General features: G+C 63.3%; 63 protein-coding genes and 1 riboswitch (2 of these 64 cut by a window edge). Of the genes, 8 read left to right on the plus strand and 55 right to left on the minus strand.

The annotated features are described in order from the left end of the window. The 3 genes from CXY75_RS15615 to guaB all read right to left on the minus strand — a co-directional run. Positions 1-1,317: the 5' portion of a glycerol-3-phosphate dehydrogenase/oxidase gene (locus tag CXY75_RS15615; RefSeq protein ID WP_369826739.1), read on the minus strand. It extends 423 nt beyond the left edge of the window; 1,317 of the gene's 1,740 nt are visible here — the first part of the coding sequence; the start codon lies at positions 1,315-1,317; the stop codon falls past the left edge of the window. Positions 1,318-1,608: 291 nt separating this feature from the next. After that, complete coding sequence (locus CXY75_RS15620; RefSeq protein WP_104083730.1) at positions 1,609-2,727, minus strand: GuaB3 family IMP dehydrogenase-related protein; 1,119 nt, start codon at positions 2,725-2,727, stop codon at positions 1,609-1,611. Positions 2,728-3,372: 645 nt separating this feature from the next. After that, on the minus strand, positions 3,373-4,875 hold the full coding sequence (gene guaB / locus CXY75_RS15625; RefSeq protein WP_104083731.1) for an IMP dehydrogenase: 1,503 nt from the start codon (positions 4,873-4,875) through the stop codon (positions 3,373-3,375). A gap of 258 nt (positions 4,876-5,133) precedes the next feature. Here guaB and CXY75_RS15630 point away from each other — a divergent pair, with 258 nt between their 5' ends. The 4 genes from CXY75_RS15630 to CXY75_RS15645 are packed head-to-tail and all read left to right on the plus strand — an operon-like array spanning position 5,134 to position 9,128. After that, positions 5,134-6,438 (plus strand): branched-chain amino acid ABC transporter permease, encoded by a 1,305-nt coding sequence (locus CXY75_RS15630; RefSeq protein ID WP_233201954.1) that lies wholly within the window; start codon positions 5,134-5,136, stop codon positions 6,436-6,438. A 9-nt stretch (positions 6,439-6,447) separates the two neighbouring features. Then, positions 6,448-7,428, plus strand: coding sequence for a branched-chain amino acid ABC transporter permease (locus CXY75_RS15635; protein WP_104083732.1), 981 nt, complete (start codon positions 6,448-6,450; stop codon positions 7,426-7,428). Positions 7,429-7,483: 55 nt separating this feature from the next. Then, complete coding sequence (locus CXY75_RS15640) at positions 7,484-8,374, plus strand: ABC transporter ATP-binding protein (RefSeq protein WP_233201982.1); 891 nt, start codon at positions 7,484-7,486, stop codon at positions 8,372-8,374. Beyond that, positions 8,361-9,128: an ABC transporter ATP-binding protein gene (locus CXY75_RS15645; RefSeq protein WP_104083734.1), complete on the plus strand. Its 768-nt coding sequence runs from the start codon at positions 8,361-8,363 to the stop codon at positions 9,126-9,128. Before CXY75_RS15640 ends, CXY75_RS15645 begins: the two co-directional genes overlap by 14 nt. A 60-nt stretch (positions 9,129-9,188) precedes the next feature. On the opposite strand, the gene CXY75_RS15650 is transcribed toward CXY75_RS15645, so the two are convergent. From CXY75_RS15650 to groES, 4 genes are all read right to left on the minus strand, one after another. Continuing rightward, positions 9,189-10,493, minus strand: coding sequence for an ABC transporter substrate-binding protein (locus tag CXY75_RS15650; protein WP_104083735.1), 1,305 nt, complete (start codon positions 10,491-10,493; stop codon positions 9,189-9,191). A gap of 127 nt (positions 10,494-10,620) precedes the next feature. Continuing rightward, entirely contained in the window at positions 10,621-11,346 is a 726-nt protein-coding gene (locus tag CXY75_RS15655; protein WP_104083736.1) for a hypothetical protein, read from the minus strand. Between the two features lie 79 nt (positions 11,347-11,425). Further along, positions 11,426-12,385, minus strand: coding sequence for an EamA family transporter RarD (gene rarD / locus CXY75_RS15660; protein WP_104083737.1), 960 nt, complete (start codon positions 12,383-12,385; stop codon positions 11,426-11,428). A gap of 103 nt (positions 12,386-12,488) precedes the next feature. Further along, a complete protein-coding gene (groES, locus tag CXY75_RS15665) occupies positions 12,489-12,785 on the minus strand; it encodes a co-chaperone GroES (RefSeq protein WP_092339382.1) in 297 nt (98 codons plus the stop codon). A 123-nt stretch (positions 12,786-12,908) separates the two neighbouring features. On the opposite strand from groES, the gene CXY75_RS15670 reads away from it, so the two are divergent. Further along, positions 12,909-14,114 (plus strand): class I SAM-dependent methyltransferase, encoded by a 1,206-nt coding sequence (locus CXY75_RS15670; RefSeq protein WP_104083738.1) that lies wholly within the window; start codon positions 12,909-12,911, stop codon positions 14,112-14,114. Between the two features lie 8 nt (positions 14,115-14,122). Here the strand turns inward: CXY75_RS15670 and CXY75_RS15675 are convergent, their stop codons facing one another. The 17 genes from CXY75_RS15675 to glmS form a co-directional block, all read right to left on the minus strand. After that, positions 14,123-14,524 (minus strand): hypothetical protein, encoded by a 402-nt coding sequence (locus CXY75_RS15675; RefSeq protein ID WP_104083739.1) that lies wholly within the window; start codon positions 14,522-14,524, stop codon positions 14,123-14,125. A 33-nt stretch (positions 14,525-14,557) separates the two neighbouring features. Then, positions 14,558-15,046: a DUF4190 domain-containing protein gene (locus tag CXY75_RS15680; RefSeq protein WP_104083740.1), complete on the minus strand. Its 489-nt coding sequence runs from the start codon at positions 15,044-15,046 to the stop codon at positions 14,558-14,560. A gap of 83 nt (positions 15,047-15,129) precedes the next feature. Then, positions 15,130-16,194 (minus strand): tRNA (adenosine(37)-N6)-threonylcarbamoyltransferase complex transferase subunit TsaD, encoded by a 1,065-nt coding sequence (gene tsaD, locus CXY75_RS15685; protein ID WP_104083741.1) that lies wholly within the window; start codon positions 16,192-16,194, stop codon positions 15,130-15,132. Continuing rightward, positions 16,191-16,709 carry a ribosomal protein S18-alanine N-acetyltransferase gene (rimI, locus tag CXY75_RS15690; RefSeq protein ID WP_233201955.1) on the minus strand — a complete coding sequence of 173 codons (519 nt, stop codon included), beginning with the start codon at positions 16,707-16,709 and terminating at the stop codon, positions 16,191-16,193. Before rimI ends, tsaD begins: the two co-directional genes overlap by 4 nt. Beyond that, positions 16,706-17,341 (minus strand): tRNA (adenosine(37)-N6)-threonylcarbamoyltransferase complex dimerization subunit type 1 TsaB, encoded by a 636-nt coding sequence (tsaB, locus tag CXY75_RS15695; RefSeq protein WP_104083923.1) that lies wholly within the window; start codon positions 17,339-17,341, stop codon positions 16,706-16,708. Before tsaB ends, rimI begins: the two co-directional genes overlap by 4 nt. Positions 17,342-17,556: 215 nt before the next feature. Further along, positions 17,557-18,351, minus strand: a complete 795-nt coding sequence (locus tag CXY75_RS15700) for an ABC transporter ATP-binding protein (protein ID WP_104083742.1) — start codon at positions 18,349-18,351, stop codon at positions 17,557-17,559. Next, entirely contained in the window at positions 18,344-19,138 is a 795-nt protein-coding gene (locus tag CXY75_RS15705) for an ABC transporter permease (RefSeq protein WP_233201956.1), read from the minus strand. The genes CXY75_RS15700 and CXY75_RS15705 overlap by 8 nt, the downstream gene beginning before the upstream one ends. Positions 19,139-19,145: 7 nt before the next feature. Next, positions 19,146-20,168, minus strand: coding sequence for an ABC transporter substrate-binding protein (locus CXY75_RS15710; RefSeq protein WP_146069499.1), 1,023 nt, complete (start codon positions 20,166-20,168; stop codon positions 19,146-19,148). Positions 20,169-20,245: 77 nt separating this feature from the next. Continuing rightward, positions 20,246-20,355, minus strand: a riboswitch (TPP riboswitch). Positions 20,356-20,496: 141 nt separating this feature from the next. Next, complete coding sequence (gene thiE, locus CXY75_RS15715; protein ID WP_199182480.1) at positions 20,497-21,183, minus strand: thiamine phosphate synthase; 687 nt, start codon at positions 21,181-21,183, stop codon at positions 20,497-20,499. Beyond that, positions 21,180-21,980, minus strand: a complete 801-nt coding sequence (gene thiM, locus CXY75_RS15720) for a hydroxyethylthiazole kinase (protein ID WP_104083746.1) — start codon at positions 21,978-21,980, stop codon at positions 21,180-21,182. Before thiM ends, thiE begins: the two co-directional genes overlap by 4 nt. Positions 21,981-22,254: 274 nt before the next feature. After that, entirely contained in the window at positions 22,255-23,043 is a 789-nt protein-coding gene (locus tag CXY75_RS15725) for a sulfite exporter TauE/SafE family protein (RefSeq protein WP_104083747.1), read from the minus strand. Further along, on the minus strand, positions 23,040-24,062 hold the full coding sequence (locus CXY75_RS15730; protein ID WP_104083748.1) for a zinc-binding dehydrogenase: 1,023 nt from the start codon (positions 24,060-24,062) through the stop codon (positions 23,040-23,042). The genes CXY75_RS15725 and CXY75_RS15730 overlap by 4 nt, the downstream gene beginning before the upstream one ends. A gap of 138 nt (positions 24,063-24,200) precedes the next feature. Beyond that, positions 24,201-24,986 (minus strand): sulfite exporter TauE/SafE family protein, encoded by a 786-nt coding sequence (locus CXY75_RS15735; RefSeq protein ID WP_233201957.1) that lies wholly within the window; start codon positions 24,984-24,986, stop codon positions 24,201-24,203. Further along, entirely contained in the window at positions 24,983-25,537 is a 555-nt protein-coding gene (tsaE, locus tag CXY75_RS15740) for a tRNA (adenosine(37)-N6)-threonylcarbamoyltransferase complex ATPase subunit type 1 TsaE (RefSeq protein ID WP_104083749.1), read from the minus strand. Before tsaE ends, CXY75_RS15735 begins: the two co-directional genes overlap by 4 nt. Before the next feature lie 8 nt (positions 25,538-25,545). Next, positions 25,546-26,616 (minus strand): alanine racemase, encoded by a 1,071-nt coding sequence (gene alr / locus CXY75_RS15745; protein ID WP_104083924.1) that lies wholly within the window; start codon positions 26,614-26,616, stop codon positions 25,546-25,548. A 47-nt stretch (positions 26,617-26,663) separates the two neighbouring features. Next, the gene (locus tag CXY75_RS15750) at positions 26,664-27,020 is read right to left on the minus strand and encodes a holo-ACP synthase (protein WP_104083750.1); all 357 of its coding nucleotides are present in this window, start codon (positions 27,018-27,020) and stop codon (positions 26,664-26,666) included. Continuing rightward, the gene (gene glmS / locus CXY75_RS15755) at positions 27,020-28,870 is read right to left on the minus strand and encodes a glutamine--fructose-6-phosphate transaminase (isomerizing) (protein ID WP_104083751.1); all 1,851 of its coding nucleotides are present in this window, start codon (positions 28,868-28,870) and stop codon (positions 27,020-27,022) included. The genes CXY75_RS15750 and glmS overlap by 1 nt, the downstream gene beginning before the upstream one ends. A 34-nt stretch (positions 28,871-28,904) precedes the next feature. On the opposite strand from glmS, the gene coaA reads away from it, so the two are divergent. Continuing rightward, a complete protein-coding gene (gene coaA, locus CXY75_RS15760) occupies positions 28,905-29,861 on the plus strand; it encodes a type I pantothenate kinase (protein ID WP_104083752.1) in 957 nt (318 codons plus the stop codon). Positions 29,862-29,964: 103 nt separating this feature from the next. On the opposite strand, the gene glmM is transcribed toward coaA, so the two are convergent. From glmM to truA, 4 genes are all read right to left on the minus strand, one after another. After that, entirely contained in the window at positions 29,965-31,326 is a 1,362-nt protein-coding gene (gene glmM / locus CXY75_RS15765) for a phosphoglucosamine mutase (protein WP_104083753.1), read from the minus strand. 19 nt (positions 31,327-31,345) lie between these two features. After that, positions 31,346-31,831 carry a 30S ribosomal protein S9 gene (rpsI, locus tag CXY75_RS15770; protein WP_104083754.1) on the minus strand — a complete coding sequence of 162 codons (486 nt, stop codon included), beginning with the start codon at positions 31,829-31,831 and terminating at the stop codon, positions 31,346-31,348. Positions 31,832-31,898: 67 nt separating this feature from the next. Beyond that, a complete protein-coding gene (gene rplM / locus CXY75_RS15775; RefSeq protein ID WP_104083755.1) occupies positions 31,899-32,345 on the minus strand; it encodes a 50S ribosomal protein L13 in 447 nt (148 codons plus the stop codon). A gap of 181 nt (positions 32,346-32,526) precedes the next feature. Continuing rightward, entirely contained in the window at positions 32,527-33,447 is a 921-nt protein-coding gene (truA, locus tag CXY75_RS15780; protein ID WP_104083756.1) for a tRNA pseudouridine(38-40) synthase TruA, read from the minus strand. 210 nt (positions 33,448-33,657) lie between these two features. Here truA and CXY75_RS15785 point away from each other — a divergent pair, with 210 nt between their 5' ends. Beyond that, a complete protein-coding gene (locus CXY75_RS15785; RefSeq protein WP_158251225.1) occupies positions 33,658-35,520 on the plus strand; it encodes an acyltransferase family protein in 1,863 nt (620 codons plus the stop codon). 9 nt (positions 35,521-35,529) lie between these two features. Here CXY75_RS15785 and CXY75_RS15790 read toward each other — a convergent pair whose 3' ends face one another. The 13 genes from CXY75_RS15790 to CXY75_RS15850 form a co-directional block, all read right to left on the minus strand. Further along, entirely contained in the window at positions 35,530-36,573 is a 1,044-nt protein-coding gene (locus tag CXY75_RS15790) for a GNAT family N-acetyltransferase (protein WP_104083758.1), read from the minus strand. Between the two features lie 143 nt (positions 36,574-36,716). After that, complete coding sequence (rplQ, locus tag CXY75_RS15795) at positions 36,717-37,244, minus strand: 50S ribosomal protein L17 (protein WP_104083759.1); 528 nt, start codon at positions 37,242-37,244, stop codon at positions 36,717-36,719. 50 nt (positions 37,245-37,294) lie between these two features. Then, a complete protein-coding gene (locus tag CXY75_RS15800; protein WP_104083760.1) occupies positions 37,295-38,284 on the minus strand; it encodes a DNA-directed RNA polymerase subunit alpha in 990 nt (329 codons plus the stop codon). Between the two features lie 133 nt (positions 38,285-38,417). Beyond that, on the minus strand, positions 38,418-38,816 hold the full coding sequence (rpsK, locus tag CXY75_RS15805) for a 30S ribosomal protein S11 (protein WP_035880172.1): 399 nt from the start codon (positions 38,814-38,816) through the stop codon (positions 38,418-38,420). Positions 38,817-38,861: 45 nt separating this feature from the next. Then, the gene (gene rpsM, locus CXY75_RS15810; RefSeq protein WP_092449488.1) at positions 38,862-39,236 is read right to left on the minus strand and encodes a 30S ribosomal protein S13; all 375 of its coding nucleotides are present in this window, start codon (positions 39,234-39,236) and stop codon (positions 38,862-38,864) included. A 135-nt stretch (positions 39,237-39,371) separates the two neighbouring features. Further along, entirely contained in the window at positions 39,372-39,485 is a 114-nt protein-coding gene (rpmJ, locus tag CXY75_RS15815; RefSeq protein ID WP_035834639.1) for a 50S ribosomal protein L36, read from the minus strand. Positions 39,486-39,551: 66 nt separating this feature from the next. Beyond that, on the minus strand, positions 39,552-39,773 hold the full coding sequence (gene infA / locus CXY75_RS15820) for a translation initiation factor IF-1 (RefSeq protein WP_035834638.1): 222 nt from the start codon (positions 39,771-39,773) through the stop codon (positions 39,552-39,554). 125 nt (positions 39,774-39,898) lie between these two features. Continuing rightward, positions 39,899-41,047 (minus strand): mannitol-1-phosphate 5-dehydrogenase, encoded by a 1,149-nt coding sequence (locus CXY75_RS15825; RefSeq protein WP_104083761.1) that lies wholly within the window; start codon positions 41,045-41,047, stop codon positions 39,899-39,901. Continuing rightward, complete coding sequence (locus tag CXY75_RS15830; RefSeq protein ID WP_104083762.1) at positions 41,044-41,481, minus strand: PTS sugar transporter subunit IIA; 438 nt, start codon at positions 41,479-41,481, stop codon at positions 41,044-41,046. Before CXY75_RS15830 ends, CXY75_RS15825 begins: the two co-directional genes overlap by 4 nt. After that, entirely contained in the window at positions 41,478-42,965 is a 1,488-nt protein-coding gene (locus tag CXY75_RS15835; protein WP_104083763.1) for a PTS mannitol transporter subunit IICB, read from the minus strand. The genes CXY75_RS15830 and CXY75_RS15835 overlap by 4 nt, the downstream gene beginning before the upstream one ends. A 1-nt stretch (position 42,966) precedes the next feature. Then, positions 42,967-44,682, minus strand: a complete 1,716-nt coding sequence (gene ptsP / locus CXY75_RS15840; protein WP_104083764.1) for a phosphoenolpyruvate--protein phosphotransferase — start codon at positions 44,680-44,682, stop codon at positions 42,967-42,969. Positions 44,683-44,692: 10 nt separating this feature from the next. Then, a complete protein-coding gene (locus CXY75_RS15845; protein ID WP_104083765.1) occupies positions 44,693-44,959 on the minus strand; it encodes an HPr family phosphocarrier protein in 267 nt (88 codons plus the stop codon). Positions 44,960-45,012: 53 nt separating this feature from the next. Then, on the minus strand, positions 45,013-45,324 hold the full coding sequence (locus tag CXY75_RS15850) for a PTS sugar transporter subunit IIB (protein ID WP_104083766.1): 312 nt from the start codon (positions 45,322-45,324) through the stop codon (positions 45,013-45,015). A gap of 158 nt (positions 45,325-45,482) precedes the next feature. On the opposite strand from CXY75_RS15850, the gene CXY75_RS15855 reads away from it, so the two are divergent. Beyond that, entirely contained in the window at positions 45,483-47,399 is a 1,917-nt protein-coding gene (locus CXY75_RS15855) for a transcription antiterminator (RefSeq protein ID WP_104083767.1), read from the plus strand. Between the two features lie 3 nt (positions 47,400-47,402). Here the strand turns inward: CXY75_RS15855 and map are convergent, their stop codons facing one another. The 14 genes from map to rpmC form a co-directional block, all read right to left on the minus strand. Next, complete coding sequence (gene map, locus CXY75_RS15860; RefSeq protein ID WP_233201958.1) at positions 47,403-48,233, minus strand: type I methionyl aminopeptidase; 831 nt, start codon at positions 48,231-48,233, stop codon at positions 47,403-47,405. Between the two features lie 119 nt (positions 48,234-48,352). Beyond that, positions 48,353-48,949 (minus strand): adenylate kinase, encoded by a 597-nt coding sequence (locus CXY75_RS15865; RefSeq protein ID WP_104083768.1) that lies wholly within the window; start codon positions 48,947-48,949, stop codon positions 48,353-48,355. After that, positions 48,946-50,268 carry a preprotein translocase subunit SecY gene (secY, locus tag CXY75_RS15870; protein ID WP_104083769.1) on the minus strand — a complete coding sequence of 441 codons (1,323 nt, stop codon included), beginning with the start codon at positions 50,266-50,268 and terminating at the stop codon, positions 48,946-48,948. The genes CXY75_RS15865 and secY overlap by 4 nt, the downstream gene beginning before the upstream one ends. Positions 50,269-50,408: 140 nt before the next feature. Beyond that, entirely contained in the window at positions 50,409-50,933 is a 525-nt protein-coding gene (gene rplO / locus CXY75_RS15875) for a 50S ribosomal protein L15 (RefSeq protein WP_104083770.1), read from the minus strand. Then, complete coding sequence (gene rpmD / locus CXY75_RS15880; protein ID WP_066597599.1) at positions 50,933-51,115, minus strand: 50S ribosomal protein L30; 183 nt, start codon at positions 51,113-51,115, stop codon at positions 50,933-50,935. The genes rplO and rpmD overlap by 1 nt, the downstream gene beginning before the upstream one ends. Continuing rightward, complete coding sequence (gene rpsE / locus CXY75_RS15885; RefSeq protein ID WP_369826740.1) at positions 51,115-51,822, minus strand: 30S ribosomal protein S5; 708 nt, start codon at positions 51,820-51,822, stop codon at positions 51,115-51,117. The genes rpmD and rpsE overlap by 1 nt, the downstream gene beginning before the upstream one ends. Further along, the gene (rplR, locus tag CXY75_RS15890; protein WP_092107252.1) at positions 51,819-52,190 is read right to left on the minus strand and encodes a 50S ribosomal protein L18; all 372 of its coding nucleotides are present in this window, start codon (positions 52,188-52,190) and stop codon (positions 51,819-51,821) included. Before rplR ends, rpsE begins: the two co-directional genes overlap by 4 nt. A 2-nt stretch (positions 52,191-52,192) precedes the next feature. Continuing rightward, positions 52,193-52,729, minus strand: coding sequence for a 50S ribosomal protein L6 (rplF, locus tag CXY75_RS15895; protein WP_104083771.1), 537 nt, complete (start codon positions 52,727-52,729; stop codon positions 52,193-52,195). 6 nt (positions 52,730-52,735) lie between these two features. Then, a complete protein-coding gene (rpsH, locus tag CXY75_RS15900) occupies positions 52,736-53,134 on the minus strand; it encodes a 30S ribosomal protein S8 (RefSeq protein WP_104083772.1) in 399 nt (132 codons plus the stop codon). A gap of 189 nt (positions 53,135-53,323) precedes the next feature. Beyond that, a complete protein-coding gene (rplE, locus tag CXY75_RS15905) occupies positions 53,324-53,932 on the minus strand; it encodes a 50S ribosomal protein L5 (RefSeq protein ID WP_104083773.1) in 609 nt (202 codons plus the stop codon). Then, the gene (rplX, locus tag CXY75_RS15910; protein WP_092107244.1) at positions 53,932-54,291 is read right to left on the minus strand and encodes a 50S ribosomal protein L24; all 360 of its coding nucleotides are present in this window, start codon (positions 54,289-54,291) and stop codon (positions 53,932-53,934) included. Before rplX ends, rplE begins: the two co-directional genes overlap by 1 nt. A 2-nt stretch (positions 54,292-54,293) precedes the next feature. Further along, the gene (rplN, locus tag CXY75_RS15915) at positions 54,294-54,662 is read right to left on the minus strand and encodes a 50S ribosomal protein L14 (RefSeq protein WP_035834620.1); all 369 of its coding nucleotides are present in this window, start codon (positions 54,660-54,662) and stop codon (positions 54,294-54,296) included. Positions 54,663-54,696: 34 nt separating this feature from the next. Continuing rightward, positions 54,697-54,996, minus strand: coding sequence for a 30S ribosomal protein S17 (gene rpsQ / locus CXY75_RS15920; RefSeq protein ID WP_092451147.1), 300 nt, complete (start codon positions 54,994-54,996; stop codon positions 54,697-54,699). Positions 54,997-54,998: 2 nt separating this feature from the next. After that, a protein-coding gene (gene rpmC, locus CXY75_RS20815; protein ID WP_104083774.1) for a 50S ribosomal protein L29 crosses the window boundary here: on the minus strand, positions 54,999-55,128 show its final stretch. 215 nt of this gene lie beyond the right edge of the window; 130 of the gene's 345 nt are visible here — the last part of the coding sequence; the start codon falls outside the window, past its right edge; the stop codon is at positions 54,999-55,001.

The following is a 55,128-nucleotide window of genomic DNA, read 5'->3' on the forward strand; positions in this document are numbered from 1 at the left end:
TCGCGCGATCTTGCCACGCTTGTTCCACGCGGCTTGGTAGCCCTCGGCCCCCAGCAAGGGGATGTCGTGGGTCGCCGACGCCGGAATGCGGCCGTCGAGAGCCGAGACCGCGGAATCCACTGCGTCCTTGGCCATGATCCGGTAGGTGGTCCACTTGCCGCCGGCTATGACGACGAGGCCGGGCACGGAATGCCCGACGAGGTGTTCGCGGGATAGCTTCGAGGTCTGGTCACTCTCACCCGCCAGCAGCGGCCGGAGACCGGCGTAGACGCCCTCAACGTCTTCGCGGGTGAGTGGAACACTGAGCACGGAGTTGATGTGTTCGAGGATGTAGTCGATGTCGGCAGCCGTCGCGGCCGGGTGTGCTTTGTCCAGGTACCAGTCCGTGTCCGTGGTGCCGATGAGCCAGTGCCGGCCCCACGGAATGACGAACAATACGCTCTTCTCGGTGCGCAGCAGCAAACCCATGGCGCTTTGAAACCGGTCGCGCGGCACCACGAGGTGTACGCCCTTCGACGCCCGCACCTTGAAGGTGCCGCGTTCGCCGACCATGCGCTGGGTGTCATCGGTCCAGACGCCGGTAGCATTGACGACCTGCTTGGCCCGCACGTCGAAGCGTTCGCCGGTCTGCAGGTCGTGGGCGTGCACCCCGACAACGCGCTCCCCCACCTTGATGAACCCCTCCACCCGCACCCGGCTGGCGGCGTGCGCGCCGTAGAACGAGGCGGTACGCACGAGCGATGACACATAGCGGGCGTCGTCGACCTGGGCGTCGTAGTACGTGATGCCGCCGACCAGTGCTCCGTTGGCGAGACTCGGAATGAGCTTCTGCACCTGATTCTTCGTGAGGTGGCGGTGATGCGGCACTCCGGGTGGACGCCCGCCGGTGTAGGAGAAGATGTCGTACAGCAGCATGCCAGCGCCAATGTAGAACCGCTCGGTGAACCGTTTTTTGAGCGGGTAGAGAAACCGAACCGGTTTTACGAGGTGCGGCGCGATGCGCTGCAGCAGCAGCCCCCGTTCGGTCAGCGCCTCGCGTACGAGGCGAAAGTCGAGCTGTTCCAAATAGCGGATGCCGCCGTGCACGAGCTTGGACGACCGGCTCGACGTGCCTGAAGCCCAGTCCCGCGCTTCCAGAATGCCCACGCTCAGGCCGCGCGTGACAGCATCGAGCGCCGCGCCGGCACCCACGATGCCGCCGCCGACGACGAGAATATCGAGCTCTTTGTCTTTAAGCTTGGCTAGGGCAGCGCCCCGTTCCTCCGGCCCCAATTTCGAGGATCGCGTGACTGAATTAGTCGATGCTGAATTGGTCACTACGGAATTAGCCGATACTGAACTGCGCGGTACCGAATTGTGGGAGGCCATTGCTGCTCCTGTTCAGACTCAGTGTTCAAGGAAGACCAGTGTTCAAGCTGCGTAGTGCGACAACGCTGTTGCGGTACTGCATTCTGGCGGGTCAAGCTGGGTACCAGCGCAACGGGGCGTCTTCGACGTTAGCTCACCCCGACATTAGCCCACACCGACGCTAATGGACGCCGACGTTGATGGACGCCGCCGCTAATTCACACCGACGTTGATGGACACCGCCGCTAATGGACACCGCCGCTAATTCACACGGTACGGCGCTACAACCACTTCAACCCGCTGAAATTCCTTGAGATCGGAGTAGCCCGTTGTGGCCATCGACCGACGCAGTGCGCCGACAAGGTTGGCGGTGCCGTCGGCGACCGGGGCCGGGCCATAGAGAATCTCTTCGAGCGGCGCGACGGTGCCGACTTCAACGCGCTTGCCGCGCGGCAGTTGCGCATGGTGGGCCTCGGCGCCCCAGTGGAATCCGCCACCGGGAGCATCCGTTGCCCGCGCAAGGGCTGTGCCGAGCATGACGGCGTCGGCGCCGCAGGCGATCGCCTTGACGATGTCGCCAGAGGTGCCGAGGCCGCCGTCGGCGATGACGTGCACGTAACGTCCGCCGGATTCGTCCATGTAGTCGCGGCGCGCGCCGGCGACATCCGCCACGGCGGTGGCCATGGGGGCGTGGATACCGAGGGTCGTTCGGGTCGTCGACGCGGCTCCCCCGCCGAAACCGACGAGAACGCCGGCCGCTCCGGTGCGCATAAGATGCAGCGCCGCCGTATAAGTGGCCGCGCCGCCGACAATGACGGGCACGTCGAGCTCGTAGATGAACTTCTTCAGGTTGAGCGGTTCCTGGTTCTGCGAGACGTGCTCGGCCGACACGGTCGTACCGCGGATGACGAAGAGGTCAACGCCCGCGGCGACAACGGTTTCATACAGCTCCTGGGTGCGCTGGGGCGAGAGCGCCCCAGCCACGGTGACGCCACCGGCGCGAATTTCGGCCAGGCGCGCGGTGACGAGTTCGGGCTGAATCGGAGCGGAGTACATCTGCTGCATGCGAGCGGTCGCCTTGTCGGCTGGCAGGCTGCGAATCTCGGCAAGCAACGGCTCGGGGTTCTCGTGCCTGGTCCACAGGCCCTCGAGGTCGAGCACGCCGACGCCCCCGAGCTGGCCCATCATGATAGCCGTGGTGGGCGAGACGACGGAGTCCATGGGCGCGGCGAGCACCGGAATGGCGAACTGGTAGGCGTCGATGGTCCAACCGACCGACACGTCTTCCGGATCGCGGGTGCGCCTGCTGGGCACCACCGCGATGTCGTCAAAGGCGTACACGCGGCGAGCGCGCTTGGAGCGGCCGATCTCGATTTCCATGGTTCCAGTTTAGAGGGAGCCACCGACATCCCTTTTTCGAGTGGATGCTGCCACCCGGCATTCGCAGACAGCCAGTGTTGGGCCATGGCGGTCGCGGCAGGCTCGACCAGCGGGGCTCGCCGATCGAGGCGCGAGCTTGCGAACGATCGAGATCACGCAGCTGGCGGGTCGATCGCTCGTTTCCTCGCGCTTCGACCAGCGGGAAGGAGGGGGCTTCGCAGACAGCCAACGTTGGTCGAAGGCGGTCTCGGCCAGCTCCCCAGAGCAAAGAGCACTCTGTGCGGAAAGAAGAGTCGAAAATTTTTGGATTAGCTCGACCAGCGCACATGGACGGGGTCGCAGACACTGTCACGTTGGGCGATGGCCCGGTATAGCGCAAAGCGGCTTCATACGCCGGCGGGAAGGCTCGGTTCGAAGCGGGATGGCGCGTCGGCTGCCACCACTACGTGCTGCGCGGGAGGTACGCCGCTGCGCGGGAGGCCCAACTCCCGCGCACTGGCGCAGCTTCCGCGCGACGAGTTACGCGGGAGTTCCGGTCATGCCGCAGCTCCCGCGCAACGGCGCAGGCCCCGCGTACTGGCGCAAACCCCGCGCCAGCGGTGCGGGCCCCGCCCCCAAGGAACGCGAGCGCCAGACCGAGCAGCCCTACCGGCGGTAGTTCGGGGCCTCGACCACAATCTGCACGTCGTGCGGGTGCGACTCTTTGAGGCCGGCGGGTGTGATGCGCACGAACTTGCCCTTTTGCTTGAGCTCCGGGATGGTGCGCGCTCCAACGTAGAACATCGACTGGCGCAGGCCACCGACGAGCTGGTACGAGACCGCCGACAACGGTCCACGAAAGGGGACCTGACCCTCGATGCCCTCGGGAATAAGCTTGTCATCACTCGGAACGTCGTTCTGAAAATAGCGGTCCTTGGAGTACGAGGTCTTCGTGCCGCGGGTCTGCAGCGCGCCGAGCGAGCCCATGCCGCGATAGGTCTTGAACTGCTTGCCGTTGACGAACACGAGTTCGCCGGGGCTTTCGGTGCAGCCAGCCAGCAATGAGCCGAGCATGACGGTGTCCGCGCCGGCCACGAGTGCCTTGGCGATGTCGCCCGAGTACTGCAGGCCGCCGTCGGCGATCACCGGAATACCGGTTTCGCGCGCGGCCAGTGAGGCCTGATAGACGGCAGTGATCTGGGGCACACCGACTCCGGCGACAATGCGCGTCGTGCAAATGGAGCCGGGGCCGACCCCGACCTTGATCGCATCCGCTCCCGCGTCGATGAGCGCCTGCGCGCCGGAGCGGGTTGCCACGTTGCCGCCAATGACGTCGACGCCGGCGAACGCCGGGTCGGTCTTCAGCCGACGGATGATGTCGAGCACGCCGGCGCTGTCGCCGTTGGCGGTGTCGACCACGAGTACGTCAACGTTGGCTTCGAGCAGTGCTGTTGCACGCTGCCAGGCATCGCCGAAGAAGCCGATGGCCGCTCCGACCCGCAAGCGGCCGGCGTCATCCTTCGTAGCGAGCGGAAATTCCTCGCTCTTGTCGAAGTCCTTGACGGTGATCAGCCCGGTGAGCTTGCCAGCAGCATCGATGAGAGGAAGCTTTTCAATCTTGTGCTTGGCGAAGATCGCGAGGGCATCCCCCGGCGCCATACCCTTCTTGCCGGTGATGAGACCGGTGCGGGTCATCACGTCGCGCACCCTGGTGGTGTGCTTGTCGGTCGCCGAGACGAAGCGCATGTCGCGGTTGGTGATGATTCCCACCAAAATGCCGTCGCTGTCGATAACAGGCAGCCCGCTAACGCGGAACTGGCCACAAATAGCGTCGACCTCGGCCACGGTCGCATCGGGAGAAGTCGTTACCGGATTGGTAATCATCCCGGATTCGCTTCGCTTGACCAGGTCGACCTGCTCGGCCTGATCGCCAATAGAAAGGTTGCGGTGCAGTACACCGAGGCCCCCCTCGCGGGCCATGGCAATGGCCATCCGCGTTTCCGTCACCGTATCCATGGCGCTGGACAACAGCGGCGTGGCTACGGAAATCCGCCTGGTCAGGCGGGAGGACGTGTCTGCCTCGCTGGGAATGACGTCGGTATGCCCCGGCAGGAGCAGAACGTCGTCGTAGGTGAGCCCGGTGAATCCGAACGGATCTGGCTGATCCATGAAACCCCTTACCTGTAACTGAAAAACTGAAAATTGTCCGAAAAATTGCATTACCACCCCACGGGACGTGAATGAATAGACCGGTTCTTCAATGTTAAGCGTGTTTGGGCTCATCACATTCCGCCAACTCTTGTCGACACGGTGCGGAGATTTGAAAGTTATGGGACATAATCGGCAAATACTCTCAACAACGTCGTTGGCAGTCGTTACCCGGCGCCCGCTCGGTTACCCATCGGTCGGCACCAACATGGAGGTCTTGTGCAGCCCACAGACACTGCTCAGAGATACATCCCCAGACTGCTCGCCATCCTGTTTGTGACGCTGCTAGCAGCCTTGTCTATGGCCACCTTCTCGGCGGGCAATGCGCACGCCGACGAGGTCGGTACCGAGTACGATTTCACGATCGCCGGCAATGTGCAGTTCGACGGGGAGCCCCAGGGCGATGTCGCGATCGCCGTGGCCGGCAATGGCTACGAGGCCGACACGGTAACGGATGCCGATGGACGGTGGGCGATCGGGGTTCCCGAAAAGGGCAGCTACGAGGTCACCCTCGACGAAGAGTCCTTGCCGGAAGGTGTCGTCGTGGCCGAGGGCGCCAACGTCATCGACGCGGAGTTCGGGCTGACCGACCGAAAGTCGGTCAACTTTTTTCTCGGTGAAGGCACCCGCAATACGGTGAGTTTCTTCGACCAGTTTTTGAACCGCTTCGTTAACGGCCTGAACTTCGGTCTGCTACTCGCCCTCGCTGCGATTGGGTTGTCGCTCATCTTCGGCACGACCGGGCTGAGCAACTTCGCCCACGCCGAGATGATCACTTTCGGTGCGCTGATGACCCTGGTCTTCTCCGTGCAGCTGGGCTTGCCCATCTGGCTCGCCATCGTGATCGCAATCGCGCTCAGCGGCGCGCTCGGCTGGGGCCTCGATGCGGTGATCTGGAAACCGCTGCGCCGCCGCGGGGTCGCGCTCATTCCGCTAATGATCGTCAGCATCGGACTCTCGCTGGCGCTTCGTTATTTGTATCAGTATTTTTTCGGCGGCAGCACGAGCCAGCTACCCGGGGCCGGGCAAACCGACCTCAAATTCGGCCCGATCTCACTGTCACCGATCGACCTGGTCAGCATGGGTATCAGCGTGATCGTGCTGCTCGGGGTGGCTTACTTTCTGCTGCGCACCCGCATCGGCAAGGCCACCAGAGCCGTCTCCGACAATCCCAGCCTCGCTTCGGCCAGCGGCATCGACGTCGACAACGTCATCCGCATCGTCTGGGTCACGGGAGCCGCGCTGGCCGGACTCAGCGGAGTTTTGTGGGCGTATTTTCGCCCGGGGGTCAGCTGGGATATGGGCTTCCAAATGTTGCTTCTGGTCTTTGCCGCAGTCACCCTCGGCGGCCTCGGCACCGCGTTTGGCGCCCTGATCGGCTCAATCATCGTCGGTCTCTTCGTAGAGCTGTCGACGCTGTGGCTTCCGTCCGACATGAAATACGTCGGCGCGCTCGTGGTCTTGATCCTGGTGCTGCTGCTACGGCCGCAAGGCATCATGGGTCGCAAAGAAAGAATTGGTTAGGGGTTCACGATGGACTGGGGAGCAATCTTCAACAACGCAGCCGTCGAGCTGATCAGCCCGACCACCGCGGCATACGCACTCGCCGCGCTCGGTCTCGCCGTGCACTTCGGCTACACCGGTCTGCTGAACTTCGGCCAGGCCGGCTTCATGGCCCTTGGAGCCTATGGCTACGCGATCTCGATTTTGACCTTTGGGTTTCCCGTCTGGGGCGCGTTTCTCGTCGGTATCGGGGCATCCATTGTTTTCGCGTTGATTTTGGGTATTCCAACGCTGCGACTGCGCGCTGACTATCTGGCAATCGTCACGATCGCGGCCGCCGAAATTGTGCGGCTGTTATTCACGACGAACACCTTCGCCTCCGTCACCGGATCGGCCAACGGTCTGAGCGGGTATAAGACCGAGTTCGCAGCTCTTAATCCCCTCGCTGAAGGCAGCTACGGTTTCGGACCGTTCGAGAATAACGCCTACGACACCTGGCTGCGCATCGTGGCCTGGTCAATCGTTATTCTGGCGGCACTATTCGTGTGGCAGGTCATGCGTAGCCCGTGGGGCCGTGTTATCAAGGGCATCCGAGAAGACGAAGACGCCGTGCGCGCACTCGGCAAGAACGTCTACGCCTACAAGATGCAGTCACTTATTCTGGGCGGGGTGTTCGGCACCATCGCCGGCATGATCTTCGCGCTGCCGCGGGCGGTGGTGCCCTCGAACTACCAGACGACGCTGACCTTCTTCATCTACGCCATTTTGTTGCTCGGCGGCGCCGCGACGGTGCTCGGCCCGATCATCGGTTCGATGATCTTTTGGGTGCTGTTGTCGTTCTTCTCCGGCTTCATCTCCCGAGCCGTTGAGGCGGGCTGGCTGCCATTCATGACAACCATTCAGGGCGGCCAGCTGCGTTTCATTCTGGTGGGCGTGGCAATCATGCTGATAGTCATTTTCAGACCGCAAGGTGTGTTCGGCAACAAAAAGGAGTTGGCTTTTGTCCGCTAACGCTGGTCTCGATCCGGCCGCTCCCCCCGAGCCGCCCGTTCCTACCCAGAAGCCAATCAAAACGACCGGCCTGCACGTCGGCGAGGCCGAACCGGGCTGCCGCAAGGTCGACCCGATTCTCGTCGTCGACAAGGTACGCCGCACCTTCGGCGGTCTCACCGCCGTCGACGTCGACCACGTCGAGGTTCCGCGCGGCGCAATCACGGCGCTGATCGGCCCGAACGGTGCCGGCAAGACGACCCTGTTCAACCTGCTCACCGGCTTCGACAAGCCCGACGACGGCACCTGGACGTTCAATGGTCGTTCCCTCGCCGGGATGCCCGCCTACCGGGTCGCCCGCATGGGCCAGATTCGTACCTTTCAGCTCACCAAGGCCCTCGGACTACTGACCGTCATGGACAACATGCTGCTCGGCGCCAAGGGCCAGACCGGCGAGAACATGTTCCGCGCCTTGCTGCCCTTTCTCTGGCGCCACCAGGAGGAGGAGAACCGGGCAAAGGCGCTCGACCTGCTCACCCGGTTTAAGCTCGACTCCAAGAAAGACGATTACGCGGCGAGTCTCTCCGGCGGGCAGCGGAAGCTGCTCGAAATGGCTCGGGCACTCATGAGCGACCCAACTCTGGTGATGCTCGACGAGCCAATGGCCGGGGTCAATCCAGCCCTCACGCAGTCGCTGCTGGATCACATTCTCAACCTCAAGTCGCAGGGCATGACGGTGCTGTTCGTGGAACACGACATGCACATGGTGCGCCACATCGCCGACTGGGTGATCGTAATGGCCGAGGGCAAGGTGGTTGCCGAGGGTGACCCGCACGAGGTCATGAAGAACCCGGCCGTGATCGACGCTTACCTCGGACAACACCACGACGAAGACATCGGCGAAGACTCAGATGCCGAGACCGAGCACGTTTTTGCGATTAAGGAGTTGCTCGATGGCGAACGCTAACCCGTTGGCAGTGCCGGCACCGACCGAGACCCGCGAAGCGGTCGTCGAGGTCAAAAACGTCACGGCCGGCTACGTCACCGGCGTGAACATTCTCAACTCCTGCTCACTCACCGCCTACGACGGCGAGCTGATCGGCATCATCGGCCCGAACGGTGCCGGCAAGTCGACGTTGCTCAAGTCGATCTTCGGCCAGGTGAAGGTTCGTGACGGCGAGATTCTGCTGCGCGGCAACAACATCACCAACCTCAAGGCGAACAAGCTGGTCGCCCAGGGCGTGGGGTTTGTGCCGCAAAACAACAATGTGTTTCCCACGCTGACCATTCGTGAAAACCTCGAGATGGGCATTTTTCAAAAGCCCAAGGGCCTCGTGGAACGCCTTGAGTTCGTCACCGAGATCTTTCCAGAACTGCGCAAACGGATGTCCCAGCGCGCGGGATCGCTCTCGGGCGGTGAACGGCAGATGGTCGCCATGAGCCGCGCGCTCATGATGGGGCCGCACGTGTTGCTGCTCGACGAACCGAGCGCCGGCCTCTCCCCCGTGCGCCAGGACGAAGCTTTTCTGCGGGTGAAGGAGATCAACAAGGCCGGCGTGACGACAATCATGGTCGAGCAGAACGCCCGCCGCTGCCTGCAGATCTGCGACCGCGGTTACGTGCTCGATCAGGGCCGCGACGCCTACACCGGCACCGGACGTGAGCTTCTGAACGACCCCAAGGTGATCGGTCTCTACCTGGGCACCCTCGGGCAAGACTAATCGGGGATGACGAGAAGACGGGCCCCGGCCAAAGCCGGGGCCCGTCAACGTGCCGGGTGACTAGTTGGTGCGAGAGTACGTGTTGTCTTCGGCGTACTCGTAGATACCGATGGTGGCCTCGGTCGGGTCACCATTCTCATCGAAGGTGATCGGACCGGAGAAACCGTCGTAGTCGACCTGCTCACCGTTGGCGAGAGCTTCGGCTGCGGCCCCGAAATCTTCGACCTTGGTTCCATCTCCGGAACCGCCAGAGACCTGCTGCATGTAGCTGGCGATCGACTCGCCCGATACATCGTTGCCCGCATAGGCGGCCAGGGCGATCAACATGACGGCGTCGTAGGCTTCCGCCGCATACAGGTAGTCCTTGAGCGTCGGATCGATTTCGAGCAGTCGCGACTGGAACTCGCCGAGGGTAGCGAGGTCGAGGCCGGGGGCCGTTCCCTGTGATCCGGCGATCAGACCCGCTGCGAAGTCGGCGCTGTAGTCCTTGAGGCTGCCGTCAACGAAGTACAGCTTGTCACCGGGGAAGCCGCCGGCGATCAGCGCGGGAACGATCGACTTCGACTGGTCGAAGGTAACGATCACAATCGCCTCGGGGTCTTCGGCGGTCACATCGGAAATCTGCGAGGTGAAGTTGCTCTCACCCGTGTTGAAGAGCGAGGTGGCCACGACTTCACCTCCGGTGCCCTCAAAGGTCGACGTGATGACGTCGGCGAGGCCCGTTCCATAGGCATCGTTGACCACGATCAGTCCCAGGGTGCTCACGCCGTCTTCGGCGATCTTGGTTCCAAGCTCTTCGCCCTGCAACAGGTCGGACGGCGAGGTGCGAAAGTACAGGCCGCCATCGTTGTAGGTCGAGAAGTCGAGCCCGGTATTGGAGGGCGAAACTTGAACGATACCGGCGCCGGTGATCGTGTCGATGACGATTCTGCTCACAGCGGATGCCGCCGCTCCCACGATCGCCGTGACGTCCTGGCCGATGAGGTCGGTCACGGAACCGGTCGCGACATCGGCCGTGGTGTCGCCCTCGTCACGATTGATCGCTTCAACGGTGATTCCAAGACCCAGCTCGTTGATGTCTTGTACGGCCAGCGCAACGCCGGCGACCTGGGGCGGGCCGAGAAAGGCGAGCACGCCACTCTGCGGTGCCAACGCGCCAATCTTGAGGGTGAGATCGCGCTCGCCGGCAACGACCTCGTTCACGTTGGAACCCGCAACGGCGGTCTGGGTGTCGGTGGGTGTCGTGGTGGTGGCAGCGTCGTTGCTGCAGCCAGCGAGTAGAAGTGCGCTCACTCCGACCAGTGCGACACCGGTGACGAGGGCACGTACTGAGCGGAAGGACGAGTCCTTCGCGAATGCGCTCATGTTGCTCCTTCTTGATTGAAGAGGGGTAGATCTAGCCAGCCGATTGACTGGCGTTGTGTCAGAGTAGGCATTCTCTGGCACCGGAACTACCCACTTCGAGGCTCAACCGATTTAAGCGACCAAATCGTTACGAACGGTCACCGGTGACACCCTGATAATCGATGACCTGTTTTTCGCTAATTGCGAGCAGGCATTCGCCCCACGACATGCACACGGCGCTTCCCGCGATTACCTGTACTGAGCCGGCTTCGAGCGATGGACCGCCATCGTCTCCGGTGATCACGGCGGCCAGCGCGGCGGTGATGACACCGTCGTAGGCTTCAGCGCCGCCGCTGGTAGACGTCAGGGTCGGGTCGGCGGTCTTCAGTCGGGCAGTGAGCGTCTCGTCGGCGGCGAGCGGGGTGCCACCATTGGCGAAGTCACCGAGAGCGACGAGGGCTGCGCTGCCAACAGAGCTTTCAGCATCCGTTGGCAGCGCCGTCGTCGCGTCCCACAGCACCAGGTCAACGCCGCGCGCGATCAAATCGGCATAGGCCGCGGCGAGATCGCCGGCCGAGTTGCGGTGCACGAGTGCTATCGGCCGGGTCGGTGTGACCGGCTCGGTCAGCGCGACCGGTTCGGCGAGAATGTCACGCAGTGCCAGCTCGGTGCCGGCCACCTGCGCCGCGCCGCTGACCGCATTGTCGCCGGTCATGGGAAAGAGAGTGCCAATAATGAGCGTTCCGTCACCGGTCGGCGCGATGGTCTCCAGCGCAGTCGGTGTGGTGCGGGGCGTGGCCGGCGGAGTGCTCGTGCATCCGCTGAGGGCCAGAGCCAGCATCAGTACGGCGGCGGTGAGCGGCTTGCGGGGCATGGGAATCCTTTGGGACTGAGCTGGCGCTGGTGAGAGGTAACGGTTCAACGTATCGGCTGGCCGGGCCTGTTTCAGATAACTAGGCCGGAGTGTTCGTGGCGGACTCAGGGCTGCCACGCCGGGGCCCCCGACCGGAAACGATCATGTCGACCGTCAAAATTATCAGCGCAACCCAGACCAGGGCGAAGCCGACCCAGCGTTCCACCGGCATCATTTCGTTGAGAATAAACACGCCAAGAAGAAACTGTATGACGGGCGTCACGAACTGGATGAGTCCAAGCAGCGAGAGTGGCAACCGCCAGGCAGCGGCTGCGAACAGCAGCAACGGAACCGCGGTAATGACGCCGGCCGCGAGCAAGCCAACGGTGTGCCAGGGAGAAACGGTGCCAAAGGTGAGTCCGGATATTCCCGAGACAACGACGAGCTGGATGACAGCGACGGGCGCCAGCCAGGCTGTTTCGAGGGTGAGGCCGGTAACGGCGTCGACACTCGAGCCGACGCGTTTTTTGATCAGCCCATAAAACCCGAATGAGAACGCGAGAATGAGCGAGATCCAGGGGATCGAGCCGTAACCGACTGCGAGCACGATCACGGCGAGAAAACTAACGCCGACGGCCACCCATTGCCGGCGGCGTAGCCGTTCGTGCAGCACGAAAACGCCCAGCAACACGGTGACGATCGGGTTGATGAAGTAACCGAGGGCCGCCTCTACGACGTGTCCGGTCGTTGCCGCGATCACGTAGGTTTGCCAGTTGATGAAGATGAATACCCCGGCCAGGCCCATGGTCCAGACCAGACGCGGCTGCCGCAGAGCCCGACCGAGCACGGACCAGGTGCGCGTGAACGTGATGATCAGGGCACAAAAAACGAGGGAGAACAGCACCCGCCAGGCCACGATCTCAAAGGCACCAGATGGGGAGAGAAGGAGAAAGTACAGGGGCAGCACGCCCCAGAAACCGTAGGCGAGGCCACCGTAGATAAGGCCGGTGCGGTGCGTGGAGCGAGCGGCCGTTTCAGCTGATGCGGCAGCATCCGTCATAGTGTTTTCTCCTACGGAACACAAAAATGCACAAACAAAAACTCCCGAATGGCGATGCCATCCGGGAGTTTCAGTCTAAAACCTAGGTAGTGATGAAACCTACTTAGCGAACGACCACAGCGAGCACGTCGCGAGCGGAGAGAACCAGAAGGTCATCGCCACCGAACTTGACCTCGGTTCCGCCGTACTTGGAGTAGATGACCTTGTCGCCGACCGCGATGTCGAGGGGAATGCGGTTGCCGTTGTCGTCAATACGGCCGGGGCCGACTGCAACAACTTCGCCCTCTTGGGGCTTTTCCTTCGCGGTGTCAGGAATGACCAGACCCGATGCGGTGGTCTGCTCGGCATCGACCTGCTTGATGACAATGCGATCTTCGAGCGGCTTGATGGAGACCGACACGGTTGACCTCTTTCTAAGACTTGGATTAGCAGACTCACAGCGAGAGTGCCAAGTGAAGTTTAGGGGGCTTCTGGCACTCACGCAACGTGAGTGCCAGATCGGGACGTTTGATACCGTTGCAAAATGGATCGAACCGAGCTTGTCGAGCTGCTCTCCCCCGCTAGTTTGCGGCTGCTGGACTCCCTGCCGCCCTACGACGCGAACGGTGACGTAGTGAAGCTCGTGAGCGCGTTACGCCAGAAAGGACACGCTCCCGGGCTGGTCTCGGCGGTGCTGAGCCAGTCCCGGCTGCGCGCGAAGGCTGCCGGAAAGTTCGGCGAATTCGCCGAGCGGATGCTGTTTACGGACGCCGGTCTCGAGCAGGCCACGCGACTGCGGGTCGCCGCGCTGCACGCCGGGCGGTTCGCCGGGCTCGCTGCGACGCTCGGCCGACCTCCGCGGGTCGCCGACCTTGGCTGCGGCATCGGCGGCGACGCGATAGCTCTGGCCGCGATGGACCTGGCGGTCGTCGCCGTTGACACCGACGAGGTCACGGCAACCGTGGCGAGTTTCAACCTCGCTCCCTTTCCCAACGCCTCGGCGGTGCAAGCCGATGCCGAGACGTTTGATCTGTCCGATTTTGACGCGGTCTGGCTCGACCCGGCCCGCCGCACGAGCGGGCACAGCAACACGACGCGGTTAACCCGTTCCGAGGATTACTCCCCGTCGCTCGACTTTGCCTACCTGCTCGCCGCGCGGCTGCCGCTCGGAATGAAGCTCGGTCCAGGCCATGATCGCGACCAGATTCCGGTCGACGCCGAAGCCCAGTGGGTGTCGGTTGACGGACAGCTGGTGGAGATGGGACTGTGGTTTGGCGCCCTCGCGCGGGTAGACATCCGTCGTTCTGCCCTGCTGCTGACCAAGGACGGTGTGCACGAACTCACCGCCAGCGCTGATAGCGAAGACGTTCCGGTGGGTCCCCTCGGGAATTACATTTATGAACCCGACGGCGCGGTGATTCGGGCGCGTCTGATCGGTGATCTGGCCCGGTCGATGGATGCACGCATGCTTAGCGATGGCATCGCCTATCTGACCAATGATGTGCTGGCGCCGACGCCGTTCGCGAGTGCGTTTCGGGTGCTCGAAACGTTGCCGTTCGATGAGAAGAAGCTGCGGCTGGCGTTGCTGGAGCGGCGCATCGGCACGCTGGAGATCAAGAAACGCGGCGTCGACATCGATCCGGCGACGCTGCGCACCCGGCTCAAGCTCAAGGGGCCTGAAGTCGCGACGCTCATTGTGACCCGAGTGGCCGGGCACCGCGTTGCGCTGCTCGTGGAACGCGTGCGGTAGCTGAACGATTAGAGCAGGGGCAGCAGCACCTGGCTGATGTAGACGAACCAGCCGGCCGCGAGCAGGACGCCGATGAGGCCGCTGGCGAGCCCGCTGGCCCACAGAGTGCGCGCTCGATTCTCGGTAATTCGTGCGATCAGAGCGAGAACGATCGCGATCAAGGCAACCGGCAGCCCGAACACGCCGAGGACGCCAAGGGCCAATCCGAGCAGGCCGCACACCACCGAAGCAATCGAGAGGCGGCGGCGGCCGGTGATGCGCTCTACCTCGGCCTCTGTGTAGGCGTACGGCACGAACTCCGTCGGCGCCGTCACCGTCGATGCCCAGTCCAGTTGGCTACCGGGGGGCGCAGGGGTACGCGTGTAGTCCAGGTTCGGCTGCGCCGCTGAATCGGGGTGGGGTGTACTCATTGCTGTTTTCTCGCCGGAAACCCTGTGCGGTTACTAGTTGTTGAGCTCGTTGTACATGTCGTTGTAGGCCCCGGCGCCGGCTGAGGCGCCGCTGATGAGCGCGGCGATGATAATGACGACGACAATAACGCCGATAATGAAGCCGACATAGCCCAGAATCAGGCCCGCGAGAGCGAGACCGTGGCCTTTTTCGCCGGACTTCTTGATCTGGCTCAGGGCGATGTGCCCGGTGATGATGGCGGCAAGCGAAATGAAGAACGCGCTCACCAGCGAGATTATCGCCATGACGTTGAATCTGTCTTGCGGGTTCTGCTGGCCATAGGAGTTCTGGCCGTACGCGGGCGGCTGGCCATAGGCTGCTGCCTGGCCGAAAGGCGCTGCCGGAGCACCCGGTGCCGAGTAGCTCGGGTAGTCCGAAGCCGGCGCCGGCACGCTGGAGTCGGCCGGAGTCGAACTGGTCGGGTCGCTTCTCGTTGGGTCGCTTCTCGTCGGGTCGACGGGGGGCTGGGTGGGATCAGACATCTGCGGTCTCCTTTATCAAGAACGTTCGGTGGTCGCCTTGCCAGATTATCGCGTTACCCAACGCGAGGCGACTGTCGCGTCGCTCAAACCTGAATCTGGCCGACCGGTAGCGTGGAGTCCGCGCCGAATTCGAGCGTCGAGGGCTCATGGCCGGCCATGATCAGCTGCGCACCGAGGGCGGCGATCATGGCGCCGTTGTCGGTGCAGAGCGAGAGGGGCGGGATGCGGAGGACGATGCCGGCGGCATCCGTTCTCTCAGTAGCTACGGCCCGCAGCCGGGCGTTAGCGATCACTCCGCCGCCGAGAAGCAGGCGTGGCACGCCAAAGTCGCCGCAGGCGACGATGGCCTTGGTGAGCAGAATGTCGACCACTGCCTCGCGAAAACTGGCAGCAACGTCGGCGACCGGTACGAGTTCACCAGCATCCTGCCTTTGTTCAACAAAGCGGGCGACCGAGGTCTTGAGTCCAGAAAAGGAGAAGTCGTAGCGGTGCGCTGCCATATCTTTGGGCTGGCTCAGTCCGCGCGGAAAACGGATGGCCTTCGGGTTGCCGTCGATGGCCACTCGGTCGATCTGCGGTCCGCCGGGGTAGGGCAATGAGAGCAGCCGGGCGACCTTGTCGAAGGCTTCGCCGGCGGCGTCGTCGATGGTTTCGCCGAGCAGCTCAACGTCGCTGACCAGGTCGCGCACGAGCAGCAGCGAGGTGTGCCCGCCGGAGACGAGCAGGGCGATCGTGGGGTACTCGAGTGGCGCGGTGGTGCTCGGTTCGGCTTGCAACAGGTCGGCGCCGACGTGACCGACGAGGTGGTTGACCGCGTAGATCGGCTTATCGAGGGCCACGGCGAGCGCCTTGGCGGCACCAACACCGACCATGAGGGCGCCGGAAAGCCCCGGCCCGCAGGTGACGGCAATGGCATCGAGATCTTGCAAGCAGATGCCGGCCTCGGTGACGGCCGCGTTGATGGCCGGCACGAGCTCGTCGAGGTGGGCGCGGGCCGCGATCTCGGGCACGACTCCGCCGTAGCGGGCGTGCTCGTCCATCGAGCTGGCGATGGTATTGGAGAGCAGGGTCGTTCCACGCACAATCCCGATGCCGGTTTCATCGCAGGAGGTCTCGATGCCGAGCACGAGCGGTGCTGATCTATTCATGAAAGCACCGTCGCTGTCGAGGTGGTGAGCATAGATTCCAATTCGGGAATATTCAGGCGCATGACAATTGCGTCGATATTATCGGGCTGGTAATAGCCTCGACGCACGCCGACCGGGGTAAATCCGAGCCGGTCGTAGACACGCTGAGCTCCGGGGTTGTCTGCGCGCACCTCGAGGAAGACCAACCGGGCACCACGCTTGCGCGCTTCGCTGATAAGCGCCTGCATGAGGCTGCGGCCCAGGCCGTGACCGCGCGCCGAATCGGCAACGGCGATGGTTTGAATGTCGCCCTCGCGAGCTCCCCGCGGGGCGAGGAGGCCGGCGTAGGCCACGACGTTGGTCGGGTCGTCGGGCGGGAAGGCGACGAGGTAATAGCAGGCAGCGTCGCCGAGGTCGCGGGCCATCATGGCCTCTGACCAGGCGTCGTTCTCAAAGATGCTGGTTTCGAGGTGCATGATGGCCTCGAGGTCGGCTTCGCGGGCGCGGCGCAGTTGCCAGGTCATCGGCGCGGTCATCGGCTCACCCGCTTGGGACCATTCGAGAGCGTGACGTCGGGTGAGCGCAGGTAGAGCGGCTCATTGGCGGCGAACGGGCGTCGATGCGCGTAGCTGAGTTCGGCGACCAGGCCGAGTTCCCCGGCCGAGACCGTAGCGGCGTCGATGCGCGGCCAGAGCGCGTGCAGCCAGGCAGGGTCGTCGAGTTCGGCCGGTTTGGCGAGGCCCGGCGAGCCGACGCGCACGGGCAGGCCGATGGCATCCGCTTCGCTGTACGCACTCCAGTAGATTTCGCGGCGGCGGGCATCGGTGACGACAACGAGCGGACCGGTGTGGCCGCGGCGGTAGTGGCCCCAGGCGATGGCGTCGTGGCTGATCACGGGTACGAGCGGTTTGCCAGCACCAAGGGCGAAGACGCGGGCAGAGGCGATGCCGACGCGGAGTCCCGTGAATGGCCCTGGGCCCATGCCGCCGACCACTCCGGAGAGAGCTGCCGGGTCAACATTTGCTTCGCGCAGGCACTCCAGAATGAACGGGCCGACGATTTCGGCGTGCCGCATGGTGTCAGCTTCGCCGCGTTCGGCGATGACCCCGCGGTCAAGGTCGACCACGGCCACGCTCGTGCCGGCGGAGGTATCAATGGCAAGTAGCACCACGTCAGCCTAGCGGGATTTCGCAAGTTAGCAGTGGCAGGACTATTAAATGTGCAGGTCAACGTGTGTTTTCGAGTGTGTTTTCGTGTGACCTCAGTTGTCTTTCACGGAGTTGACGCTGAGCCCCGCGCTGACATAGTCGACCAGCCCGGTTGGCGATGAGTTACCTTGCGTGGGTACCTGGGGCTGGAACGCCCCACGGTCGGCGCTGCGGCTTAGGGTTTTCTGGACGAGAGGGTTTCCTCGTGCAGGGTCGCCAGGAGCGTGCGTTCGTATTCGGCGAACTCTGCCGAGGTAGTCATCGACAGCCCGCGCGGCCGGGGCAGGTCGATGGTCAGGTTCAGCCGAACGGATGCCGGTCGCGGGCTGAGAACGACCACCCGATCGGCGAGGTAGATCGCCTCCCGGATATCGTGGGTGATCAGCACCGCAGTCCAGGCGTTCTGGGACCACACCCCCTGCAGCCAGGACTGCATGTCAGTGCGGGTGAGGGAGTCCAGGGCCCCAAACGGTTCGTCCAGCAACAGGACATCCCTGCCCTGCACCACGGTGCGCAGCAAAGCCGCCCGCTGACGCATACCCCCGGAAAGTTCGAAAGGATATGCATCTTCAAAACCAGACAGGCCGAAGGCCGCAAAGAGACTAGCCGCCCGTGCCCTGGCGGCCTTCTTGGTCTCTCCGGCGACCTCGAGGCCGAGGGATGTGTTCTCCAGAATGCTCCGCCAGGGGAACAACAAATCCTTCTGCGGCATGTATGCACAGTGTTCATGTTGACCGGTGATCACATCCCCGTCGACCAGGAGTTCGCCGGAACTGGCGCCCTCCAGGCCGGCCATGATGTTGAACATGGTGCTCTTGCCGCATCCGCTCGGGCCGATCACCGCAACGAATTCGCCCGGCTGCGCCGAGAAGGTGATGTCGTCGAGAACCGGCCGCACCTGCCCGCGGCTAAGCGCAAACGACTTACGGATTGCGCGCAGTTCGATCTTCGGAGTAGTCATCTCAGCCATGCCTGCTCCTGCGTTCCTTCGAATGCCACGGGATGATCGCCCGTTCGGCGACATAGGTCAACAGAAACAGGCACACGCTGACGAACGCGGTCACCGCAACGGCAGCCAACACCAGATCGGTGCGAAACGAGTTTTTCATCATTGCCATATAAATGCCGAGTCCTCGCTCGGCACCGACATACTCGGCAAAAATGGCACCGGTGACGGCGTAGGCGATTCCGATGCGAAGAGCGGTGAAGAACGAGGGAAGCGCCGACGGAAGACGCACGTACACGAACTGCTTCCACCGGTTGGCCCCCATGCTGCGCAGCAGATTGATCGCGTCCCGATCGGTGCGGTTGAAACCGTCAATGAGTCCGACCGTGACCGGAAAGAAGGTCACCAGGGCGATGACGATGACTTTGGGCAGCATTCCGAACCCGAACCAGATAACCATCAACGGCGCGATCGCAATAATAGGTATGGCTTGGGACGCCACCAGCAGTGGTACCAGTGCTCGTCGCAGCCCTAGCGAAAAATCGATCAGGATCGCCAGCGTCCAAGCGACGGTCAGGCTAACGGCGAAGCCGAGAAACGTTTCTTGCAGGGTGGGGAGCGTATTCTCCCAGATCGTGGCGCGGGCCTGCCAGCCCTGCTGAAGAATGCGTTGCGGGGAGGGCAAGATCGCCGGCTGCACTCCGCCTGCCGTTACCGCCACTTGCCAGGTGATCACGAGCGCAGTCAGGATCGCGGCCGGAGGCGCGAGCGCCGCACGTACCGTTGTGCGGGGCGCTAAAGCCCGCTTCACGGTGATGCTACTTTTCACTGAGGTACTGCTCGGTGAACAATGTCGATGTGTCCATCGATGCTGTGAGCGGTTTGCCGTCTTCGTCGGCCAAGAGGCCGGCACGGTAGAGGAAATCAGCCAGCTGCTGCCAGGTATCTGCCGTCTGGGTGCCCACTTTTCCGTTGGCATCTTTGAGGTAGGAAGCGCTCAGTTTTTTCTGGCTTTGGTACACGAGTTCCGTGTTTTCGAAGACGCCGGGATTGGCATCGATCAAAATCTTTGCCGCGGCATCTGGATGGTCGGCGGCGTACTGGTATCCCTGTTGCAGGGCCTGAACGAACTGAGCAGTGGCGGCAGGGTGCTTGGCCGTCCAGTCCCGGTTTGCCTCGACGATCACCGAGTATTGGTCCGGTACGCCATAGTCCTGCAAAGCGAAGAACTTCATCGGGGTGCCGCGAAGAGCCGCGTCAATACCCTCCCAGGTGGTGAATGCCGAGGTGAAGTCAACTTTGCCGGCATAGAGGGCCTCATAGGCGGAGGTTCCCAACGTGATTTTCTCGAACTCGCCCGTTCCGCCATCGTTCTTGATAACGTCCGAAGCCTCGGTAGGAAAAATTTCGTTGGGATCGGCCATGCCGAGGGTCTTGCCGTCGAGGTCCCGGGGGCTGCGAATGTCGTCGCGGTTGGCCAGGACCCCGATCGCCGTAGCGTCGTGCTGCAGCACCGACATCACCGAGATGTTACGCACACCCGCTGCCGCCGCGAAGGTGGCTGCGTGCTGGAAGCTGATACCGAAGTCAGCTGAACCGGCGTTGATGAGTGCGTCGGGGGATGACTGGCTGTAGGGAAGCACCCTCACCTCAAGCCCCGCCTGCGTGAAGTAGCCCTTCTCCAGAGCGACATACAGCCCAGTGTGATTGGTATTCGGTGTCCAGTCCAAGGCGAAGGCCACCGGAGTCAACGCAGTAGACGAGTCGGTGCCGGTCGCCGAGCCTGAGGCGCAGCCACTTAGAACTGTCGCCGCGACAAGAGCCAGCGCGCCCGCCGTCACCCAGCGCGAGGCCGCTCTGGTGAATAAAGATAGTTGCACTGTCGTGCCCTCCTTGATCGCAAAACATCAGGGCACGGGTTGTGAGAAAATTGCCTCCCTGCGCTGGCATGATCCAGATCAGGTTCGACGGTCGAAGATTGATAATCTTCCTCTCAGCCCGGCTCACCGGACTCCCGTGTTCAAGACGAGCATAACCGAGTACCGGCCAATCCTGGACGACCAACGTGTTAGCGCACACTCGATACGCGCATTAGCGATCGAACGTCGAGCCCAGGTGGATGCCGCCCCACCGTTGGATCGGTGCCAGCGATGCTCGGAACACGGGGTCCTAGGCGCCCCAGGACGGTACGGGTTGTCGGTTCCACTCCGCCACAAAACCCTCGGCGACACGTTTCGGGTCTGCGGCAGCACAGATCGCGGACACCACGGCAACACCCGCCGCGTGCACCCGGCGTAGTTCGCCCACGTCGTCCAGAATGACTCCACCAATGGCCACGCACGGCAGGCCCGCCGCCGCGGCGGCCCCGGCAAAACCATCCGTGCCGATCGATACCGGATGGTTCACTTTCGTGGCCGTCGCCCGGATCACACCAACGCCCAGGTAATCGACCGTTCTATCCGGCAGGAGCGCCACCTGACGAAAGTGATCGGCGGCATTGGCGGTCAATCCGATGATCGCATCGTCGCCGACGATCGCCCGCACAGCCGTAACCGGCAGGTCACTTTGACCGACGTGAACACCGTCCACGCGGGCCCCCGCCACACGGGCGGCCAGATACACGTCGATCCGGTCGTTGACGAGAATCGCAGCCCGGTCACCGACAGCCTCGGCTATGCGCAGCACGAGCTGATAAAAGTCAGCGGCAGACGCATCTTTCTCCCGGATCTGCACCGTGCGGATGCCACCGGCCACCGCCGCCCGCACCGTCTCGACCACCCCGCGGCTGCCACACAATGCCGTGTCGGTGACCAGATACACCCCCGGAGTGAAAGTCTCCCTACCGAACTCGGTCACGAAATCGCGATCGTCGCGCGAATCGCAGCCGCGTCAACACTCGCCAGTGCGTCAAGGAACGCGACGGCGAAACTGCCCGGACCGCCCACGCCCACCGCCGCCCGTTCCGCCGCGATCGTATACACGGCCGTCGCCGCGGCAGTTGCCACAAGACGATCGTCACCGACTGCGAGGAACGCCGCGGTCACAGCGCCCAGCGCGCACCCTCCACCGGTGACTTGGGTGAGGTAACGGTGGCCGTTACTCAGGCGGATAACATCGGTTCCGTCGGTGATCAAATCGGTGACCCCGGAGATCGCGACGATGCAGCCGTACCGGTCAGCGAGCTGGCCGGCGGCATCCAGTGCCTGCTCCGCGGTATCAACCGAGTCCACCCCCCGGCCGCCGTGGCCGAGGCCGGTCAGGGCGATCACTTCAGAGGCGTTGCCGCGGATAGCAGTGGGCGCATAGGCCAGCAAATCGGCGGCCAACCGGGTACGCACCGAAAGGACGCCGACGGCCACCGGGTCGAGTACCCACGGCGTGCCCACCTCGTGCGCCGCCCGGGCCGCCTCACGCATGCCCGCACGCTGCTCCGCATGCGGAGTACCCAGGTTCACCAGCGTGGCCGACGCGATACGAGCGAACTGCTCAGCCTCGATGGGGATGTCGGTCATCGCCGGCGCAGCCCCAATCGCCAGCAACGCGTTCGCGGTGAAGTTCGTCACCACCGCATTAGTCAGACACTGCACCAACGGTGTTCTCTCACGCAGCCGCGCCAGCAGCAGGCAGACATCGTCCGCCACAAAGCGCCTCATTTAACGTCCTCGCTTAGTTTTTATCAACTCGGTGTGCGAGGAGAGTTTGCGAACGACAGCAGAAAGTCGCCGTTCTTCCGCAAGCGCATCCGACCGCAAGACAGCTTAGCGGGACTTTTTCTAGTTTGCCGGGTCTGAACTTCTAAAAATGCTGGTCAAAAGCTTTTTTTGGTGCGACTTTGGGTGACTTCAGTTTGCTTTGCTGACCCTGTGCAGAGACCGAACATTTCGGACAGCCGGTAGCCGCCGCCGCGGGCGCCCACGCGCGCAGCGATCAGGTCAGAAAGAGTACGACAGCGGCGGTCAACGCCACAATGACCAAAATCGCCCGCAAAACCGGAGCGGATAGGCGTCGTCCGACTCGAGCGCCGAGCCAGCCACCGAAAGCAGACCCCACGCCGATCAACACGGCAACCGCCCAGTCGACGGTACCGCTCGAGATAAAGATGACCGCCGATACCAGGTTGGCCATACCGGCCAACACGTTCTTGGCGCCGTTGGCCCGGTGAATGTCGGTGGACCACAGGATTCCCAGAAGAGCGAGGAGCACCACGCCCTGGGCCGCTCCGAAGTAGCCGCCGTAGACCCCCGTGCCAAGAATACCGAGCACGAGACCGAATGTGACCGGCCGAGTGTCAGCGGCGTCGGCGTCGGCGTCGTCGTCGTCGTCGTCGGGGGCCTTCCGCCGAACGTACCTCGCCACTCGAGGCTGGGCCGCTGAAAGTATCGCGGCGAGCAGCAGCAGAAACGGAACGACCGCAGAGAAGGCGCCTTCGGGTAAAATCAGCAGTAACAGACCACCGACCACGCCGCCAACGGCCGAGAACACGGCCATCCAAGCCACCGGCCGCCACTGCGATCGAAGTTCACGGCGGTAGCCGTAGGCACCCGCGATCGAACCGGGAACGAGGCCAACGGTGTTCGACACGTTAGCCGTGATCGGAGGAATCCCCAGGGCCAGCAGGGTGGGAAAGGTGATGAGGGTTCCCGCACCGGCCACAACGTTGATAATGCCAGCGACAATGCCGGCGGCAAGAATGATCGCGCCTTCAAAAAAAGTCATCTAGCGAGAATCCCCGTGTTCGAATGATCAGGCGTCGTGTTGCCGACGGCGAGCACGATCTTTCCACGGGAGGTGTTGGTGCGCATGAGTGTTTGGGCCGCATCGGCCTCGGTCCACGGCATGATCCGGTCCACGACGGGACGCAATTGCGGCGTATCCAGATCGACTTCTGCGCGCAGCGCGGCGACGATATCGGCCTTGTCCCCGGTTGATCGGGTGCGAAAAGTGACACCCAGGAGAGCAAGTCGTTTATACGCGAGCGCCTCAAGATCGAGCTTTCCTGCGGCACCGCCGAGGCGGCCGACGCTGATAAGACGGCCAGCGATGGCGGCGGAGCGAATATTGTCGGCGAGGTATGGTCCGCCGACGTGATCGACGATGATGTCGACGCCGTGGCCGTCGGTGAGGGCCGAAACCTCGTCGGCAAAGCGATTCTCGCGCACCACAATCACGTGGTCAGCGCCGACCGAGCGGATGAGTGACGTGGCGTCGATGTCGCGAGTCGTACCGATAACGAGCCCGGCGCCGAGGAACTTAGCCAGCTGCACACACTGCAAGCCCACCGACGACGCGGCCGCGTGCACCAGCACGGTGTCGCCTGGCTGGAGTCGGCCATGAGTACGCAATGCATTGTGCTCGGTCAGGAGGCCAAGAATGGCCGCGGCACCTTCGGCGTAACTCCACGCCGGCGGAATGGGAATGACCAGGCTCGCATCAACCACGATCTGCTCGCTCAGGCCACCACCGACGAGGGTCATGACACGGTCGCCAATTCGAACAGTGGTAACCTCCGAACCCACCTCGACCACATCTCCTGCGGCATCCAACCCGACCACGGGCGGTGCGCTGCCGGCAACAGTCGGCATCTGGGTGTCAGAGCGCTGGGCCAGGTCTGCACGATTCACGGATGCGGCGTGCACGGCGATGCGCACTTGAGTCGGACCAGGCACCGGTATCGAGCGTTCACGCAGAACCAGCTGCGGTCCAGTACTGCTTTGCTCGATCAGAACTGCTTGCATCGGTAAAAGTTTCCTTTCGTGGCACAGCACCTGCGGCGGTGCGAGGCCAGCACAGCTCGTTTCGTTCGATTATGTCGTAGGCATGACGACAACAAGAATTCGGCTTGACCGAAGGGCTCCGTGCACGGCCCCTAACAATCAGCGACGCGGTCGCCCCACGATAGCCGTGATGATCAACTGAATGGCGGCCAGCAGAAGCAATACCGCGAACAGGATGCCGGAAAGTTTCGGCGGGATGACGAGCGCGAGCGCGACGCCCGGTGCCGACGCCGCCGTAGCGGCGACGCCGACAACGATGCCGGCTGGCACGTCCACCCCGCCACGTCGCAGGTGCGCCAGAGTACCGACAATTCCGGTGGGGATTACGACCAGAAGGGATGTTCCCTTGGCGATCAAATCGCTGACTCCGAATACAGCGATGAGCCCCGGTACCGCGATCACACCGCCCCCAATACCAAACAACCCCGATGCAATCCCCATGATCAGGCCAAGGGCGACGTAGCCGATCCCGACATACCAGGTCAGTTCCAGGTCCTCACCGCGAACCGGCGCCACCAGCAGCAGCCGGGCAGCGATCACCAGCAGCAGGGCGATGAACATCCACCGCAACCACATGAGTGGAATACGGTGCAGTAGCCGACTGCCGATCACGGCACCAATCACGGCGCCGGTGGCAATGATCATTCCAGCGATCAGGTCGACGTGCCCCTGAACCAGATAGGTGATCACTCCAACGCTCGACGCGGGAATGATGGCCACGAGCGAGGTTGAAGCCGCCTGTCGCTCGTTCATACGGGCCAATGCGATGAGAAGGGGAACCATGATGATGCCACCGCCCACGCCAAAAGCCCCGGAGAGCAACCCGCCCAGCAGTCCGATCACAGCGAGGCTTAGCCAGTCGCGGATGCCACGACCACCGGTCACGACGGGCCGAAGTCGGTTTGGTCGACCCACCGCGGACCGTACCCGGTGAGCGTGAGAGTGCGCGGCTCGTCGAGGTCGTGATCCAGGTCGATCGGCCCGCTGAGAACGGATGCCGCGACATCCGTTTCAAGCGCTGTTGGCCGTGCGGCAGCCGCGGATCGGCCCACTGGCCGTTCGATCTCGATGTCCAGCCAGGACTCGGTGATGCCGTCGAGCAAGCCGCGGCCCCACTCGACCACCACGATGGAGTGCGCGAAGTCGATGTCGAGGTCGTCGAGTTCGATGGCGCTGTTCAGCCGGTAGGCGTCGACGTGCACGAAGGGAGGCCCGCCAACCAGGCTCGGATGCGTGCGGGCGAGCACAAAGGTCGGACTGGTGACCGCTCCACGCACCTGCAAACCCGCGCCAAGGCCGCGGGTCAGGGTGGTCTTGCCGGCACCGAGCGGCCCGGTGAGCACGATCAGATCGCCGGCTCGCAGGGTGCGCGCGAGGTCAACGCCGAAGCGGTGCATTGCCGCGGAATCGGGAATGGTTCGCGTCTGTTCAGCCATTCTGGACCTCAGCCATGGAGGTATCGCCTGGTCACTCGGTGCCCGATACGGGTAACGATCTCGTAATTGATCGTACCGGAGGCGTCGGCCCAGTCGGTCGCGCTCGGCGCGCCGGTGGCCGGGTCACCGAACAGCACGACAACATCGCCCACAGCTACGCCCGGGTCGTCGGCGCCGAGGTTGACGACGAACTGGTCCATTGCTACGCGACCCACCACGGGGAAGATGCCACCGTTGATCTGCACCACCTGGGCGCCAGAAGCCTGTCTCGGGATACCGTCGGCATAGCCGAGCGGAACGAGCACGAGGGTCGAGTCCTCCGGCGCCCGCCACAGGTAGTCATAGGAGACGCCGGCACCTTCGCTCACCCGGCGCACAAGGGCGACACGGCCGCGTAGAGTCATGGCCGGCACCAGCCCGAGGTCGGCGCTGGTTGCGTCGTCAAACGGCGATAGCCCATACAGCGTGATGCCGAAGCGCACCATCGAGAAGCGGGCGACCGGCAGCCGCAGTGCGGCGGCAGAGGAAGCGAGGTGAACGAGCGTTGGGGTCAGCCCGGCGGCGCGGGCGGCGGCGACCCCGCGCTCGAAACACTCGAGCGCCTGCTGGTCCTCGAACGCTCCGGCATTGGCCAGGTGGCTCATGATGCCATCAACGCGCAGTAGCCCGATCTGTTCGAGTTCGGCTGCGCGGGCGAAGACCTCTGCCCAATCGTTTTCGTGCACGCCGTTGCGGCTTAGGCCAGTTTCTAGTTTCAGATGAACGGATGCCATCTGGCCGAGTTCGGCCGCGGCATCCGCTACCCGCTGCACTTGAAGTGCTGAGGAGAGCCCGAGGGTCACGTCATCGTCAATGGCCGCGCTGAAGTCGGAGTCTGGATCGTGCAGCCAGGCCAGAATGGGCGCGTCGATGCCGGCGTCGCGCAGGGCCAGGGCCTCGTCGATGTCGGCGACGCCGAGCCAGTCTGCCCCACCGGCCAGGGCGGCGCGTGCTACCGGTACAGCGCCGTGGCCGTAGGCGTTGGCCTTGACCACCGCCATCGCGTGCGGGGTGCCCACGATTTGGCGTAGGTGGGCCATATTGCTGCGGATGGCGGCGAGGTCGATCACGGCCTCGCGAAACCCGCTCACGACTCCCCCTCGGCGACGACGAAGGCGCAGGCGACGCCGCCGTCATGGGTCATGGTGACGTGCACGCGGCTGATACCCCGATCGTGCACGGCTCTCAGGGCGGCCCCGCTGAGCTGGAATTCGGGGTTGCCGTGCTGGTCATTGACGATTTCCAACTCGTGCCAGGTTGCTCCAGCGCTGTCACCGAGGGCCTTGATCAACGCCTCCTTGGCCGCGAAACGGGCCGCGAGAGAACGCACCGGCAGGCCGCGTTCGCTCTGAGCGAACAGCCGTGATATCAGGCCCGGGGTGCGTTCAACCTGGCGGGTGAAGCGCGCCAGGTCGACCACATCAACCCCGATGCCCTTGATCACTACTCGACCGTGACGGACTTTGCGAGGTTGCGCGGCTGGTCCACGTCGAGGCCCTTGGCGATGGCGAGTTCCATGGCGAACATCTGCAGCGGCACGACGGCCAGTAGTGGCTCAAACAGGGGCGCGGCGAGCGGAATGTGAATGACGGTGTCGGCGAAGGGCAGCACAGCGGCATCGCCGACCTCGGCGATGGCGATGATGCGGGCACCGCGGGCGCGGATCTCCTGAATGTTGGAGACCACCTTCGGGTGCAGGTGCGCTGAGCCGCGCGGGCTCGGCACCACGACGAACACCGGCTGGCCGGGCTCGATCAGGGCGATCGGGCCATGCTTCAGCTCTCCGGCGGCAAAGCCTTCGGCGTGGATATAGGCCAGCTCCTTGAGCTTGAGCGCCCCCTCGAGTGCGATGGGAAAACCGACGTGGCGGCCAAGGAACAGCACGGCACGGGTGTCGCTCATCCACCGAGCCAGCTGACGCACCTCGTCTTCGACTTTCAGAACGGTGGCGATTTTCTCCGGAATCGCCTGCAGTTCGGCGACCTGCGTGGCCTGCTCGGCCGCGGTGATGCTGCCGCGCACGCGGGCGAAATGCAGCGCGAACAGGTAGAGCGCGGTGATCTGGGCGACGAAGGCCTTGGTCGATGCCACGGCAACCTCGGGGCCAGCGTGGGTGTAGATGACGGCGTCACTCTCGCGCGGGATGGTCGCGCCCTGGGTGTTGCAGATGGAGATGGCCTTGGCGCCGAGCGACATGGCGTACTTCACGGCCATGAGCGTGTCCATGGTTTCGCCGGATTGGCTGATCGAGATGACCAGGGTGTCGGCGCTGAGCACCGGATCGCGGTAGCGGAACTCGTGGCTCAGTTCGACGTCGACGGGAACCCGCGCCCATTTTTCAATGGCGTACTTCGCAGTCTGGCCGGCGTAGGCCGCGGTTCCGCAGGCGATGATAACGATACGACGGATGCCGGCCAGCACGTCATCGCCGAATGCCGTCAGTTCTGGCACGACGACCGCACCGTCTGTGATGCGACCGCGCAGGGTGTTAGCGACGGCATCCGGCTGTTCGGACACCTCCTTGGCCATGAAGCTGGACCAGCCGCCCTTCTCGCTGGCTGAGGCGTCCCAGGCGATGTCGAACTCTTCGGTCTCGACCGGGTGACCGTCAAAATCGGTGACGGTGACGGCATCCGCTGTGATGGTGACGATCTGGTCCTGGCCGATGGCTACGGCGCGGCGCGTGTACTCAACAAACGCGGCCACGTCGGAGCCGAGAAAGTTCTCGCCGTCACCGAGGCCGATGACGAGCGGGGAGTTGCGGCGGGCGCCGACGACGACGCCGGGCTGGTCTTGGTGCACGGCGAGCAGCGTGAAGGCGCCGTCGAGGCGGGCAACGATGGTGCGGAAGGCCTCGGCCAGGTTTCCGACGCGCTGGTATTCGCGGCCAAGCAGCACGGCGGCCACCTCGGTGTCGGTTTCGCTCAGAAAGGTGAAGCCCTCGGCGAGCAACTCGGCGCGCAGCGGCGCGAAGTTTTCGATAATGCCATTGTGAATGAGGGCGAGCTTGTTGTTGTCACCGAGGTGCGGGTGGGCGTTGTGGTCGGTGGGGCCGCCATGGGTGGCCCAGCGGGTGTGGCCGATGCCCGTCGTGCCGTCGTTGATTGGGTGGGCCGCTAGTTCGTTGGTCAGAGCCGACAGCTTGCCGGCCTTCTTGGCCGTGTTGAGTACACCCCACGAGTCGATGACGGCGATCCCCGCGGAGTCGTAGCCGCGATATTCGAGCCGCCCGAGTCCTCTCATGAGTACGTCAACGGTCTTATTGCTTCCGACATAACCTACGATTCCGCACATAGAAGTCGATTTTAGTCGGACTAAGCTTGGGGGAATGTCCGATCTCGTGCTGGCCCCCGTCATGAACGGCCACGGTACCCCCTTTGTGGAGCTCGATCGGGCCGATTGGGCGGCCCTCGCGCCGACCACCCTGCTGCCGCTAAAAGTGACCGAGATCGTGCAGTTGCGCGGCCTCGGTGAGCCGCTCGATATCAACGAGGTGACGGATGTCTACCTTCCGTTAAGTAGGTTGCTCAACCTCTACGCGGCGAACGCCCGCAAACTGCACCGGGCGACCAGCGGATTCCTCGGGCAACACGCCCGGCCCACTCCGTTCGTGATCGGCGTTGCCGGTTCGGTGGCGGTCGGAAAATCGACCACGGCGCGGTTGCTGCGGGAGATGCTGGCCCGCTGGGACGACACCCCCCGAGTCGAGCTCGTCACGACCGACGGGTTTCTGTTTCCGAACGCGGAGCTTTCTCGCCGTGGACTGATGGAGCGCAAGGGATTTCCAGAATCCTACGATCGACGCGCCCTGCTGCGCTTCGTCAGCGCGGTCAAGAGTGGCGCGCCTGAGGTGCGGTCACCGTTCTACTCGCACCTCAGCTACGACATCGTTCCCGACGCGCAGATTGTCGTGCGCCAGCCAGACATTCTCATTGTCGAGGGCCTGAACGTGTTGCAGCCGCCCGGACCCGGCCATGGGCTCTCGGTCAGCGATCTGTTCGACTTCACGGTCTATGTGGATGCTCGAACCCAGGACATCGCCCGCTGGTACGAGGAACGCTTTCTCAAGCTGCAGCGCGGAGCCTTCGCCAACCCCAACTCGTTCTTTCACCGTTACGCCGCCCTCACCGAAGATGAGGCGCGCGCACGAGCACGCAGCATCTGGAGCAGTATCAACGAACCCAACCTGCTGCAGAACATCCGTCCCACCCGGTCGCGGGCGACCCTGGTGCTGCGCAAAGACCCGACGCACGCCGTCTCCAAGGTGCTCCTGCGCAAGGTCTAACCCCCGCGCAGTAAAGCGTTCCGCGGACGGGGCCCGGGCCCGGTCCCGGGGCCCAGCTTATAAACTGGGCCCAGGGACGGGGCCCGGGCCCCGTCCAGTAGGGCTAGAGGGCGAGGCGCTCGCGCACGACGTCGGCGAGGGTGTGCGCCAGACGATCGGCGGTCGGCTGGTCCGCGGCCTCCACCATGACGCGCACCATCGGTTCGGTACCCGAGGGGCGCAGCAATACCCGGCCGGTGTCGCCGAGTTCGGTTTCGGCGGCGAGCACGGCCTCGGCAATGCCAGAGTCGGCATCGAGACCCTTGTGGTTCACACCACGCACGTTCACTAAAATCTGCGGGTAGACCGTCATAACGGATGCTAATTCGGCCAGCGTCTTGCCGGTGCGCGCCATTTCAGCCACGAGGTGCAGCCCGGTGAGAATGCCATCACCGGTGGTGGCGTACTTGGTCATGATCACGTGACCACTCTGTTCACCGCCGAGGGAGTACCCGTGGGCATTGAGTTCTTCGAGCACGTAACGGTCGCCGACCTTGGTCTGCACCATGGCGATGTCGTTGGCCGCCATCGCCTTACGCAGACCGAGGTTGCTCATGACAGTGGCCACGAGCGTGCGGTCCTTGAGCACACCGCGCTCGGCCATTGACACGGCGAGAATAGCCATGATCTGGTCGCCGTCCACGATGTTGCCGTCGCGGTCAACGGCGAGGCACCGGTCGGCGTCGCCGTCGTGGGCGATTCCGATGTCGGCGCCGTGCTCGAGCACAGCCGTGGCTAGGTTGTCGAGGTGGGTCGACCCGACGCCGTCGTTGATGTTGAGTCCGTCTGGATCGGCGCCAATCACGGTGAGGCGAGCGCCGGCATCCGTGAACACCTGCGGCGAGACGCCGGCGGCCGCGCCGTGGGCGCAGTCGAGCACGACGTGAATGCCGTCGAGGCGGTGCGGCAACGTGCCCAGCAGGTGCACGACGTAGCGGTCTTCGGCATCGGCAAAACGACGGATGCGCCCCACGTCACCGGCGATCGGCATCAGGGTGTCACGACCGATGTAGGACTCGATGCGGTCCTCGACGTCGTCGGGAAGTTTGGTTCCCCCATAGGCGAAGATCTTGATGCCGTTATCGGGCGCCGCGTTGTGTGAGGCGGAAATCATCACACCAAAGTCGGCACCGATGTCGTTGATCAAGAAGGCTGCTGCTGGCGTGGGGATGACCCCGGCGTCGAGAACATCGACACCGCTGGAGGCCAGGCCGGCCGAGACGGCAGCGTTGAGAAATTCACCGGAGATTCGCGGGTCACGGGCGACCACGGCGACGGGACGGCGGCCCTCTGCGAGTCGTGCTTGGGCACGACGTCCCTTGGTCAGCACCGCGGCGCTGGCTTGGGCAAGGCCGAGGGCCAGGCCAGCCGTGAGATCACGGTTGGCCAGGCCCCGAACACCGTCCGTGCCGAACAGACGAGTCATTTCGTCGTCGGCAATCGGGTTAGCGCTTGCTGAACTGAGGCGCCTTACGGGCCTTCTTGAGTCCGGCCTTCTTACGCTCCTTGACTCGAGCGTCGCGGCTGAGGAAGCCGTTCTTCTTGAGGATGGCGCGGTTGTTCTCTTCGTCGATCAGGTTGAGCGAGCGTGCAATGCCGAGGCGAAGCGCGCCGGCCTGGCCGGACGGGCCACCACCGGTGATGCGGGCGATGACGTCGTAGGAGCCGAGCAGGTCAAGAACCTTGAACGGGTCGTTGATCAGCTGCTGGTGCAGCTTGTTCGGGAAGTAGTCGGCGAACTCGCGGCCGTTGACAACGATCGTGCCGGAGCCGGGGACGATGCGCACGCGGGCAATGGCCTGCTTGCGGCGTCCGACGGCTGCGCCGGGAACGTTGAGGACGGCGCGGGGCGCCTTGGTTACGGTTTCGGCCGGAGTCTCGGTGGAGTAGCTCTCCGGAGCCTGGTCAATCTGGTCTGCGATCTTCGCCACGATGATGGGAATCCTTTTTATCCGTGTATCTAAGTATCTAAAGAGTCGAGAAGTCTGGTTGCCGGCGCTACTGCGCGACCTGGCTAAGGGTGTACGGCGTGGGCTGCTGAGCGGAGTGCGGGTGCTCAGGGCCGGCGTACACCTTCAGCTTGGTGAGCTGGGCGCGACCGAGCGAGTTCTTCGGCAGCATGCCGCGAATTGCTTTTTCAACCGCACGGGTCGGGTGCTTCTCGAGCATCTCGGAGTAGTTGGTCGCCGTGAGGCCGCCCGGGTAACCGGAGTGGCGGTAGGCGATCTTCAGGTCGAGCTTCTTGCCGGTCAAGGCAACCTTCTCAGCGTTGACGATGATGACGAAATCGCCACCGTCCATGTGCGGAGAGAAGGTGGCCTTGTGCTTACCGCGCAGCAGAATTGCCGCGTGGCTGGCCAGACGTCCGAGGACGATATCGGTGGCATCGATGACAACCCAGTCGTGCTGGAGTTCGCTTGCCTTGGGGGTGTAAGTGCGCGTCACTAGTGTGCTGCTTTCTTCTTTTTCGAACGGAGGTGTTCGTGAATCCCGCTCCGGGTGTGTTCTGTTAATACATACGTCTGTTAAAGAGAACACTGTCGATGGAGGGCTCACGTTCGGGTGCCGCGCTGCAACGCACAGACACCAAGGGTCAAGAGTAGTCGGCGCCGGGTTTCAGCGCAACTCAGTCCGTGCCGACGGGCAGCGACCGCCGGTTGCGGGTATCAATGGCACGCTGCGCCAACGCGGCATCGTCGGGATAGCCAACGTCCATCAAGGTCAGACCGTGCGCCTGCATCACCTTGAATTCGCTGATCCGGTGTTTGTCGAAGTGCAGGTGCGCCAGCGTGCTGCCGTCTAGGCGTCCCTCCCCCACGGCCACGCAGGCACCGACCATCGCGCGCACCATGCTGTGGCAAAAGGCATCCGCTTTAATGCTCGCGACAATGAGGCCGTCGTCATCGCGTGACCAGCGAAAGTCCTGCACCGTGCGGATGGTCGTTGCACCGGGCCGCGGCTTACAGTATGCGGCGAAGTCGTGCAGGCCGACCAGGGTCGCCGCCGCCGCGTCCATCGCGTCCAGGTCGAGTTTAAACGGATGCCACGTGGTGCGCAGTCGCTGCTGCGGGTCGTGTAGGCCGAGGGGGTCGGCGATGCGGTACTCGTAGCGGCGCCACATGGCCGAGAACCGGGCATCGAAACCACCGGGTACGACCGTGGCACGGCGCAGCACAATGTCGGGTTTGGTGACGAGAATGCCGCCAAGGCGCCGGAGCACGGCCGTTCCGAGATCGACCGGCGGGCGAGTGCCGGTGCCGCGTTGGATGCGAACGAGGGAATGCGCCTGCTCCGCAGTGAGGTCGAAGTGGGCGACCTGTCCGCGGGCGTGCACCCCGGCATCCGTTCGGCCGGCCACGATGAGGGTCGGGTGCGGTGGGAAGCTTTGCAGAATGCCGGCGAGCCCGTTTTCAATGTCGGCCTGCACCGTGCGAAACCCCGGTTGGCGGGCCCAGCCGGTGAAATCGGTACCGTCGTAAGCGAGGTCGAGTCTGATGCGCGTGGACCCGAGCGCGGCGTGTCCGGCGCGGGGTACAAATTGATTCACGAGGGTAAGCCTAGGCGGCGTGCGCGGGTTATCGTTGAGACCGGCAACGTCGGTACCCCCCGTGCGCGTGCCGCGTGATTGCTCGTCTAGCCCATGACTCACCCCGTCGCACCATCTCCCGTCACCGGGAGAACTCCGTCTGCGATTAGCGCGCTTGCGCCGACAGAACCGCTGGTCGGGCTGGAAAACAGTCCGGCGAGGGCAGCCGCGGTGTCGCGCTTACGTACCGGTCGACTGGCTGGCCTCGACGGGCTCCGTGCCCTGGCCGTACTGGCCGTCGTTGTGTACCACTTTCTTCCGACGCTGCTGCCTGGTGGATTCATCGGTGTTGACGTTTTTTTCGTGATCAGCGGTTTTCTGATCACCGGACTGCTGGTCTCCGAGCACACCCGCACCGGGCACATCTCGCTGCGCCGTTTTTGGCAGCGGCGGGCCCGACGCCTCGTGCCTGCGCTCATCCCGCTGATTCTTATCAGCTGCACCGTGGCGTTCCTGATTGGCGGCGACGTGCTCGTTGGTCTCGGCGCCCAGCTGTTCGGTGCCACAACTTTCGGCTATAACTGGGTGTCGATCGCGACCGACGCGAGCTATTTCAGCGCCAACGAGCCCGAGCTGCTGCGCAATTTGTGGTCGCTCGCCGTTGAGGAACAGTTCTACCTGGTCTGGCCGTTGCTGCTTCTGGTGGTGCTGCAAATTCGGCGCGTCCGCGTTCGGCTCGCCGTGGTCACGGCGCTGTTCGTCGCGTCGGCTATCTGGATGGGCGTGCTCTACCAGCCCGGCTCCGACCCGACCCGCGTCTACTACGGCTCGGACACGCACAGTTTCGGACTCTTCGCGGGCGCCGCGCTGGCCTTGCTGCTCCGCCGCCCCAGCGGACACCGCAACGAACTTCCCCGCCTGCGACCCTGGCTCGGTGGCGCGGCAATCGTGACCCTTGTGGTGTTCGCCATCTGGCTACCCGAAGACGGCTCCGTCACCTACCGCGGCGGCCTCGTTGCCGTCAGTCTCGCCACAACGCTCGCAATCTGGGCCGGTGTGCGCGGCGGCAGGTTCGGGCAGCTGCTCGATTCCAGGCCGCTGCGCTACATCGGGGAACGCTCCTACGGAATCTACCTGTGGCACTGGCCGATCCTCGTTCTGCTGCAGGTACTCTGGCCAGCGTCCTCCCCGGAAAGCAGCCTCGTGCCGATCGCCCTGCTCGCAACGGCCATCACCGTGGTCGCCGCCGCCATCTCCTACCGCTGGCTGGAAATGCCGATCCGTCGGATCGGTATGCGCGGCAGCATCCGTCAGGTCGTGACGCTGTGGAGAGGCCCGACGCGTCGGCGCCGTCTGGTGGCGGCGTCGGCCGCGCTGTCGATGCTGCTGATCGGTGGCACAACGGCAGCCGTCGTCGTCGCTCCCGCTCAGACCTCCGCCCAACTGCGCATCGAACGCGGTCAGCAGGCAATGGATGCTGCCGCGCGCGTTGCCGCTCAGGCTGCGGCCGCTGAGGCGACCCTGCACAGTACGCCCAACCCCGCGCCAGCTCCGCTTCTCATCACCGCCATCGGGGACTCGGTCATGCTCGCCTCGGCCCCGGAGTTGCAGGCCACCCTGCCGGGCGTAACCGTCGACGCGTCGGTGTCGCGCGGAATGCATTCCGCAGACGACATATTGTACGCACTCAAGAGCGCTGGGCAGCTGCATCCGATCGTGGTGATCGGGCTCGGCACCAACGGTGCGATTACCACCAATGAGCTCGCCACAATTCTGAACGTTCTCGGCCCGGACCGTCAACTCGTGCTGGTCAATGCCTACGCCGAGCGGGAGTGGACCGATGGCGTCAACAGTGCCCTGGCCCAGGTCGCCGCCGACAACCGCCGGGTGGAACTGGCGAACTGGCACGATGCGATCGCCGTCCGACTCGACCTGCTGGCCGGCGACCACGTGCACCCGGGACCGACCGGCGCCCAGCTCTACGCTGACGCCGTGGCGGATGCGATCACGCGTCTGACCGAGCTGCCGCCGCTACCCGACAATGGCTGGCTGCTGCGCGACCCGGACGCGCCGTCCTCGACGCCGTACCGCTGAGGCGCCCCGCTAAAACGTGAGCGTATACGCCATCTTGCGATGGCTTGGAACAAACCCCATGCCGGTGTAAAGGCCGAGGGCTCCGGTGGGGCTGGCGGAGTCGACGGCGAGGGTAACCCGTTCGTGGCCGAGGGACTGCCCAGCCGCGAGCTGCGCGGCCAGGAGCGATTGCGCGATGTGGCGGCCACGCCACGCGCTTCGAACACCGACGAGATCGATATAGCTGCCGGTGAAACCCTGGGTAGCCCAGACGTTCTCGTTCGCGGTCGATAGCACGAAGCCGACGACCTGCTCCACGCCACCGGCGTCGGTGCCATAGGCCACGAACGACAGATCGGGGCGAAACCATCTTCCGCCGACGAAGGCATTCCAATTTTCGTCACTCATTGGCTGGCTGGCCCAGTGGTCCATGAAGGAGTCGTCGCGGGCGCTGTGCACCGCCGCAGACGCATCTGCGGTATATGCCGATATTCGAATACCTTCGGCGGCCTCGATCACGCGTACCGGGGCGTCCAGCGCGCGGTCCAGGGTGAGAAAATAGCGGGCGAGAGTGAGTCCCGCGCGTTTAAACAGTGCAGCGTTCTGTGGGGAGCGCTCATCGGCGTAGGTGAGGATCCAGCCGGGCAACTGTTTGGTCGACGAAGCGAGCTGCTGCTTCGCCCTCGCCAGCTGCCAGTCCAGAAGCTGGCGCCCGATGCCCCGACCGCGGAGCGACGGGTGCACCCCGCCGATCGGCATCGAGCGCACGAGGCTCACCTGGCGTGGAGGAAACATGACCATGCCGACACCGATGATGCGGTCGGCGGCGTCGACGCCCACCAGCGAGTCGAGTTCGGCACGAAAGTGCGAGTAGCCGAAGTCCGCTGCAATGGCGCCGCGCGCCGTGAGGTAGTTGGGGTGGTCGATCTCCCCCATGGCCTGGCGCAGCTGCCAGATGCCATCGATGTCACGCTCAGTGGCCGGTCGCCACACCGCGACGTCCGGGTGCGCAGGAACCACCGGCGCCTCAACAACCCCAACGCGCTCTGCCAACGAAGTCTCGAAATCAACCATCCCCCCACCCTATCTTTTCGTCGAGAGCGCAAAAAGTGCCCGATTGAGGTGTGCAATCGGGCACTTTTTGCGCTCGCACGGGATGTGGTGGGGGGTACAAAAAAGGGGGCCAACTTTCGTTGGGCCCCCCTTCGCTGGTGGTGCTACTTCTTGTCGGCCTCGTCGGCGGCAGCGTCTTCGACGGCTGCATCCTCGACTGCGACGTCATCGGCGACGACGTCATCAGCAACGACGGCCTCTTCGACCACAACGTCGTCGACAACAACGTTGTCGGAAGCGACTGAGGTCTTGGAGCGCTTGACCTTGGGGGTCAGGGGCTCGAGAACGAGCTCCATCTGCACCATGGAAGCGTTGTCACCCTTACGGAAACCAAGCTTCGTGATGCGGGTGTAACCGCCCTGACGCTCGTTGACCTGCGGGGCGATGACCGTGAACAGCTCGTGCACGACGGACTTGTCGGTAATCGTCGCGAGAACGCGACGACGGGCGTGCAGGTCGCCGCGCTTGGCGAACTGCACCATGCGCTCGGCGAGCGGACGGAGGCGCTTGGCCCGAGTCTCGGTCGTCTTGATCGACTTGTGGGTGAACAGGGCCGCGGCCAGGTTCGCAAGCATGAGGCGCTCGTGCGCCGGGCCGCCACCGAGACGGGGCCCCTTTGTGGGCTTAGGCATTGGTAATCTCCAGTATCAAAAAATCGAAAGGCAGCGTTGAAGCGCGAGCCTTAGATGGTCTCTTCTTCGTAGCCGCTGTAGAAGTGCGCGCCGTCGAATCCGGGAACCGAATCCTTCAGGGACAGGCCGAGCTCAACGAGCTTGTCCTTCACTTCGTCAACCGACTTCTGCCCGAAGTTGCGGATGTTCATCAGCTGGGTTTCCGAGAGGGCGACCAGTTCGCTGACGTTGTTGATGCCTTCGCGCTTGAGGCAGTTGTACGAGCGCACCGACAGGTCGAGGTCTTCGATCGGAACCGAAAGCTCGGTCGAGAGCACGGCGTCAACCGGCGCGGGGCCGATCTCAATGCCCTCGGCTGCGGTGTTCAGCTCGCGGGCCAGGCCGAACAGCTCGGTCAGGGTGCGACCAGAGGATGCCAGCGCGTCGCGAGGCGAGATGGCCGACTTGGTCTCCACGTCAACGACGAGGCGATCGAAGTCAGTGCGCTCACCGGCACGAGTTGCCTCGACACGGTAGGTGACCTTGAGCACGGGCGAGTAGATCGAGTCGACCGGAATCTGGCCGGCCTCGGAGAACTCGTTGCGGTTCTGGGTGCTGGAGACGTAACCACGGCCACGCTCAATGGTCAGTTCGAGTTCGAACTTCGCCTTGTCGTTGAGGGTTGCGATGACCAGTTCAGGGTTGTGCACCTCGACGCCGGCCGGAGCCGAAATGTCAGCGGCGGTAACCTGGCCGGCACCCTGCTTGCGCAGGTACGCGGTGATGGGCTCGTCGTGCTCGCTCGAGACGACAAGGCCCTTGATGTTCAGGATGATCTCGGTGACATCTTCCTTCACCCCGGGAACGGTGCTGAACTCGTGCAGCACCCCGTCGATTCGGATGCTGGTTACAGCAGCGCCCGGGATCGAGGAGAGCAGAGTACGGCGAAGCGAGTTGCCGAGGGTGTAGCCGAAGCCAGGCTCGAGCGGCTCAATGATGAACCGTGAACGAAACTCCGAGATGTTCTCTTCGGTGAGCGTTGGACGCTGTGCAATAAGCACTGTTGATTCCTTTCGGCTAAGTGTCCGCTATATGACACTTGCAATGACGAGAGTGTGAAAAATGAAAGAAAAGAAACGCCGTACTCCAGCCGGCGTGACGAATCACGCCGGCTGAACACGAGCGACAGGTGCTTTATACGCGGCGACGCTTCGGCGGACGGCATCCGTTGTGAGCCTGGGGCGTCACGTCGTTGATCGAACCGACCTCAAGGCCAGCGGCCTGCAGTGAACGGATCGCGGTCTCGCGGCCTGAACCGGGTCCCTTGACGAAGACGTCAACCTTCTTCATACCGTGTTCCTGCGCCTGGCGAGCGGCCGATTCTGCGGCCAGCTGAGCGGCGAAGGGGGTGGACTTACGCGAACCCTTGAAACCAACCTGGCCAGACGAGGCCCAGCTGATGACGGCACCGGTCGTGTCAGTGATCGACACGATCGTGTTGTTGAACGTGCTCTTGATGTGGGCCTGGCCCACAGCAATGTTCTTCTTTTCTTTCTTACGCGGCTTCCGTACGGCCGACTTAGTTTGTGCCATGAATTTCTCCTGAATCCTAAAGGCGTTAGCGGGCTAGGCCGAGGCCTAGCGCGCCTTCTTCTTGCCGGCTACGGTGCGCTTCGGGCCCTTGCGGGTGCGAGCGTTGGTCTTGGTGCGCTGTCCGCGAACGGGCAGGCCCTTGCGGTGGCGAATGCCCTCGTAGCTGCCAATTTCAACCTTGCGGCGGATGTCAGCGGCAACCTCACGGCGGAGGTCACCCTCTACCTTGAAGGTACCTTCGACGTAGTCGCGGAGAAGGACGAGCTGGTCGTCGCTCAAATCCTTGACGCGGATGTTTCCGTCGATTCCAGTGTCGGCGAGGGTCTTGAGGGCCCTCGTACGGCCAACACCGTAAATGTATGTCAATGCAACTTCCACGCGCTTGTCGCGCGGGATGTCGACGCCGGCTAGACGTGCCATTGTGTCTCCTGTTAGTGATGGAGGTCTGTAGCAGTTCCTGTACACCGGCCTCCAACCGATGGTGTCACCCTCACGGACTCCCGGAACTGCTATGTGTTATTCAGGTAAATCTCACTGTGCCAAAAGCACAGGATATTAACCCTGGCGTTGCTTGTGACGCGGGTTCTCGCAGATGACCATCACGTTGCCGTTACGGCGGATGACCTTGCACTTGTCACAGATCTTTTTAACGCTGGGCTTGACCTTCATGGTGATTCCTTGTTTTCGCTGTCTTCGTACCCCCGGGATGCCAAGGGCCGTTACTTACAGCAGTCGTTACTTGTAGCGGTAGACGATCCGGCCACGGGTCAGGTCGTACGGGCTCAACTCAACGATCACGCGGTCCTCTGGGAGGATACGGATGTAGTGCTGACGCATCTTGCCCGAAATGTGGGCAAGAACTCGATGGCCGTTTGACAGCTCAACGCGAAACATCGCGTTGGGCAGAGCTTCGACTACCGCGCCCTCGATTTCGATGACACCGTCTTTTTTGGCCATACCCTCACTGTCGCTCTGTATTGAATGCTGGTCACGCGGGATTGGTGCCGGACACGCCACAAAAGACGACACCAGACACCAAGGGTCAATCTTATGGTATGAAATTGCCTTTTGGCAATTCAGTCCTATAATCCCTGCGCACGTCGTACTTCGAGCACAACAGAAGCAAAAAGCGGATGCGCCGCCTCCAGCCCACAGACTTGCTCAACTATGTGCTCCGCGCTTTCGGCCCGCAGCATCCGTTGCAGCTGGGCGCTTTGCTCATCGGCCGCGACGGTGAAGCTCAGCGCCGCGCCGATGGCGCCGAGGAGCGCCACGGGCGTCACGCCCGTTTCGGCCAACTCCGCAGCCGGACCGATGAAGCGCTCGTGGCGGCCGAGTTTGCGCAGCGGCTGACGCCCCACCCGCTCGACGGTGTCGAGCAGGGCTGGGTTACCAAAGCGTACGAGGATCTTCTCGCGGTAGGCGCGCTGCGCGGCCTCGTCGAGTCCGTGCTTGGCCACGAGCAGCGCTGAGGTCTCTTCGAGTACGCTGCGGGCGGCCGCCACGACCTCCGGCACGTCGAGCGCCTCGGCGATCGTGGTCACTCCGGCGCGACTACCGAGGTATGCGATGGTGGCGTGGCCCGTGTTCACCGTGAACAGCTTGCGCTCAATGTAGGGCTCGAGGTTGTCGACGAAGGTCGCCCCGGGGATCACCGGAACGGCGTCTCCAAAAGCGCCGCGCTCGATGACCCACTCGTAGAAAGCCTCCACGGTCACCGTCAGGCCGGCATCCGGTGCCTGGTTCGGCACGATGCGGTCCACTGCAGTGTTGGCGAAGGCGGCGCGCGCCGAGATGGCCGGCCAGTCGGCACCGGCGACGTGGCTGTGCACGTGCTCGGCGAGCAGGTCGGTGGCGTTAATGGCGTTCTCGCACGCCATCACCGCGAGCGGCGGAAGCGACGCCGACCGGCGAGCCAGCCCGGCCGCGATCACCGGTGCCACGAACGTGAGAATGTTGGGGCCAACGGCCGTTGTCACCACATCGGCCGTGGCGATCTCCTCGATCAGCGCCTCTGTGTCGGTGGCGCTGTTGATGGCCCGGAAGCCCTGCACAGTGTGCTGGCTGGCCCCCTCGCCCTTCTCGTGCACCTCGTAACTCGGAGCCGAGTGCAGGGCGTCAATGAGGTGCGCATTCACATCGGCGAAGACAACCTCGTACCCCGCTTCATGCAGCAGGAATCCGACGAAGCCGCGCCCAATGTTGCCCGCGCCGAAGTGAATGGCCTTCATTCTGCGTTGACCTCCTCGAGAAGGGCGAAAATTTCTTCGGCAGAGCCAGCATCAATCAGTTTCGCTACCTCGTCTTCGTCGGAGAACACGATCGCGATCTTGGAGAGAATCTCGAGATGCTCGTTGTTGAGCCCGGCGATGCCAACGGCGAAGCGCACCGGCTGGCCGTTCCAGTCGATCGGCTCTGCATAGCGCACGAGCGACAGTGCGGAGCGCAGAATCGACTCCTTCGCTTCGTTCGTGCCGTGCGGGATGGCGAGAAAGTTGCCCATGTACGTCGAAACGGATGCTTCGCGCTCGAACATGGACGCCACGTAGTCCGCGCTCACGGCGCCGGACGCCACGAGCAGGCCACCAGCCTCACGAATCGCATCGTCCCGGGTGCGGGCCGTTCCGCTTGCAACGAGATTGCGGGGTTCCAGGATCTGGCTCATTTGCTGACTCCTTCATTCGTCTGGTGTTCGAGCATGCCCACGACCTCGTCGTACTTCGGGCTGTTCATGAAATTGTCCACTGACACGTGCACGGAGCCCGGCGACTTGGCCCGCGCCCGGTCGGTGAGGTCCTGGTGTGTGATCACGAGGTCGGCACTGCCGTCGAGGTTGGCGATGGCCTGATTGGTCACCGTGATCCCCTCGACGCCGGCCTTTTTGATCTTGTTGCGCAGCACGGAGGCGCCCATCGCGCTCGAGCCCATTCCGGCGTCGCACGCGAACACGATGTTGCGCAGGTCTTGAGTCGGGGCGGTGTCGCCGGCCGCGGCAGCCGTTGTGTTGGAGCCAACGAGGCCGCCGAGCACCGAACTCGACTTGCCCTTGTTCGCCTCAGTCTTTGCCACGGCGGCGGCCAGGTCGAGGTCACCGGCGGCGAGGTCGCGCTTGCGGCTGGCGCGCAGGATAACGGCGGCGATCAGGAACGAGACCGCTGCCGCACCGATAACCGACAGGATGACGCCGAGGTAGTTCTCTGGCGGCGCCTGGAACAGCACGGCGAAGATGCTTCCGGGCGAGGCGGGAGCGCGCAGGCCGGTGGCAAACGCCACGTTGATGGTCACGCCGGTCATGCCGCCACCGATGGCGGCCAGGATCAGCATCGGCTTCATGAGCACGTAGGGGAAGTAAATCTCGTGGATGCCACCGAGGAATTGGATGACGATTGCGCCGGGCGCGCTGGCTCTGGCGATTCCCACGCCGAAGAACGTGAAGGCGAGAAGGATGCCGAGGCCAGGGCCAGGGTTGGCCTCGAGCAGGAACAGGATCGACTTTCCGGTGTCGGACACCTGCTGCACGCCGAGCGGGGTGAGCACGCCGTGGTTGATGGCGTTGTTCAGGAAGAGGATCTTCCCCGGCTCGATCAAAATGCTCGCGAGCGGCAGCAATCCGTTGGCAATCAAAAAGTCGACGCCGATTTCGAGCACATTGCTCAGCCCGGTCACGAGCGGCGCGATGCCGACGAACGCGCCGAGGGCCAGGATGGCACCGAGGATTCCGGCCGTGAAGTTATTCACGAGCATCTCGAAGCCGGCCTTGATCTTGCCCTCCCACATGCTGTCGACCTTCTTCAGAATGTAGGCGGACAGCGGGCCAACGATCATCGCCCCAATGAACATCGGGATGCTGCTGCCGACAATGACACCCATCGTGGCGATCGTAGCGACGACGCCACCGCGGGTGTCATAGATCATGCGGCCACCGGTGTTGGCGATGAGCAGCGGCAGCATGTAAATGATCATCGGGTCAACGAGGGTGGCGAAGGTCTCGTTGGGAGTCCATCCGGTGGGGATGAATAGCGCGGTGATCAGCCCCCACGCGATGAAGGCGGGGATGTTGGGCATGACCATGCCGCTGAGGAATGTGCCGAAGCGTTGCACGTGCACGCGCGTGCCTGTTCGCTTGGTGTCGGCTGACGTCGTCGTCATTTCAGTACCTTTCTGGGTGAGTATTGCTGGGAACTACACGTGCGGGTTCGGATGGTGAGTCAAGAAATTCGGTGGCCTGTGCGGTGACGAGTTCGCGAGCGGATGCCGCATCATCGGCTGCGAGGGCGAGCTCGGCCAGGTGCAGGGCCTGCTGCATCGTGAAATCGCCGAGAGTGGCGCGCACATCGGCGAGGGCCGATGCCGACATCGATAGGCTCGTCGCGCCGAGGCCCACGAGCACCACGGCGAGCAGCGGGTCGGCCGCTGCCTCGCCGCACACACCAACGGGCTTGCCGAGCGCGGCACCGGCCGCGCCAACCTCGGCCACGAGCCGCAGCACGGCGGGGCTCCACGGGTTCTGGAACGCGGCGACCGAGCCGAGCATGCGGTCGGCGGCGAGGGTGTACTGGGTGAGGTCGTTGGTGCCGATCGAGGCGAAGTCGGCGTGCCGCAAAATTCGGTCGGCGAGAAGCGCCGCGGAGGGAATTTCCACCATCACGCCGGCGGTCTTCAGTCCGAATTCGTGTGCCAGTGCCACGAAATAGCGGGTCTCCTCGACGGTGGCGACCATGGGCGCCATCACCCACAGTTCGGCGTCGGTGGCGGCATCCGCCTGGGCGAGCGCATCGAGTTGGTCGCGCAGTATCTGCTCCGACGCGCGCAACGCGCGCAATCCCCGCAAACCGAGGGCCGGGTTTTCTTCGTGGGCGTCGTTGAGGAAGGCCAGCGGCTTGTCTGCCCCGGCGTCCAGGGCTCGCACCACGACTTTCTTGCCGGGGAAGGCGCGCAGCATCCGCTCGTATTCCACGCGCTGCTTCGCCACTGTCGGCGCGGTCACGGAATCGAGGAACAGGAATTCGGTACGGAACAGGCCCACGCCTTCGGCGCCGAGTGCCGCGGCCGCGGCCGAGCCGTCGGCCGAGCCGAGGTTGGCCAGAAGGGGGATGGGCGTGCCGTCGGCGAGAGCGCCCGGCGATACCGGCGCGAGAGCACGAGCGGCACGGGCGGCTTCGCGGGCGTGCGCTTCGGCCACCTGCTTGGCGCTCGGCGACGTCATCACCAAATTGTTCGCGGCGTCGAGAATAACTTCGTCACCGTCTGCCAGGCTCTGCGCACCGGCCGCGCCCACGAGGGCAACGAGTGATTTCTCGCGCGCCAGGATCGCGGTGTGCGAGGTGGGGCCGCCATCTATCGTGATCAGGCCCAGCACCTGGCCGAGGTTAAGGCTTGCCGTGTCGGCCGGTGCCAGGTCGCGAGCGACCAGAATGAACGGATACCCCGGGTCGGGTACTCCAGGCGCCGCGACGCCCGAGAAGCGCGCGACGACCCGCTGCGACACGTCGTCGAGGTCGCCAGCTCGTTCGGCCATATAGCCGCCGAGCTGCGTCAGCATGTCGCGGAAGGCCGCAAAGGCCTCGAACACCGCCCGTTCGGCGGTCACCCCGGTGGCCAGGCGCACCGTGACGTCGTCGACGAGGCTGGGATCCGCGGCCATCATGGACTGGGCCTCAAGGACTTCGCCGGCCACGCCGCCGGCCTGCTCCGCACGTACCAGAAGGTCTGCCGCCACGGCGCTAAGAGCGCCGGTCGCCCGGGCGCCCTCCTGGGCCGGCGTCAACGAGCTGGGAGAAACCGCAGGCTCGGGCAGCGGGTCTGGCATGCGCACGATGCGGCCCACGGCGATGCCGCGGCCAATTCCAATCCCCTGCAGTTCCACGCTCGCGTCCCTACGCGTCGTGGTCGGTGAGCAGCAACTGGGCCAGCTCGTCGAGTGTGGTCTCGGCCGTGTCGCCGTCTGCGGCGAGGGTGACCTCGTCGCCGTGGCCGATACCGAGGGAGATTACGCCGAGGATGCTCGCGGCATTCACGGCTTTGCCACCGGCCTTCGTCAGCGTGACGGGAATCCCCGCGGCCGCGGCGGCCTGGCTGAAGAGTTTGGCGGGGCGAGCGTGCAGGCCGTGGGTCGAGCCGACGAGAACCGTTCGTTCAAGCATTGCGGTGCCTTTCGTTGTGTGCCGGTCATGCGGCCTGTGCTGGTCGGGAAGAGTTATGAGCGGGTGCTTGCAGCTGCCAGGGCCAGGTCGAGGGCCTCCTCGCCGTCGCGTGCGGCAAAGACCGTCGTGGGCATCAGGCACGCTCGCACGCCGGCCGCTTCGGCCTGCTGCTGGATCCGAGCGAACAACGCAGCCAGGTGCGGGCCCACGAGAAGCACATCGATGACCGGCAGCACGCTCGCCAGATCTGCTTCGCTTCCAGCCGTCACGTGAACCTCGGTTCCCCGAGCCACCGCGCTCTTTCGCAGACGCACCGCTACGAACGTGCTCGACGCACCGGCACCGCACACAACATGAATCCTCATCGATTCACCTTTCTTCGTCGACGCACTGCACACGTATTTAAGTGTGCCCGGCACATCGTGCGGGGGCCACCAGACTCGTTTCCGCACCCCCGGAAAACCTCGGGTTCGGAAGATAAGATCAAAACGATGGGATCGCGCACGACGAACAACAGGGCACAATGAGCGACAAACACACGAGGATGCTCGATTATCTCCTCCGCTCCCCCGAGTGGGTCACCGCGGGTGAACTGGCCGAACACCTCGGCGTGACTGCGCGCAGCATCCGTAGCTATGTCACGAGCGTGAAGACGGCGGCCGATCCGCTCGATGTGATCGAGTCGGGGCCGGCGGGCTATCGCATCAACCGCGAGGCGTACGCGGCATTCCGCACGGCTCAACCGCCGCGAATTGCGCAGGCGGACACGCCGCAGAGCCGCGTGTACCACCTGGTTCGTCGCCTCATCGACTCGACGGCGGGCCTCGATGTCTATGAGCTCGCGGCCGATGTCTTCATGAGCGACTCCACCGTCGAGGCCGATCTGTCCCGCGTGCGCGCGCTCCTGTCCGACACGGGACTCTCACTGGCCCGGCACGGCAGCGTTGTCACCCTGCTCGGTTCCGAAACCGACCGGCGGCAACTGCTCAGCCGGATGTTCCGTGAAGAGAGTACCCGTGGTTTTCTCGAACTCGCCGCCATCCAGAAGGAATTCGCGTCTAACAGTCTCGCCCCGTTCAAGACTGACCTGATCGCCATGCTCGACGCCCAGGGCTACTTCGTCAATGAGTACGGCACCAACAATGTTCTGCTTCACGTGGCCATCGCCGTGGACCGGGTGAGCAAGCGCGTCGCCGCCGCCCATGCCGACGAAACACCGGTCATCGCGGCCGATCTCACGGCCTTGCTGGCCGGGCTCATCGACACCCACTTTGGCGTCGTGCTGGATGTCGCGGACCTTGCCTATCTCGTGCTTCTGCTGCAGACCAGGGTCGTCACGCCCGGACTCGACGAGACCGCCGATCCGATCGGCGCGTCCCTCGCCCGCACTGAGGACCTCGCGGTCGTCCGCCGCATCGTGGCGCAGGCCAGCGAGGAATACCTCGTCGACCTGGCCGACGACGAGTTCATCACCAGACTCACGCTGCACGTGCGACACCTCATCGATCGGGCTCAGGCGCAGGACTACTCCCGGAACCCACTCACCCGGTCGATCAAGACGGCATACCCGATGATTTATGAACTCGCCGTGTACATCGCGAGCGAGCTCCAGCGCCAGGAGCAGATCCGCATCAACGACGACGAGATCGCCTACATCGCGATGCACGTCGGGTCATACCTCGAACAGCGCTCCCGCACCGAAGAGCTCGTGACCTGCGTGCTCGTGTGCCCGAATTACTACACGATGCACGCTCAGTTGCGTCAGCGCATCGAACGAGTCCTCGGCGATGACGTGACCGTCGTGCATCAGGTCACCCGCAGCGACGTGCCATGGGCAGAGCTTCACGCCGACCTCGTGCTCACCACGATCGCACCGCCTGTTCCCTCTGACGCCGTGATCGTTATCCAGCCGTTTCTCACGGAGGGCGACGTGCACAGAATTCGTGAGGCGGCCATCCGAGTGCGTCGGCTTCGTCGCCGAGCGCAGATCAAAGACCACCTGTTACAGTTTTTCGACGAGTCCCTGTACCTGCGCAACTTCGTCGCACCAGACGAAGAGACGATGATCCGAGAACTCGGCGGACGCATGGTTGCTCGAGGACTGATCGACCAGAGCTACATCGACGGTGCGATCGAGCGCGAGCGGATGTCGTCGACCGCGTTCACCGACCACCTCGCCGTTCCCCACGCCATGGCCATGACCGCACAGCAAACATCCATCGCCATCGCGGTCAACGACTCCCCCATGGCGTGGGGTGAGAGCCGAGTCAACGTGGTGGCCCTGATCGCGTTCAGCGCTGCCGGTCGGGCGTCATTCCAGTCCATCTTCGACCAGTTCGTCGAGGTTTTCACCGAACGTGCCGACGTACAACGCCTCATCAAGCGATCAGTGGGCTTTCCGTCCTTCATCGACGAGCTCGTGCACCTTATCGATAAATAGCGACTACGGGATGGGAACGGGAACGATGCCGAACTGGGCGAGTCCGGAGGCACCACCGTCTTCGGCGGTCAGCACCCAGATGCCGTCCTTGTGCACGGCAACACTGTGTTCCCAGTGCGCGGCGGCCTTACCGTCGCTAGTGGCGACGGTCCACTCGTCGTCACGGGTATACGTGTCGATCGACCCGAGTACAACCATGGGCTCGATGGCAACCACGAGGCCCGGCTTTACCTCCGGACCCTTCTGCCGCACGCGGTAGTTGAACACCGGCGGGGCTTCGTGCATCGACCGGCCGATGCCGTGTCCGACGTAGTCGGTGAGAATGCCGTAGCTTCCCTGGGACTCGACGTAATCTTCAATCGCATCGCCGACCTCGTTGAGGTGGCGGGCGGTCGCCAGCCGAGCGATTCCGTGCCAGAGCGACTGCTCGGTCACGTCGCTGAGCTTCTGACGTTCGGCCACCAACTCGGGCCGGGTCGGGTCGCCAATAACGAAGCTGAACGCGGCGTCGCCGTTCCAGCCCTCGATGATCGCGCCGCTGTCAATAGAAACGAGGTCGCCGGCTGCGAGGCGTCGGCCAGATGGAATCCCGTGCACGACGTCATCATTCACCGAGGCACAGACGGTGTGGTGGTAGCCCGTTTCGAGCTTGAAGTTCGGCTTACCACCGAGCGCAACGATCGCTGCCTCTGCCGCCGCGTCGAGCTCAAGGGTGGTCGCACCGATGACCATCGCGGCGCGGGCCGCCACCAGCGATGCCGCCGTGGCGAGGCCGGGAGCAAGCATCAGTCGCAGCTGGGCGGGGTTCTTATAGATGGAACGACGAAAACTCACTGATTTCCTACAAACTAGCTCCGAAAAGGGGAGCGATCTTTTATATTCATTGTTCGGGCATAGATGTGAAGGTGCACCTGATGATGGGCCGGGCTTGTCGCCCCGCACTCAAGCGGTTCTTAGAGCGTGCTGCTGCCTCGGTGCAGGCCGCGTTCGGCCAGCGCGGCGAGAATACGGTCGGTGACCGCTTCAACGGTACCGAGACCATCAATCGTGACGACAAGCCCGCGGGCACTGTACACATCAATCAGCGGAGCGGTCTGTTCCGCATACACATCAAGGCGATGACGGATGACGTCGGCAGTGTCGTCAGCGCGCCCCTGCTCGGCGGCACGCTTGAGCAGCCGCGCAACGACTTCCTCGGTGTCGGCCGTGATCAACACGACGACATCGAGTTGGTTGCCGCCCGCTAGCAGCATCCGGTCGAGCTCGGCCACCTGGTCGGTTGTGCGCGGGTAGCCGTCGAGCAGAAATCCGGTGGCAGCATCCGCTTCTTCCAAGCGGTCGGCGACGATGGCGTTGGTGAGGCTGTCAGGAACGTACGCTCCGGCATCCATAAATGACTTGACCCGGGCACCCAACGGGGTGTTATTGGTGACGTTGTAGCGAAAGATGTCACCGGTGGAGATGGCGGGAACGTCGAAGGCGAGTGCTAGCCGAGTAGCCTGCGTGCCCTTACCAGCGCCGGGCGGACCGATCAGTAGTAGTCGCGTCATTTAAGGAGCCCCTCATAGTGTCGCTGCTGCAGTTGCGAGTCGATCTGCTTGACCGTCTCCAGCCCGACACCGACGATGATGAGAATGCTCGCGCCGCCGAACGGGAAGTTCTGGTCTGCCCCGATGACCGAGAAGGCGATCAGTGGAATCAACGCGATGAAGCCGAGATAGAGCGAGCCCGGAAGCGTGATGCGAGTTAGTACAAAGTCGAGGTACTCGGCGGTAGGGCGGCCGGCCCGAATGCCGGGAATGAACCCGCCGTACTTCTTCATGTTGTCGGCAACCTCTTCGGGGTTGAACGTAATGGCCACGTAGAAGTAGGTGAAGCCGATAATCAGAAGGAAGTACATCAGCATGTACAGGGGCTGGTCACCACCGGTGAGGTTGTTCGAGATCCAGACAACCCAGGCGATCGGTTCCTCGCCAGCGGCCGGCTGGTTGAACTGGGCCAGCAGCGCCGGTAGGTACAGCAGCGACGAGGCAAAGATGACCGGGATAACGCCCGCCATGTTCACCTTGATCGGGATATAGGTGTTGTTGCCGCCGTAGGTGCGACGGCCAACCATGCGCTTGGCGTACTGCACCGGTATTCGGCGCTGCGACTGTTCGACAAAGACCACACCGGCGACCACCACAAGGCCAACGAGCAGCACAATGATGAGGGTGTCCGGGCCCTGCTGCTGTCCGATGGCACCCAGCGAGCCGGGGAAGAGGGCGGCGATCGAGATGAAGATCATCAGTGACATGCCGTTTCCGACACCGCGTTCGGTGACGAGCTCACCCATCCACATGATGACACCGGTACCGGCCGTCATCGTGATGACCATGAGCATGATGGCGTACCAGGCGTCGTTCGTGATCAACTGCGTGCACTCGGTGGCACCGGATGTCCCAAACAGGGCGCCGCTTCGCGCCACCGTAATCAACGTCGTCGATTGCAAAATGCCCAGGGCGATGGTGAGGTACCGGGTGTACTGCGTCAGCGTGCCTTGACCGGAGGCACCTTCCTTGTAAAGAGTGTCGAAGTGTGGGATGACCACGCGCAGCAGCTGCACGATGATCGAGGCCGTAATGTACGGCATGATGCCCAGGGCAAACACGCTCAATTGCAGCAGCGCCCCGCCGCTGAAGAGGTTCACGAGCTCATAGAGGCCGCTCGTGCCCTGGTTAGCCGCCAGACACAACTGCACGTTGGAGAAGTCGACGAACGGGGTCGGAATAAACGAGCCCAAACGGAACAGAGCAATGATACCCAGGGTGAAACCGATCTTCTTTCGAAGGTCAGGTGTGCGGAAGATCCGCGCAATGGCGCTGAACAAAAAGGCCTCCAGATATTAACGCAGATCAACACGTGCGGACCAACGAGCACAGACCGACTTAAGGAAAACGAGCTTGCCGGGTCATACCAAACGATTGACTCGAATGACGACCCGACAAGCTCAATAAAGCGTCTACGGATTTACTTTACAGATCCACCCGCGGCGACAATTTTCTGCTCAGCTGAAGCAGAGACCTTATCGACCGTCACGTTCAGCTTAACCGTAATCTCACCGGTACCGAGAACCTTGACTTTTTCATTGTCGCGAACTGCGCCCTTGGCGATCAGGCTAGCGATGGTGACATCGCCGCCATTCGGGTAGAACAACTCGAGCTTTTCCAGGTTGACAACCTGGTACTCGACGCGGAACGGGTTCTTGAATCCACGCAGTTTCGGGGTGCGCATGTGCAGCGGCATCTGCCCACCCTCGAAGCCGACGCGCACGCTGTAGCGTGCCTTCGTGCCCTTGGTGCCTCGACCCGCGGTCTTACCCTTGGATCCTTCACCACGGCCAACGCGCTGGCGGGCCTTCTTCGCTCCAGGAGCCGGTCGAAGGTGGTGTACCTTCAGCACGTGCTCGCGGGGCTCGGTCGCCGTGACAACAGCGGCCTTCTTCGTTGCAGCGGCCTTTTTGGGGGCAGCAGTAGCTTCCTTCTCGTCAGCCATTAGTCAATCTCCTCGACCTTTACGAGGTGAGCGACGGTGTTGACGTAGCCACGGTTCTGCGAGTTGTCCTCGCGGATCGTGACGGCGCCAATGCGTCGCAGACCCAGGCTGCGAAGAGTGTCGCGCTGGTTCTGCTTCTCACTAATTTTGGACTTGATCTGTGTGATCTTCAGCTGGGCCATCAGGCACCTGCCTTCGCGGTTGCGGCCGCTGCAGCAGCAGCAGCGTCGGCACGCAGAAAACGGGCCGGAGCCACGTCTTCATAGGCCAGGCCACGGCGAGCCGCAACCGCACGCGGCTCTTCGAGCTGGTGCAGAGCCGCGACCGTGGCGTGCACGATGTTGATGGTGTTCGACGAGCCGAGCGACTTGCTCAGAACGTCGTGGATGCCAGCGCATTCGAGTACGGCGCGCACCGGGCCACCGGCGATAACGCCGGTACCTGCTGCGGCCGGACGAAGCAGGACAACGCCTGCTGCGGCCTCACCCTGCACGGGGTGCGGGATGGTCAGGCCGACGCGAGGAACGCGGAAGAAGTTCTTCTTCGCTTCTTCGACGCCCTTGGAGATAGCGGTCGGGACCTCGCGGGCCTTACCGTATCCAACGCCGACCAGGCCGTTACCGTCGCCGACGACGACGAGAGCGGTGAAGCTGAAGCGACGACCACCCTTGACAACCTTCGATACGCGGTTGATGGTGACGACGCGCTCCAGGAACTGGCTCTTGTCGGCATCGCGGCTTCCGCGGTCCTTGTTCGGGTTACGCTCACGGCCACCGCGACGAGCCTCGCGAGGCTCGTTCTGCGGCGGTGCCGTGGAAGCAGCGGTTTCCACCGGGGCAACAGCCTCGGCAGCAACAGGTGCTGTAGTTTCGATCTTTTCAGTGCTCACAGGTTCAATCCACCCTCTCGAGCTCCTTCAGCGATGGCTGCGACGCGTCCTGCGTACTTGCTGCCACCACGGTCAAATACAACGGCTTCGATGCCGGCAGCTTTCGCACGCTCTGCAACGAGCTCACCGACCTTGCGGGCCTTGGCGGTCTTGTCACCATCGAAGGTGCGCAAGTCCGTTTCGAGCGTGGATGCCGACGCAAGGGTGAAACCCTTGCTGTCGTCGACGACCTGCACGAATACGTGGCGAGCCGAGCGCGTGACGACGAGGCGCGGGCGAAGCGCCGTTCCCTCGATCTTCTTGCGAAGACGCGTGTGTCGACGTCCGCGGGCTGCGGCCTTGCTCTTGCCTCTAGTTCCGAGTCCCATGGCTACTTACCGCTCTTTCCGGCCTTGCGGCGAACAATCTCGCCGGCGTAACGCACACCCTTGCCCTTGTAGGGCTCTGGCTTGCGAATCTTACGGATGTTGGCGGCAACCTCGCCGACGGCCTGCTTGTCGATTCCGCTGACCGTGAGCTTGTTGACGCTCTCCACGGTCAAAACGATTCCGGCTGGCGGCTCGACGACGACCGGGTGCGAGAAGCCGAGGGCGAACTCAACGGAGGTGCCCTTCTGCGCCGCGCGGTAACCGGTACCGACGATTTCGAGACCCTTGGTGTAACCAACGGTTACGCCGATGATCTGGTTGTTGATCAGGGTGCGAGTCAGACCGTGCAGCGAACGCGACTGGCGTTCGTCGTTCGGACGGGTGACGAGAACGTGACCGTCCTCGATCGACACCGCGATGGGCTTGGAAACGACGAGCGCAAGCTCGCCCTTTGGGCCCTTGACGGAGACGGCCTGGCCGTCAGCCACAACCGTGACCCCTGCGGGGATCGGGATGGGCAGTCTTCCAATACGTGACATTCTCAGTTACCACACGTAGGCGAGAACTTCTCCGCCTACGCCCTTCTTCTCAGCCTGGCGGTCGGTGAGCAGACCGCTGGACGTGGACAGGATGGCAACGCCGAGGCCGCCGAGAACTGTGGGGATCTCGGTCGACTTTGCGTACACGCGCAGGCCGGGCTTGGAAACCCGCTTGATCCCGACGATGGAACGCTCGCGGTTCGGACCGAACTTGAGGTCCAAGGTGAGGGTCTTGCCTACTGTTGCATCCGTGACGGTCCAGGCGGAGATGTAACCCTGAGCCTTGAGGATGTCAGCGATGTGCGCTTTCAATTTGCTATGCGGCATCGACACTGTGTCGTGGTACGCCGAGTTAGCGTTGCGCAGTCTGGTCAGCATGTCTGCGACCGGATCTGTCATTGTCATTTTGTGGTGCCTTTCTCGCCTGGTTTCGCCCATTCATTACACGAATGACGACCTGTGGTGGTGAGGAAACCGATCGGTTGATCGGCTTCCGGGGTGAAAATCTAGGTGCGCCCATTGTTAAAATACGGGCGAGGCCAACTGTGAGTTGGGAGCCTGCAAGCGCAAGCTCCCAACTCTAGTTGAAAAACGCTACTTCTGCGCGTCGTCCGTCTTGAACGGGAAGCCGAGCGCCTTGAGCAGTGCGCGACCCTCGTCGTTGTTCTTGGCGGTCGTCACAACGGTGATGTCCATGCCGCGAACGCGGTCGATGCGGTCCTGGTCGATCTCGTGGAACATGACCTGCTCGGTCAGACCGAAGGTGTAGTTGCCCGCACCGTCGAACTGCTTGTCGGACAGACCGCGGAAGTCACGGATACGAGGAAGGGCCAGGCTGAGCAGCCGGTCCAGGAATTCCCACATGCGGTCGCCACGAAGAGTGACGTGGGCGCCGATGGGCTGTCCCTCACGCAGTTTGAACTGCGCGATGGACTTGCGGGCCTTGGTGACCTGCGGCTTCTGGCCGGTGATCTTGGTGAGGTCGGAAACCGCACCGTCCATCACCTTGCCGTCGCGTGCTGCTTCTCCGACACCCATGTTGACGACAATCTTCGTCAGGGTGGGGATGCGGTGCACGTTGGTGAAGCCGAGTTCTGCGGAGAGCTTGGCACTGATCTCATCGCGGTACTTTTGCTTCAGACGCGGCAGGGCCTTGACGGGCGCGGTGCCCCCAGTGCCTTCAACAACTGCGGTGTCAGTCATTAGAGGTCCTTCCCTGACTTCTTGGCGTAACGAATGCGGACCGTCTTGGTGACGCCGTCCTTCGTTACCTCTTCCTGGCGGAAGCCAACGCGGGTCGGCTTCTTGGTCTCCGGGTCGACGATCGCAACGTTGGACACGTGGATGGGGGCTTCGAAGGTCTCGATGCCACCCGTCTTCGTGCCGCGCTGGGTCTGGCCGACGCGAACGTGCTTGGTCACGAAGTTGATGCCCTCAACGAGGACACGGTTCTTCTCGACGTCGACGGAGATGATCTTGCCCTGCTTGCCACGGTCTCCGCCGCGAGCCTGGCTGCGGCCGCTGATGACCTGAACGAGGTCACCCTTTTTGATTCTGGCCATGATTAAATAACCTCCGGTGCCAGCGAGATGATCTTCATGAACTTCTTGTCGCGAAGCTCGCGACCGACCGGTCCGAAGATTCGGGTGCCGCGGGGGTCACCGTCTGCCTTCAAGATCACTGCAGCGTTCTCATCGAACTTGATGTAGGAACCGTCTGGACGACGAGTCTCCTTCTTGGTGCGAACGATGACAGCTTTGACGATGTCACCCTTCTTGACGTTGCCGCCCGGGATTGCATCCTTGACCGTGGCGACGATGACGTCGCCGAGGCCTGCGTAACGGCGGCCGGAGCCACCGAGAACGCGGATGGTCAAGAGTTCCTTGGCACCGGTGTTGTCGGCAACCTTGACTCGTGATTCTTGCTGAAGCACTTTATAACTCCTTTACGTCAAGTAAGCGCGAGGCTTACTTGGCCTTCTCAAGAATCTCGACCAGGCGCCAGCGCTTGGAAGCGCTCAGCGGACGGGTCTCACTGATCAGGACCAGGTCGCCGATGCCGGCGGAGTTCGCCTCGTCGTGCGCCTTCAGCTTGGATGTACGGCGGATGACCTTGCCGTACAACGGGTGCTTCACGCGGTCTTCGACCACGACAATGATGGTTTTATTCATCTTGTCGCTGGTCACATAACCACGCAGCGTCTTGCGGTAACCGCGAACGAGAGCTTCTGCCTCGGCTGCGACGACCGTTTCGTCAGTCTTCGCCATGACTAGGCCTCCTTCGTCTCGACGGCCTCGGTTGCAGCGTCATCCGTGGACTCGACTGCGGCCTTGGCCTTCTTGGTCTTTTTCTCTGCCTTCTCAACCTTGGCCGGAGCCACGGCTACAACCGGCGTGGCA

The sequence above is a fragment of the Cryobacterium sp. Y11 genome, from assembly GCF_002929535.1.
Classification (GTDB): Bacteria; Actinomycetota; Actinomycetes; order Actinomycetales; family Microbacteriaceae; genus Cryobacterium.

Bases quoted from the DNA above. Each gene is read 5' to 3' on its own strand.
- CXY75_RS15620 (WP_104083730.1), bottom strand. From the start codon at position 2,727: ATGGAAATCGAGATCGGCCGCTCCAAGCGCGCTCGCCGCGTGTACGCC.
- guaB (WP_104083731.1), bottom strand. From the start codon at position 4,875: ATGGATCAGCCAGATCCGTTCGGATTCACCGGGCTCACCTACGACGAC.
- CXY75_RS15635 (WP_104083732.1), top strand. From the start codon at position 6,448: ATGGACTGGGGAGCAATCTTCAACAACGCAGCCGTCGAGCTGATCAGC.
- CXY75_RS15645 (WP_104083734.1), top strand. From the start codon at position 8,361: ATGGCGAACGCTAACCCGTTGGCAGTGCCGGCACCGACCGAGACCCGC.
- CXY75_RS15650 (WP_104083735.1), bottom strand. From the start codon at position 10,493: ATGAGCGCATTCGCGAAGGACTCGTCCTTCCGCTCAGTACGTGCCCTC.
- CXY75_RS15655 (WP_104083736.1), bottom strand. From the start codon at position 11,346: ATGCCCCGCAAGCCGCTCACCGCCGCCGTACTGATGCTGGCTCTGGCC.
- rarD (WP_104083737.1), bottom strand. From the start codon at position 12,385: ATGACGGATGCTGCCGCATCAGCTGAAACGGCCGCTCGCTCCACGCAC.
- CXY75_RS15670 (WP_104083738.1), top strand. From the start codon at position 12,909: ATGGATCGAACCGAGCTTGTCGAGCTGCTCTCCCCCGCTAGTTTGCGG.
- CXY75_RS15675 (WP_104083739.1), bottom strand. From the start codon at position 14,524: ATGAGTACACCCCACCCCGATTCAGCGGCGCAGCCGAACCTGGACTAC.
- CXY75_RS15680 (WP_104083740.1), bottom strand. From the start codon at position 15,046: ATGTCTGATCCCACCCAGCCCCCCGTCGACCCGACGAGAAGCGACCCA.
- tsaD (WP_104083741.1), bottom strand. From the start codon at position 16,194: ATGAATAGATCAGCACCGCTCGTGCTCGGCATCGAGACCTCCTGCGAT.
- rimI (WP_233201955.1), bottom strand. From the start codon at position 16,709: ATGACCGCGCCGATGACCTGGCAACTGCGCCGCGCCCGCGAAGCCGAC.
- CXY75_RS15700 (WP_104083742.1), bottom strand. From the start codon at position 18,351: ATGGCTGAGATGACTACTCCGAAGATCGAACTGCGCGCAATCCGTAAG.
- thiM (WP_104083746.1), bottom strand. From the start codon at position 21,980: ATGAGGCGCTTTGTGGCGGACGATGTCTGCCTGCTGCTGGCGCGGCTG.
- CXY75_RS15725 (WP_104083747.1), bottom strand. From the start codon at position 23,043: ATGACTTTTTTTGAAGGCGCGATCATTCTTGCCGCCGGCATTGTCGCT.
- CXY75_RS15730 (WP_104083748.1), bottom strand. From the start codon at position 24,062: ATGCAAGCAGTTCTGATCGAGCAAAGCAGTACTGGACCGCAGCTGGTT.
- tsaE (WP_104083749.1), bottom strand. From the start codon at position 25,537: ATGGCTGAACAGACGCGAACCATTCCCGATTCCGCGGCAATGCACCGC.
- alr (WP_104083924.1), bottom strand. From the start codon at position 26,616: ATGGCCCACCTACGCCAAATCGTGGGCACCCCGCACGCGATGGCGGTG.
- glmS (WP_104083751.1), bottom strand. From the start codon at position 28,870: ATGTGCGGAATCGTAGGTTATGTCGGAAGCAATAAGACCGTTGACGTA.
- coaA (WP_104083752.1), top strand. From the start codon at position 28,905: ATGTCCGATCTCGTGCTGGCCCCCGTCATGAACGGCCACGGTACCCCC.
- glmM (WP_104083753.1), bottom strand. From the start codon at position 31,326: ATGACTCGTCTGTTCGGCACGGACGGTGTTCGGGGCCTGGCCAACCGT.
- CXY75_RS15790 (WP_104083758.1), bottom strand. From the start codon at position 36,573: ATGGTTGATTTCGAGACTTCGTTGGCAGAGCGCGTTGGGGTTGTTGAG.
- rplQ (WP_104083759.1), bottom strand. From the start codon at position 37,244: ATGCCTAAGCCCACAAAGGGGCCCCGTCTCGGTGGCGGCCCGGCGCAC.
- rpsK (WP_035880172.1), bottom strand. From the start codon at position 38,816: ATGGCACAAACTAAGTCGGCCGTACGGAAGCCGCGTAAGAAAGAAAAG.
- rpsM (WP_092449488.1), bottom strand. From the start codon at position 39,236: ATGGCACGTCTAGCCGGCGTCGACATCCCGCGCGACAAGCGCGTGGAA.
- rpmJ (WP_035834639.1), bottom strand. From the start codon at position 39,485: ATGAAGGTCAAGCCCAGCGTTAAAAAGATCTGTGACAAGTGCAAGGTC.
- infA (WP_035834638.1), bottom strand. From the start codon at position 39,773: ATGGCCAAAAAAGACGGTGTCATCGAAATCGAGGGCGCGGTAGTCGAA.
- CXY75_RS15825 (WP_104083761.1), bottom strand. From the start codon at position 41,047: ATGAAGGCCATTCACTTCGGCGCGGGCAACATTGGGCGCGGCTTCGTC.
- CXY75_RS15830 (WP_104083762.1), bottom strand. From the start codon at position 41,481: ATGAGCCAGATCCTGGAACCCCGCAATCTCGTTGCAAGCGGAACGGCC.
- CXY75_RS15835 (WP_104083763.1), bottom strand. From the start codon at position 42,965: ATGACGACGACGTCAGCCGACACCAAGCGAACAGGCACGCGCGTGCAC.
- CXY75_RS15845 (WP_104083765.1), bottom strand. From the start codon at position 44,959: ATGCTTGAACGAACGGTTCTCGTCGGCTCGACCCACGGCCTGCACGCT.
- CXY75_RS15850 (WP_104083766.1), bottom strand. From the start codon at position 45,324: ATGAGGATTCATGTTGTGTGCGGTGCCGGTGCGTCGAGCACGTTCGTA.
- CXY75_RS15855 (WP_104083767.1), top strand. From the start codon at position 45,483: ATGAGCGACAAACACACGAGGATGCTCGATTATCTCCTCCGCTCCCCC.
- CXY75_RS15865 (WP_104083768.1), bottom strand. From the start codon at position 48,949: ATGACGCGACTACTACTGATCGGTCCGCCCGGCGCTGGTAAGGGCACG.
- rplO (WP_104083770.1), bottom strand. From the start codon at position 50,933: ATGGCTGACGAGAAGGAAGCTACTGCTGCCCCCAAAAAGGCCGCTGCA.
- rpmD (WP_066597599.1), bottom strand. From the start codon at position 51,115: ATGGCCCAGCTGAAGATCACACAGATCAAGTCCAAAATTAGTGAGAAG.
- rplR (WP_092107252.1), bottom strand. From the start codon at position 52,190: ATGGGACTCGGAACTAGAGGCAAGAGCAAGGCCGCAGCCCGCGGACGT.
- rplF (WP_104083771.1), bottom strand. From the start codon at position 52,729: ATGTCACGTATTGGAAGACTGCCCATCCCGATCCCCGCAGGGGTCACG.
- rpsH (WP_104083772.1), bottom strand. From the start codon at position 53,134: ATGACAATGACAGATCCGGTCGCAGACATGCTGACCAGACTGCGCAAC.
- rplE (WP_104083773.1), bottom strand. From the start codon at position 53,932: ATGACTGACACCGCAGTTGTTGAAGGCACTGGGGGCACCGCGCCCGTC.
- rplX (WP_092107244.1), bottom strand. From the start codon at position 54,291: ATGGCCAGAATCAAAAAGGGTGACCTCGTTCAGGTCATCAGCGGCCGC.
- rpsQ (WP_092451147.1), bottom strand. From the start codon at position 54,996: ATGGCGAAGACTGACGAAACGGTCGTCGCAGCCGAGGCAGAAGCTCTC.